Annotated in this window: 51 protein-coding genes (2 of these 51 cut by a window edge); 38 read left to right on the forward strand and 13 right to left on the reverse strand. The window is 63.7% G+C overall.

Annotated features, from left to right (window positions below):
• The 13 genes from F464_RS0114865 to F464_RS0114925 form a co-directional block, all read left to right on the forward strand.
• Positions 1-964, forward strand: the 3' portion of a protein-coding gene (locus F464_RS0114865) for a thiolase family protein (RefSeq protein WP_018990625.1). The gene continues 209 nt to the left of window position 1, outside the view; only the last 964 of its 1,173 coding nucleotides appear in the window; its start codon lies beyond the left edge, outside the window; the stop codon is at positions 962-964.
• Between the two features lie 37 nt (positions 965-1,001).
• Positions 1,002-1,853, forward strand: coding sequence for an SDR family oxidoreductase (locus tag F464_RS0114870; protein WP_018990626.1), 852 nt, complete (start codon positions 1,002-1,004; stop codon positions 1,851-1,853).
• Positions 1,854-2,125: 272 nt separating this feature from the next.
• Positions 2,126-3,826, forward strand: coding sequence for a DUF1302 domain-containing protein (locus F464_RS0114875; RefSeq protein WP_026296018.1), 1,701 nt, complete (start codon positions 2,126-2,128; stop codon positions 3,824-3,826).
• Positions 3,827-3,852: 26 nt separating this feature from the next.
• Positions 3,853-5,208, forward strand: coding sequence for a DUF1329 domain-containing protein (locus tag F464_RS0114880; protein ID WP_018990628.1), 1,356 nt, complete (start codon positions 3,853-3,855; stop codon positions 5,206-5,208).
• Between the two features lie 133 nt (positions 5,209-5,341).
• Positions 5,342-6,469 (forward strand): WD40/YVTN/BNR-like repeat-containing protein, encoded by a 1,128-nt coding sequence (locus F464_RS0114885; protein WP_018990629.1) that lies wholly within the window; start codon positions 5,342-5,344, stop codon positions 6,467-6,469.
• A 36-nt stretch (positions 6,470-6,505) separates the two neighbouring features.
• A complete protein-coding gene (locus F464_RS28675; protein ID WP_040395208.1) occupies positions 6,506-8,953 on the forward strand; it encodes an efflux RND transporter permease subunit in 2,448 nt (815 codons plus the stop codon).
• 81 nt (positions 8,954-9,034) lie between these two features.
• Complete coding sequence (locus tag F464_RS0114895; RefSeq protein WP_018990631.1) at positions 9,035-10,000, forward strand: VOC family protein; 966 nt, start codon at positions 9,035-9,037, stop codon at positions 9,998-10,000.
• Position 10,001: 1 nt separating this feature from the next.
• Complete coding sequence (locus F464_RS0114900) at positions 10,002-10,838, forward strand: enoyl-CoA hydratase/isomerase family protein (RefSeq protein WP_018990632.1); 837 nt, start codon at positions 10,002-10,004, stop codon at positions 10,836-10,838.
• Between the two features lie 40 nt (positions 10,839-10,878).
• A complete protein-coding gene (locus tag F464_RS0114905) occupies positions 10,879-11,709 on the forward strand; it encodes an SDR family NAD(P)-dependent oxidoreductase (protein ID WP_018990633.1) in 831 nt (276 codons plus the stop codon).
• 10 nt (positions 11,710-11,719) lie between these two features.
• Positions 11,720-12,646, forward strand: a complete 927-nt coding sequence (locus tag F464_RS0114910) for a quinone oxidoreductase family protein (protein ID WP_018990634.1) — start codon at positions 11,720-11,722, stop codon at positions 12,644-12,646.
• Between the two features lie 26 nt (positions 12,647-12,672).
• The gene (locus tag F464_RS0114915) at positions 12,673-13,629 is read left to right on the forward strand and encodes a Rieske 2Fe-2S domain-containing protein (RefSeq protein ID WP_018990635.1); all 957 of its coding nucleotides are present in this window, start codon (positions 12,673-12,675) and stop codon (positions 13,627-13,629) included.
• Positions 13,626-14,669: a hypothetical protein gene (locus F464_RS0114920; protein WP_018990636.1), complete on the forward strand. Its 1,044-nt coding sequence runs from the start codon at positions 13,626-13,628 to the stop codon at positions 14,667-14,669. Before F464_RS0114915 ends, F464_RS0114920 begins: the two co-directional genes overlap by 4 nt.
• Positions 14,670-14,717: 48 nt before the next feature.
• The gene (locus tag F464_RS0114925; protein WP_018990637.1) at positions 14,718-15,890 is read left to right on the forward strand and encodes a multidrug effflux MFS transporter; all 1,173 of its coding nucleotides are present in this window, start codon (positions 14,718-14,720) and stop codon (positions 15,888-15,890) included.
• A gap of 44 nt (positions 15,891-15,934) precedes the next feature.
• Here the strand turns inward: F464_RS0114925 and F464_RS0114930 are convergent, their stop codons facing one another.
• The 5 genes from F464_RS0114930 to F464_RS0114950 form a co-directional block, all read right to left on the reverse strand.
• Positions 15,935-16,156: a hypothetical protein gene (locus tag F464_RS0114930; RefSeq protein ID WP_211168871.1), complete on the reverse strand. Its 222-nt coding sequence runs from the start codon at positions 16,154-16,156 to the stop codon at positions 15,935-15,937.
• 72 nt (positions 16,157-16,228) lie between these two features.
• Positions 16,229-17,812: a phytoene desaturase family protein gene (locus tag F464_RS0114935; protein WP_018990639.1), complete on the reverse strand. Its 1,584-nt coding sequence runs from the start codon at positions 17,810-17,812 to the stop codon at positions 16,229-16,231.
• Positions 17,813-17,925: 113 nt separating this feature from the next.
• Positions 17,926-19,242, reverse strand: coding sequence for an amidohydrolase family protein (locus F464_RS0114940; protein ID WP_018990640.1), 1,317 nt, complete (start codon positions 19,240-19,242; stop codon positions 17,926-17,928).
• Positions 19,243-19,335: 93 nt separating this feature from the next.
• The gene (locus F464_RS0114945; protein ID WP_018990641.1) at positions 19,336-19,905 is read right to left on the reverse strand and encodes an aromatic-ring-hydroxylating dioxygenase subunit beta; all 570 of its coding nucleotides are present in this window, start codon (positions 19,903-19,905) and stop codon (positions 19,336-19,338) included.
• A 39-nt stretch (positions 19,906-19,944) separates the two neighbouring features.
• Entirely contained in the window at positions 19,945-21,339 is a 1,395-nt protein-coding gene (locus tag F464_RS0114950; protein ID WP_018990642.1) for an aromatic ring-hydroxylating dioxygenase subunit alpha, read from the reverse strand.
• Positions 21,340-21,598: 259 nt separating this feature from the next.
• On the opposite strand from F464_RS0114950, the gene F464_RS0114955 reads away from it, so the two are divergent.
• Together F464_RS0114955 and F464_RS0114960 are read left to right on the forward strand one after the other, a co-directional pair.
• Positions 21,599-22,378, forward strand: a complete 780-nt coding sequence (locus F464_RS0114955) for an SDR family oxidoreductase (RefSeq protein ID WP_026296020.1) — start codon at positions 21,599-21,601, stop codon at positions 22,376-22,378.
• A 69-nt stretch (positions 22,379-22,447) separates the two neighbouring features.
• Complete coding sequence (locus F464_RS0114960) at positions 22,448-22,858, forward strand: VOC family protein (RefSeq protein ID WP_018990644.1); 411 nt, start codon at positions 22,448-22,450, stop codon at positions 22,856-22,858.
• Positions 22,859-23,816: 958 nt separating this feature from the next.
• Here the strand turns inward: F464_RS0114960 and F464_RS0114970 are convergent.
• Together F464_RS0114970 and F464_RS30975 are read right to left on the reverse strand one after the other, a co-directional pair.
• On the reverse strand, positions 23,817-24,161 hold the full coding sequence (locus F464_RS0114970; RefSeq protein WP_018990646.1) for a hypothetical protein: 345 nt from the start codon (positions 24,159-24,161) through the stop codon (positions 23,817-23,819).
• Between the two features lie 833 nt (positions 24,162-24,994).
• The gene (locus F464_RS30975) at positions 24,995-25,366 is read right to left on the reverse strand and encodes a hypothetical protein (RefSeq protein WP_157353783.1); all 372 of its coding nucleotides are present in this window, start codon (positions 25,364-25,366) and stop codon (positions 24,995-24,997) included.
• A 594-nt stretch (positions 25,367-25,960) separates the two neighbouring features.
• On the opposite strand from F464_RS30975, the gene F464_RS0114985 reads away from it, so the two are divergent.
• From F464_RS0114985 to F464_RS0115015, 7 genes are all read left to right on the forward strand, one after another.
• Positions 25,961-26,413, forward strand: a complete 453-nt coding sequence (locus F464_RS0114985) for a MaoC family dehydratase (protein ID WP_018990649.1) — start codon at positions 25,961-25,963, stop codon at positions 26,411-26,413.
• Positions 26,413-27,282: an HpcH/HpaI aldolase/citrate lyase family protein gene (locus tag F464_RS0114990; RefSeq protein WP_018990650.1), complete on the forward strand. Its 870-nt coding sequence runs from the start codon at positions 26,413-26,415 to the stop codon at positions 27,280-27,282. The genes F464_RS0114985 and F464_RS0114990 overlap by 1 nt, the downstream gene beginning before the upstream one ends.
• A gap of 50 nt (positions 27,283-27,332) precedes the next feature.
• The gene (locus F464_RS0114995; RefSeq protein ID WP_018990651.1) at positions 27,333-28,499 is read left to right on the forward strand and encodes an acyl-CoA dehydrogenase family protein; all 1,167 of its coding nucleotides are present in this window, start codon (positions 27,333-27,335) and stop codon (positions 28,497-28,499) included.
• Between the two features lie 67 nt (positions 28,500-28,566).
• Positions 28,567-30,558 (forward strand): acetoacetate--CoA ligase, encoded by a 1,992-nt coding sequence (locus F464_RS0115000; protein ID WP_051092301.1) that lies wholly within the window; start codon positions 28,567-28,569, stop codon positions 30,556-30,558.
• Positions 30,559-30,641: 83 nt separating this feature from the next.
• Entirely contained in the window at positions 30,642-31,430 is a 789-nt protein-coding gene (locus tag F464_RS0115005) for an enoyl-CoA hydratase/isomerase family protein (protein ID WP_018990653.1), read from the forward strand.
• 28 nt (positions 31,431-31,458) lie between these two features.
• Positions 31,459-32,616 (forward strand): acyl-CoA dehydrogenase family protein, encoded by a 1,158-nt coding sequence (locus tag F464_RS0115010; RefSeq protein WP_018990654.1) that lies wholly within the window; start codon positions 31,459-31,461, stop codon positions 32,614-32,616.
• Between the two features lie 47 nt (positions 32,617-32,663).
• On the forward strand, positions 32,664-34,100 hold the full coding sequence (locus F464_RS0115015; protein ID WP_018990655.1) for an aldehyde dehydrogenase: 1,437 nt from the start codon (positions 32,664-32,666) through the stop codon (positions 34,098-34,100).
• Positions 34,101-34,199: 99 nt separating this feature from the next.
• Here F464_RS0115015 and F464_RS30405 read toward each other — a convergent pair whose 3' ends face one another.
• Complete coding sequence (locus F464_RS30405; protein WP_018990656.1) at positions 34,200-34,346, reverse strand: helix-turn-helix transcriptional regulator; 147 nt, start codon at positions 34,344-34,346, stop codon at positions 34,200-34,202.
• Between the two features lie 44 nt (positions 34,347-34,390).
• Here F464_RS30405 and F464_RS28680 point away from each other — a divergent pair, with 44 nt between their 5' ends.
• The 4 genes from F464_RS28680 (at position 34,391) to F464_RS0115040 (ending at position 37,370) form a co-directional block, all read left to right on the forward strand.
• Complete coding sequence (locus F464_RS28680; protein ID WP_232428949.1) at positions 34,391-34,906, forward strand: phosphotransferase; 516 nt, start codon at positions 34,391-34,393, stop codon at positions 34,904-34,906.
• Position 34,907: 1 nt separating this feature from the next.
• Complete coding sequence (locus tag F464_RS0115030; protein WP_018990658.1) at positions 34,908-35,444, forward strand: hypothetical protein; 537 nt, start codon at positions 34,908-34,910, stop codon at positions 35,442-35,444.
• A 199-nt stretch (positions 35,445-35,643) separates the two neighbouring features.
• Positions 35,644-36,555, forward strand: coding sequence for a DUF7064 domain-containing protein (locus F464_RS0115035; RefSeq protein WP_018990659.1), 912 nt, complete (start codon positions 35,644-35,646; stop codon positions 36,553-36,555).
• 263 nt (positions 36,556-36,818) lie between these two features.
• Positions 36,819-37,370: a MarR family winged helix-turn-helix transcriptional regulator gene (locus tag F464_RS0115040; RefSeq protein WP_157353787.1), complete on the forward strand. Its 552-nt coding sequence runs from the start codon at positions 36,819-36,821 to the stop codon at positions 37,368-37,370.
• A gap of 212 nt (positions 37,371-37,582) precedes the next feature.
• On the opposite strand, the gene F464_RS0115045 is transcribed toward F464_RS0115040, so the two are convergent.
• Genes F464_RS0115045 through F464_RS28685 form a run of 3 tightly spaced genes read right to left on the reverse strand, consistent with a single transcriptional unit; the run spans position 37,583 to position 41,350 of the window.
• A complete protein-coding gene (locus F464_RS0115045) occupies positions 37,583-38,791 on the reverse strand; it encodes an acetyl-CoA acetyltransferase (protein ID WP_018990661.1) in 1,209 nt (402 codons plus the stop codon).
• Entirely contained in the window at positions 38,788-40,257 is a 1,470-nt protein-coding gene (locus tag F464_RS0115050) for a 3-oxoacyl-[acyl-carrier-protein] synthase III C-terminal domain-containing protein (RefSeq protein ID WP_040395212.1), read from the reverse strand. The genes F464_RS0115045 and F464_RS0115050 overlap by 4 nt, the downstream gene beginning before the upstream one ends.
• The gene (locus F464_RS28685; RefSeq protein WP_018990663.1) at positions 40,250-41,350 is read right to left on the reverse strand and encodes an NADH:flavin oxidoreductase/NADH oxidase; all 1,101 of its coding nucleotides are present in this window, start codon (positions 41,348-41,350) and stop codon (positions 40,250-40,252) included. Before F464_RS28685 ends, F464_RS0115050 begins: the two co-directional genes overlap by 8 nt.
• Before the next feature lie 117 nt (positions 41,351-41,467).
• Here F464_RS28685 and F464_RS30980 point away from each other — a divergent pair, with 117 nt between their 5' ends.
• The gene (locus F464_RS30980; RefSeq protein ID WP_157353789.1) at positions 41,468-41,707 is read left to right on the forward strand and encodes a hypothetical protein; all 240 of its coding nucleotides are present in this window, start codon (positions 41,468-41,470) and stop codon (positions 41,705-41,707) included.
• A gap of 65 nt (positions 41,708-41,772) precedes the next feature.
• Positions 41,773-42,702, forward strand: coding sequence for an SDR family NAD(P)-dependent oxidoreductase (locus F464_RS0115065; RefSeq protein ID WP_018990664.1), 930 nt, complete (start codon positions 41,773-41,775; stop codon positions 42,700-42,702).
• A gap of 93 nt (positions 42,703-42,795) precedes the next feature.
• Here the strand turns inward: F464_RS0115065 and F464_RS0115070 are convergent, their stop codons facing one another.
• Complete coding sequence (locus F464_RS0115070; protein WP_018990665.1) at positions 42,796-43,206, reverse strand: ester cyclase; 411 nt, start codon at positions 43,204-43,206, stop codon at positions 42,796-42,798.
• Positions 43,207-43,256: 50 nt separating this feature from the next.
• Complete coding sequence (locus F464_RS0115075) at positions 43,257-44,258, reverse strand: NmrA family NAD(P)-binding protein (RefSeq protein WP_018990666.1); 1,002 nt, start codon at positions 44,256-44,258, stop codon at positions 43,257-43,259.
• A gap of 256 nt (positions 44,259-44,514) precedes the next feature.
• Between F464_RS0115075 and F464_RS0115080 the strand changes: the two genes are divergently transcribed.
• The 10 genes from F464_RS0115080 to F464_RS0115125 form a co-directional block, all read left to right on the forward strand.
• The gene (locus F464_RS0115080) at positions 44,515-45,720 is read left to right on the forward strand and encodes a phosphotransferase family protein (protein WP_018990667.1); all 1,206 of its coding nucleotides are present in this window, start codon (positions 44,515-44,517) and stop codon (positions 45,718-45,720) included.
• Positions 45,721-45,862: 142 nt separating this feature from the next.
• Complete coding sequence (locus tag F464_RS0115085) at positions 45,863-47,059, forward strand: phosphotransferase family protein (RefSeq protein ID WP_018990668.1); 1,197 nt, start codon at positions 45,863-45,865, stop codon at positions 47,057-47,059.
• 34 nt (positions 47,060-47,093) lie between these two features.
• A complete protein-coding gene (locus F464_RS0115090) occupies positions 47,094-47,618 on the forward strand; it encodes a hypothetical protein (RefSeq protein WP_157353791.1) in 525 nt (174 codons plus the stop codon).
• A gap of 134 nt (positions 47,619-47,752) precedes the next feature.
• Positions 47,753-48,949 (forward strand): phosphotransferase family protein, encoded by a 1,197-nt coding sequence (locus F464_RS0115095; RefSeq protein ID WP_018990670.1) that lies wholly within the window; start codon positions 47,753-47,755, stop codon positions 48,947-48,949.
• Positions 48,950-49,031: 82 nt separating this feature from the next.
• Positions 49,032-49,814 (forward strand): tyrosine-protein phosphatase, encoded by a 783-nt coding sequence (locus F464_RS28690; protein ID WP_018990671.1) that lies wholly within the window; start codon positions 49,032-49,034, stop codon positions 49,812-49,814.
• Between the two features lie 462 nt (positions 49,815-50,276).
• Positions 50,277-51,479, forward strand: a complete 1,203-nt coding sequence (locus F464_RS0115105) for an acyl-CoA dehydrogenase family protein (RefSeq protein ID WP_018990672.1) — start codon at positions 50,277-50,279, stop codon at positions 51,477-51,479.
• Positions 51,480-51,647: 168 nt separating this feature from the next.
• Entirely contained in the window at positions 51,648-53,483 is a 1,836-nt protein-coding gene (locus F464_RS0115110) for a DUF1302 domain-containing protein (RefSeq protein WP_026296024.1), read from the forward strand.
• 13 nt (positions 53,484-53,496) lie between these two features.
• Positions 53,497-54,855, forward strand: coding sequence for a DUF1329 domain-containing protein (locus tag F464_RS0115115; RefSeq protein ID WP_018990674.1), 1,359 nt, complete (start codon positions 53,497-53,499; stop codon positions 54,853-54,855).
• An 87-nt stretch (positions 54,856-54,942) separates the two neighbouring features.
• Entirely contained in the window at positions 54,943-55,923 is a 981-nt protein-coding gene (locus F464_RS28695; RefSeq protein WP_084600508.1) for a WD40/YVTN/BNR-like repeat-containing protein, read from the forward strand.
• A protein-coding gene (locus F464_RS0115125) for an efflux RND transporter permease subunit (RefSeq protein ID WP_018990676.1) crosses the window boundary here: on the forward strand, positions 55,920-57,671 show its 5' portion. The gene runs 795 nt beyond the window's last position; the window shows 1,752 of its 2,547 coding nt (coding positions 1-1,752); its start codon is at positions 55,920-55,922; the stop codon falls past the right edge of the window. The genes F464_RS28695 and F464_RS0115125 overlap by 4 nt, the downstream gene beginning before the upstream one ends.

The raw sequence follows: 57,671 nt of genomic DNA on the forward strand, positions 1-57,671 counted from the left end.
CCTGCTGGGGGCCGGCTGGCCGGATGCGATTCCCGGCCTCACGATCGACCGCAAGTGCGGCTCCGGCGAGGCCGCGGTACACGTCGCCGCAGGACTGATTGCCGCCGGATCGGCGCAGGTCGTCGTGGCGGGCGGTGCCGAGAACATGAGCCGCGTGCGCATGGGCGGCAACCGCGAAATCTACGGCGAGCCCTTCGGCTGGCTGGCTTCCGAGCGCTACGAGCTGACCAGCCAGGGTGAGGCGGCCGAGCGGGTCGCGGACAAATGGGAATTGACCCGCGCCCAGCTCGACGCCTTCGCGGTGGAGAGTCACCGCCGCGCCGCGGCCGCGGCCGAAGCGGGATATTTCCGCAAGGAGATCGCGCCGGTGCCTGTCGCCGCGCTCAAGGATAGGGACTACGTCGAGCCCGCGCCGGAAGTCTTCGCTGCGGACGAAACGATTCGCCCCGGCACCAGTGCCGAGAAGCTTGCCACGCTGAAGACCAGCTTTCGCGACAACGGCAAGATGACCGCCGGCAATTCGTCGCAGATCTCCGACGGTGCGGCGGTGCTGCTGCTGATGTCTGCAGAGGCGGTCGAGCGGCTCGGCGTAAAGCCCCGTGCACGCATCCGCGCCTTCACCACGGTCGGCTCCGACCCGACGCTGATGCTGACTGGGCCGATTGCCGCAACCCGGAAGGTGCTCGCCCAGGCCGGGCTGAATGTCGAGGACATCGATCTGTTCGAGATCAACGAGGCGTTCGCGCCGGTGCCGATGGTGTGGATGAAGGAGCTCGGTGTGTCGCACGAGCGGCTCAACGTCAATGGCGGAGCGATCGCCCTCGGGCATCCGCTCGGTGGAAGCGGCTCGCGCATCATGACCTCGCTGCTGCACGAACTGGAACGACGTGAAGCCCGCTACGGCCTGCAGGCGATCTGCTGTGCAGGTGGCATGGGCACGGCGACGATCATCGAGCGCATGTAAGCGTGCGCCGCGGCAGGCAAACGACAGGAGAGACGACATGAACATCGACCTTAGCGACCGGCGCGTCATAGTAACCGGCGCCTCACGCGGCATCGGGCGTGCGATCGCCCGTGCCTTCGCTGCGGAAGGGGCGCGCGTTGCGATCTGCGCACGCACTCCCGAAGCGGTCGAAGAGACTGGCAGGGAGCTTGCGCAGCAGGCCCAGGCGGTCATCGCGCGCGCGGTGGACGTGACCGACACGCCGGGTGTGAAAGCCTTTGTGGATGAGGTCGCCGAAAGCTGGGGCGGGGTCGATGTCCTGGTTAACAACGCCGGGCAGGGGAGGGGGGGGAATCTGGACACGCTCACCCCCGAGGCGATCCTCGAGCACGCCAACATTCTCCAGATGGGGCACTTCCGCTTCGTGCAGGCGGTGGTGCCGTACATGCGCCGGCAGCGTTGGGGTCGCATCATCGAGATCAACGCGCTGGCCGGTGCGATCCCGACTCCGGACGGCATCCCGTCGGTCATCAATCGTGCGTCCTGCCTCGCGCTCTCCAAGTCTCTCGGGATGTCGCTCGCTAAGGAAAACATCCTCGTCAACTCGCTGAACATGGGGTGGATCGACACCGGCCAGTGGGAGCGCCATTTCAGGGAGGTCGGCCCGGGGGTCTCCCGTGAGGAGTTCAACGAGATGGTCCTCAAGGTGGTGCCGATCGGGCGTTTCGGCAAGCCCGAAGACGTGGCAGGCATGGCGCTGTTCCTCGCCAGCGACTACGCCAGCTTCATCAGCGCGGCCTCGATCGATATCGCCGGCGGGCTGCAGGGCCAGATCGCGTACTACCCGACACTCAAGCGCGATTTCACCGAAGCGGTGAAGCGGCGCAACGAGGGCTCGGCGACAGTCTGATTCGTCGGTGCCGAACAGCATCGGCGCGTGATTTGACAATGGCAAATGAATTGTTGGGTAGGCGGTTGATGCGGGGTGAAATTCTAATTAGAGAATTGATGTTCGAGTGTAGAATTTTAAGAAATTACTAGCTACAATTCAGTTGTGTGAAAACCCGCCGTACCGGGACACAGCGATCGATCTGAAAACAGGCCGGATTCGCCCACCAATGAGGCGTGAAAAGACAAGGTCAGGGCGTCACGGTCATCGATATAACCAGAGGAGACAAATTCATGAATAATGGGAGCAGGTCTGTCCGTACCCGGTTCGTGCTGCGAGGCGTCACTGCCGCGCTTGCACTTGCGTGGGTGGGGGGGGCGTCGGCGTTTGAGGTCGAAACCGGCAACCCGGACGTCAAGATGCGTTGGGATAACACGATCCGATATACGGCGGGCGTGCGCGTCGAGGATCAGGACAAGAAGCTGATGCGCAATCCGGTCTATGACGAGGGCGACAGCAAGTTCGATCGAGGCGACATCGTGACCAACCGTCTCGATCTGCTCTCCGAATTCGACGTGAGCTATCGCGGCAAATTCGGCGCTCGTGTGACCGGTGCGGCGTGGTACGACCATGCCTACGACGATCATTCGGTGACTGCGCCGACCGGCACTGCCACCGCCTATCGCAACGACAAGTACAACGGCACGGTCAAGCGCTACGTGAATGGTCCCTCGGGCGAAATCCTCGACGCCTTCGTCTGGACCAACCTCGATCTCGGCAAGGTGCCGCTCAACCTGAAGGTCGGTCGCCAGACCAACGTGTGGGGCGAAGGCCTGCTGATCGGTGCGCATGCAATCTCTTACGGACAGTCCCCGGTCGACGGCGTGAAGGCCGTAACCAACCCCGGCATCGAGACCAAGGAAGTTTTCCTTCCGATCGGCCAGGTGCATGCAAGTGCCCAGCTCACGGACAGTGTGACCGTCGTCGGGCAGTATTTCTACGACTGGGAGCCTACCCGCGTACCGCACGCCGGCACTTACCTGATGGGTGCCGACACCGCACCTTCGTCCGATAACCTTTCCTTCGGGATCGGCCAGCTCAAGGCCTCGATCATCGACGCGAAGGAGCCGAGCAAGCGCGGCAATTGGGGTGTGGGTGCGCGCTGGAATGCCGAGGCGATCGAGTCGACCTTCGGTGCCTACTACCGCAAGTTCGACGACTACGCGCCGGAACTCGGTGTGCAGCTCTCGGACTTCGTTCGCCTCGGTCCCGCCGTATTGCCCAGCAAAGCACGCTTCCTGTATCCCGAGGATATCGAGCAATACAGTGTGAGCTTCTCGCGTGTGATCGGTGGCGTAAGCGTGGGTACGGAGTTGTCGTACCGCAAGAACGGGCCTTTGAATACGCCGGCGTCGCATACGCTCGACTCGGGCGCGCGCGGCGACACCTGGCATGCGGTGGTGAATGGCGTTTATCTGTTACCGCAGACGCCGATGTGGGATACCGGGACATTGATTGCGGAGATCGCATACAACCGACTCGATCGCGTGACCGAGAACGAGCAGCTGTATCGCAAGGTCGGTGCGGCAAGTTGCGTCAATTCGGCAATCGGACGGCCGGGGACCGGCAGCAAGCGCGACGGCTGTTCGACCGTCGATGCCCTGCAGCTCGCCTTCAGGTTCTCGCCGCAATATCTCAACATCTTTCCGTCATGGGACCTGGCGGTGCCGGTCAGCATCAACTACGGGCTTTCCGGAAACGCACCCTCTTCAGGTGGCGGCACAGAGGGTGAGCTGCGTTGGTCGATCGGTACCACCTGGACCTATGCGTCCAAGTACGAATTCGCCCTCAACTACTCCGACCGCACCCTGCCAGTGCGCAAGGGCGTCGTTCGCGGCGAGGAACGGATTACCGGCGGTGCGGCCCACAGCAACTCTTCGGTTGGTGTGATCGACCGTGGCTGGCTGTCCTTCACGTTCAAGACGGCTTTCTGACAGGCCGCAAACAGGAGACGAGAGACATGAAGATGCGCAATTTCGTATGGGCCGCCGCGGCGGTCCTCTCGAGCCACGCGATGGCCGCAGTTACGGCAGAAGAGGCGAAACAGCTCGGTGCGACGCTGACCAAGTACGGCGCGATCCAGGCGGGTAACAAGGAAGGGACGATCCCGGAATACACCGGGGGGCTGACCAAGGCTCCGGCCGACTTCAAGCCCGACAGCGGTTTCTGGGCCGATCCGTTCAAGGACGAGAAGCCCTTGCTCCGGATCGACGGCAAGAACTATCAGCAGCACGCGGACAAGCTGTCGGAAGGGCAGAAGGAGCTTTTGAAGAAGTACCCGAGCTTCTATATGGATATCTATCCGTCGCACCGTACGGCGTCTTATCCCGCCAAGATCCTGAACAACACGGTGCGCAATGCGACGACGTGCAATACCGCCAAGAACGGGCTCTCCGTCGAGGATGCATGTCGGGGTGGTCTGCCGTTCCCGATTCCCAAGACTGGCTACGAGGTGATGTGGAATCAGCAGCTTCGCTACAAGGCCGATACGACCACCAAGTCGTCGCGCTCGTGGGTCGTGGACTCCAACGGCAAGGTGGTCATGGCGGCCCAGCAGAAGACGATGGAAGAGACGCCTTACTACCATGACGATCTGGACGGCCGCGACGCAAAGCTCTACTGGCGCACCTACTCCGTAACGCAGGCGCCGATCCGCAAGGCCGGCGAGGCGACCGGCCTCTCGGACTTCCTCGATCCGACCGAGAAGCCACGCCGCGCGTGGAGCTACACGCCGGGCCAGCGCCGCATCAAGCTCGCCCCGGAGTTCGCCTATGACACGCCGGTCGCGAGCATGGGCGGCGTCACGCTGTTCGACGAGCTCTTCGTATTCTCGGGACAGATGGACCGTTTCGAGTTCAAGCTGGTCGGCAAGAAGGAGATGTACATCCCCTACAACGCCTACAAGCTTTATTTCGGTTGTGGCGTCGAAGAACAGTTCATGGACAAGCACCCGAATCCGGCCTGCTGGCGTTGGGAGCTTCACCGCGTCTGGGTCGTGGAAGCGACGCTGAAGCCGGGCGTCCGCCATGTGTACGCCAAGCGCATGTACTACTTCGACGAGGACACATACGGCGCAGGCCTGTACGACGCGTTCGACCAGAGCGGCCAGTTGTATCGCTCGATCTTCAACTCGATGGTTCAGCTGTACGACGTCCAGGCGCCCTACACCGTGAAGAACGTGGTGTATGACTTCAACAAGGGCATGTACGCGCTGGTGAACGACGGCCTGGTGGGCGGTTACGGCGTCCTGAAGGCGCCGATGGCCAACCGCGAACTCAACCCCGAGGCAATCGTCGCGCAGGAAACCGCGCGCTGATCGTCAGCCCTCATGTGGAAGCGGGCAGTGCGGCTTGCCGTGTTGCCCCTTCCGGTTCCGGCTCACTCCAGATAGATCCCCCCGCCCGGTGTTTGTTGTGGCCGGGGGGATCGCATCGACAAGGAGTTGTCTCTTGAATCGCGTTACCCGTTCGATCTCCCGTTCCGTGGTCCCGGGCCGGCGTCTGCGTCTGACCCTTGCGGCAGCGGTTCTCGGCGCGGCAGGCGTGGCGCTCGCCACGGGTTCCGCCGTGCGCGACGTATTGGCCGTCCCGGCGGTGATCTCGCCCCAGTCCTTGCGGGGTGCCATGTCAGGTATCGCCAGCAAGGATGGGCACGCCCTGGCGGTCGGACCGCGCGGGATCATTCTGCTGTCACGCGACGCCGGTCGGAACTGGTCCCAGATCGTCGCGCCGGTGAGCGCAGACTTGACGACGGTGCGCTTCGGGGCGGGCAGCACCGCATGGGCACTCGGACACGATGCAGTCGTCCTGCGTTCAGATAATGGCGGGGAAACCTGGTCGCGGGTGATGGACGGTCATGCGCTCTTCGAACTGCTCTCGAAACACTACGGCGCTTCGGCCAATGCGGGCAATGAAGAGGCGGGACGCGTGTTGCGGGACGTCGAGATGGCGGCCGAGCAGTCTGCGACGCCTGGCGTGCTGGCCTATCCGTTTTTCGACATCAACGTAAATGAGCGTGGCGAGGGTTTTCTGGCCGGCGCTTTCGGTCTGCTGCTGCATACGACGGATGGTGGCTCCACCTGGGAGCCCTGGATCGAGCGCGCGGACAACGGGCGTCGCATGCACCTGTATGCGATCGAGCCGACGCCCGACGGTGGGGTGTTTCTTGCCGGAGAGCAAGGTCTGGTGCGTCGCCTGGATCGGGACGCGGCCCGGTTCAGGACCGTTGAAACGCCCTATAACGGCACGTATTTCGGCATCACGGCAGGGCACTCGAAGCTGATCGCCTACGGGTTGCGCGGCAATGCGTTTATCAGCCGCGATGGGGCGGCGAGCTGGTCGTCTCTCGCCATGGGCAGCGATGCGAGCGTTGTCGCCGCACTCGACCGCGGCGCGGGACGATTGGTGTTCGTGATCCAAACGGGTCAGGTCCTGCTTAGTAATGACGATGGGGCGAGCGTGACAGCGCTCGAGGTGCCACGCGGCGGGGAGGTATTCGCCGCCGCGATGGCCGGCCCGGAAGAGCTCCTGCTCGCCCGGGTCAATGGCGTTGATCTGATCCGTTTGCCCCTCCGGTAACGGCCTCTCCCGATACTGAAATTTGCGAGACACAGCATGGCAGGCCACAGCGAACAAAGAGTGATGCCGGTGATTCGGGACCTGAAGGACTTCGATCTCGGTTCCGGCAGCGTGCTCGAGCGCATCATCTTCAACAATCGCATCGTCGTGCTCCTGGCATGCCTTGTGGCGACTCTCGTACTCGGCTTCGCCGCGACGCGCATCGAGGTCAATGCGAATTTCGAGCGGATGATTCCGCTCGACAGCCCGTACATCAAGAATTACCTGGATAACAAAAGCGAGTTACCGGGACTGGGCAACACGATCAGGGTCGTCGTGGAGAACAAGTCGGGGGACGTCTTCGACCCCGGGTACCTCGACGTGCTCAAGAAAGTCAATGATGACCTTTACCTGATTCCCGGCGTCGATCGTTCGTGGATGAAGTCGATCTGGATGCCGATCGTCCGCTGGCGGGAGGTGACCGAAGACGGCATCACCGGCGGTGCGGTCATGCCCGCGAGCTTCGACGGCAGCGCGAACGAAGTCGCGAAACTGCGCGAGAACATCGGCAAGGCGGGCATCGTCGGCAGCCTCGTCGCGAATGACATGAAGTCGAGCATGATCGTGGCGCCGCTGCTGGATATTCATCCGAAGACTGGTGAAGCGCTGAATTACGGTGAGTTTGCGGACGCTCTCGAAGCGAAGATCCGCACCTACGAGAGTGACACGGTCGGCATTCACATCGTCGGCTTTGCGAAGATCGTCGGTGATCTGATCGCGGGCCTGCGCGAGGTGATGGTGTTCTTCGCGGTGTCAGTCGTCGTTGCCGCGTTCTTCGTCTATCTCTACACCCGCTGCGTGCGCAGCACGATGCTTCTCGTGACGGTCGCCGTGATCGGCGTGGTGTGGCTGCTCGGGCTGATGCAGTTGCTCGGGTATGAGCTCGATCCGTATTCGATCCTGGTGCCTTTCCTGATCTTCGCCATCGGGCTGTCGCACGGCGCGCAGAAGATGAACGGCATCATCCAGGACATTGGCCGCGGCACCCACAAGTACGTCGCGTCACGCTACACCTTCCGGCGCCTGTTCATGGCCGGTCTCACGGCACTGCTGGCGAACATCGTCGGCTTTGCTGTACTGATCATCATCGACATCCCGGTTATCCGCGACTTGGCCCTGACCACCAGCGTCGGCGTTTCGGTCCTGATCTTCACGAAGCTTTTCCTCATCCCGGTCGCACTCTCCTATCTCGGCGTCAGCGCATCGGCCATCCGGCATGCCACGGCGGACGACATGAAGGCGGGCGGCCGACGTTCGTTGCCGGGGCGGATCTGGCACGGTTTGGACGAACTCACCGAGCGGAGGTGGGCGATTCCGGTCATCGCCATTGCCGCGATCGTGACCGTCGTCTCCGCAATCGTCATGCAGGACCTGCGCATCGGAGATCTGGATGCCGGGGCACCCGAACTTCGGCCCGAGTCGCGCTACAACCGCGACAACGCATACATCACGGAACACTACGGGCTCTCGAGCGACCAGTTCGTGGTCATCATGAAGACCAGCGACGAGGGCTGTCGCCTGTATTCCAACCTGCAGAAGATGGACGGGCTGGCACAACTGCTGCGGCAGGATCCGGCGGTCCAGACGACGACCTCACTGGCCGAAACGGTGCGTTTCGTGACCTCGGCGATGTTCGAGGGCAGTGGCAAGTGGCTCACGATCAGCCGTAACCAGTCGATCACGGACGGCTCCGTGTCGGCAGCCGTCATCGCGACGCCGGACATCACGAACCAGAGTTGCTCCGTGTCGCCGCTGGTGGTGTACCTGAAGGACCACAAGGCCGATACCCTGGCGCGCATCCTGCAGACCGCGGAAGCGTATGCGGCCGCAAACGACTCGGCGCCCGATGCGAAGGAGCCGGTGCAGTTCCTGCTGGCTGCGGGCAGCGCGGGGATCGAGGCGGCGACCAACATCGAGGTGCAGAAGAGCATCGTCACGATGTATCTCGCGGTCTATGGTGCAACGGCGCTGCTGTGCCTGATCACGTTCCACAGCGTTCGCGCGACGATCGTCGCACTGATCCCACTCGTCATCACCACGATCCTCTGCAAGGCGCTGATGGTGTGGCTCGGGATCGGACTCAAGGTCGCGACCCTGCCGGTCATCGCGGTCGGCGTCGGTGTCGGCGTCGACTACGCGCTTTATCTGCTGAGTGTGCAGATTGCCGTCCAGCGTCGTGGGGGAAGCTTGCGCGATGCCTATCGCAAGTCGCTCGACTTCACCGGCAAGGTGGTCGCGCTAGTGGGACTCACGATGGCTGCCGGCGTGATCACATGGGCATGGTCGCCGATCAAGTTCCAGGCCGACATGGGGATCCTGCTGACCTTCATGTTCCTGTGGAACATGCTCGGTGCCCTGATCCTGATCCCGGCGCTGTCGCATTTCATGCTCAACCCGCGCGAACCGAGCAGCGCACGCGGAGCTCTCTTGCGCGCGGCGGCCTGATTCCTCAAGAAATTCAAGAAAGCCGACATCGCCCGGGCGGGCGACTGGCGGACAAGACAGACCACAACTGGAGACAAGACGATGTTCGACCTCTTGCTGAGTGCCGACATGATGCTGGCTGATCCCGACGACATGGCTGCGCGGCTGGTGAACAAGCTCGGCGTGCATGGCCATCCGAACTGGCGTCAGGCGTTCGACGACCATCCCTACATCGCGCATTTCCTGCGCGTGCACAAGTCGCTGGCGGTGTCTCCGACCCGGCTCGAACCGCAATGGCATCTGGATCGCGAGAACCCCGGCGACCCGATGTTCCACGAGTTCCTCGAAAGCCTGAAGGACTACCAGGGACGCCATCGTCCGATGCTCACCCACTCGGTCGTGCTCGCGCTGCAAGGGCCGAAATTCGACGCCTTTGTCGACAAGCTGATGCGGCGCGGGTTGCCGTTCCGGATGGCCCAGCGCACGCCGGACATGCCGTTCGACCGGTTGTGGCTCGGCGCGACGCCCGAGCGGTCGCGTTACACCCCGGTGGTCGATGGCGGCCTGTGCATCGAGGTGATGCCGACCGAACCGCTGCAGATGCCGTCCGAGACATTCGCCGCGCAACCCATGCAGCCGCGCGACCCGAAGCCGGGCGACATGGTGCGCGTCAGCGCGCGCGGGTTCCTCGTGCGCGATCTGGACGAGACACTGCGCTGCTGTTCGAAAAATCTCGACTGGGAGCCGAGCGGCGAAGTCGAAGCGCTGCACCGCGAGGGATACCGCCGCGCGACGATGCCCTTTACCGTGGCCAACAGCGCCAGCCTCGACGTGATCCAGCCCAGCCGCTGGAACAGCGACGCGGGCCTGTACCTGAACAACTGGGGGCCGGGTCTTTACTACATCCGTATCGCAGTGAATGGCCTCAAGGCCAAGGCCGAGGACTTGCGCGCGCGCGGGACCCGTTTCCAATGGATCGAGGAGTCCGAAGCCGTCGGCGGTGGCGCGATGATCCGGATCGACCCGAGCGAGATGCGCGGGCAGCTCATCGAGTTCGAGGAGGTCTGACATGGCATCCGACCTTGCGGTCAAGAACGCGGGCGCCGAATCGATGGCGGTCCCGCTCAACGACGCCGTGGCCGTGGAGCGTCAGGGCAGCATCGGCTGGATCATGCTGACCCGTCCGGCCCAGATCAATGCCATCAACGACGACATTCGCACCGGCGTTCCGCAGGCTCTGCGGGATCTCGAGGCAGACCCGTCGATCCGCGTGATCGTCATTCGCGGGGATGGCCCGCGGGGCTTCTGCGCGGGCGCCGACATCAAGGAACAGCGTGGCCCCGAGACCTCGATCGAAGTGCGCCGGCGCATGCAGGGCGCGCGCTGGGTCGAGGCGTTCGATGCGGCCGAGAAACCCACGATTGCGGCCATTCATGGCTATTGCATGGGAGGGGGCATGGAGCTCGCCCTTGCTTGCGACATCCGCTTTGCCACGCCCGACGCGGTTTTCAGTCTGCCTGAGACTGCCCTGGGCCTGATTCCCGGCGGCGGGGGAACCCAGCGCCTGCCGCGCGTGGTGGGGCCGGGTCGGGCGATGGACCTGCTGCTCACCGGTGACCGTCTGAGCGCCGATGAAGCGAAGGCGATCGGGCTGGTCACGCGGGTGGCGAGCGCGCCGGACAAGCTGGTGGAAGAGGTGCGTGCCTTCGCGATGCGCATCGCCTCACGGGCGCCGGCGGCGACGCTGTGCGTGAAGCGCGCTGCGCGTGCCGCACTCGACGTGGACCTCAAGAAGGGCTTGGACCTCGAGCTGGATCTTTTTGCACTGCTCAAACCCAGCGACGACGCGAGGGAGGCGGCGACCGCCTTTCGCGAAAAGCGCGAACCGCGCTTCACCGGTCGCTAAGCGACGCGCTCCGCGCAGACAAGAATCAGGAGACAGACAGATGAGCGAGCGAAAACTGGATGGCCGTGTCGCGATCGTGACCGGTGCGGCCGGCGGCCTCGGCGCCGAATCGGCCCGCGTGCTGGCGATGCACGGTGCGAGTGTGGCAATCACGGACATCGATCTCGACGGCGCACGCAAGGTGGCCGCCGAGATCGAGTCCGGCGGTGGGCGTGCGTTTGCCGTGCAGGCCGACGTGTCGTCCGAGGCGGATGTCGCGGCGATGGTCGCGGCGGTGGTGGACCGCTTTGGGCGAGTGGACGTCCTGTACAGCAATGCGGCGATCCTGAGCGTCGAGCAACGCCAGCGCGACCGCGACGTTGCCAACATGGACGTCGAGGCGTGGGATTGCGCGATGGCGGTGAATCTGCGCGGTGCGATGCTGTGCGCCAAGTATGCGATTCGCGAGATGCTCAAGCAGAAGAAAGGCTCCCTGATCTTCGCGACCTCCGGGCTCGGCGCCCAAGGCGACCTGTCGCTGTCGGCCTACGCCGCCTCGAAGGCGGCGCTGATGATGCTCAGCAAGTCGATCGCGACCCAGTACGGCAAGGAGGGCATCCGCTCCAACGCGCTGCAGATCGGGCTCGCGCCAGCAGAGAATGCCCATGGGAGCATGCCGCCGGCCGTGATCCAGATCATCCGCGACAACCACCTCACGCCCGATGTCGGCACCCCGCGTCAGATCGCCGACGTGGTGGCCTTCCTCGCGTCCGACGAGTCGTCCTTCGTGACCGGCACGACGTTGGTCGCCGATGGCGGTTTCTCATGCCACACGCCCTCGCTTGTCGCGATGAAGGCCCTCTTCGCGCAGACCGGCGCGAAGAGTATGTAAGGGGTCGTCCATGAAAGCAGCTGTCATCAGCGAGCGGGGTGCCGCTCCGGTCGTGCAGGAGTTTCCGGAACCGGCGCCACAGGAAGGCGCCGTCCTCATCGACATGGACACGGCAGGGCTCGGGGGCTGGGACGTACTCGGCGCGTACCGGCTGGGCGTGCAATACCCGTGCGTGATCCGCGGCGAAGGCGTGGGCAGGGCACCGGACGGCCGCCGCGTGTATTTCGGCGAGCGCTCGGTGATGCCCTTCGGGGCGTGGGCAGAGCGTACGCTGGTGCCGGCCGATGAGGTCTGGGACGTGCCCGACGACGTCGACGACAAGACCGCGATCACGATGGGTATCGCCGCCACCGGCGCACTGGTGCCGCTCGAGCAGGCCAACATCCAGCGGGGTGAGCGGGTGCTGGTGCTCGGTGCCACCGGCACACTAGGGCAGGTCGCGCTGCAACTCGCCCGCTATCTCGGCGCGGGCAGGGTCGTCGCGGCCGCACGCTCCGCCGAGACCCTGCAGCGCCTGAAGACGCGCGGGATTGCCGACGAAGTCGTGGCGCTCGGTAGCGAGAACGATGTCGCGGCGTTGAAGGACGCGGCGGGCGACGGTTTCGACGTCGTGCTCGATCTGGTGTGCGGGCAGCCGATGCTCAACGCCCTCAAGGCGACCCGATGGGGCGCACGCATCATGACGATCGGCACAGGTGCGGGGCGTCAGATCAATCTCGACATCGCCGATCTGCTTTTCCGCACGCTGTCATGCGTAGGTACGGGGCAGCGCCCGCCGGCCGATCGCCACGCGATCTGGGAGCGCCTGCTGCGCATCGCACACGCAGAGAATATCCAGGTCGACTACGCCGACTACACGCTGGATCAGGCCGCCGAAGCTTGGGCGTCGCAGATTGCCGGGCCGCACGCGAAGATCACCGCGCGAATCAGGGGCTGAGCGGCAAGGGGCAGGGGAGGCTGGGCATGGGACGATGGTGGGCGGTCGCGCTGTCCGAGGCGGTGCACGGTGACAAGGCGCTCGCGGTGACTTGCGAAGGCGAGCAACTCGCCGTGTTTCGCGACGGGAAGGGCGCCGTGTTCGCGCTGGAGGACCGGTGCCCGCACCGGCGTGTGCCGCTGTCGCCCGGGCCCGTGAAACCCGGTGGTCTTCAGTGCCCCTACCACGGTTGGACCTTCGACGGCGCGACGGGCCTGTGCAATGACATTCCCAACCTGCGTCGCGATGAGCGGGTGCCGGCGCGTTATGCGGCGCGCGCCTTTCCGGCGGCCGAGGCGAACGGCTTCATCCACGTATGGCGGGGGGCGGGAACGCCCGCCGCCGTATTGCCCGGCGCGTGGTATCGCGCGGCAGGTCGCGAACAGACCGGTTCAGCGGTGGCCAATATCGCGTTCGACCAATATCTCGACGTGATGCTCGACGGCCCGGAATGCCTGCTTTCCTTCCCCGGCGTGCACATCACCGATTTCTTCCTCGGCGATCCGCGCCGCGACGGCGAGCATCTTGTCCTCGATCGAGGCGCGGTGTGGAAGGGCAAGGGAAATGGGCCGGCCTTCGTGCGAGACCATTCGCTCTGGGTACGTACTCGCGTACCGGTAAGGGGCGGTGACATTCGCGTGGAACTCCTCAGCGCCGAAGAAGATCCGCTCGTCACGATCTTCATCGCTGCCAGCGAGAACAGGCGGGGTACCACCAGTCTGGTCTGGCGCGGTTTTCTTCATGCCATGGCAGCGCCGCTGCCGTGGCGGTGGCGGACGGCGCGGGCTATCGGACGTGCTCCGTTCGCAATCTTCCCCCATATCGACGGCGCAGCCGTGGCGGCACTCGAAGTCGCACCGTCACGAGATCGCAGATTGGCGAAGACCGATACGAGGATGCCGGCCGAGCGCGTGGTGCCGGTGCAGGAGAGGTGCGCAGTATGAGCGAAGTCCCGATGATGGATGCGGCAGGGCGCGAAGCGGAGGCGACCTCCAAGCGCGACTGGGTACCGGTCAATCTCGATCTGCGCGACACCTGGTTTCCGGTCGCCTACAGTGCCGACATCGGCGAGCGGGCGGTACGCCGTATCGTCCATGCGCAGGACGTATATCTATGGCGCGACGGCGGGAGGTTATATGCGGCGGAGTTTCGCCCCGACCGCCTTGAAGCGATGCGCGCCGGCGCAAGTGCCTTCACGAACGGCTCCGGTTTCTATCCGGCTGTCGAGCGCTACGGGTATATCTGGGCGTGGTACGGAAACCCCGATAACGTGCACGAGGAACTGATCCCGAACATCCCCTTCCTGCCCCCCGATGGTCAGGGGATCCCCCGCTACACACAGCGCGCGGTGCGCTTTGATGCGGCCTCGCCGCTGTCCGTCGAGAACCTCATCGATCTGACACATGCCGACTTTTTGCATGCCAACGCGATCGGTGACGGCCAGTCCGAGAACGATGTCGTCGAGGTCCATTCGACCTCCGAGACGGTGACTCGCATCCGCAACGTCACCCGCAAGTCGGTGGCACCGGTGATGCGCTGGATCGGAGGCGTACGCGCCCAGTACCAGGATCTGCGCGCAGTGCTGCATGTCCATCTGCGCAACAACGTGTGCATCTCTTACCCGAACTTCACCCCGGGCTACCCGATTCCGAACGTGCAGCCCTTTGTGCCTGTCGGCAAGCACCGTTCTCGTGTTGACCAGACGAACTACACTGTCCACGCGCCGGCACCGTTTCGCTGGCTGATGCCGCGCATCTCCTACGTGATCCAGCCACAGGACAACTCGGTGCTGCGCCCTCAGAACGCGCGCTATTTCGAGTCCACCGAACGCCGCGACCTGAGCTCGCGTTTCGACGGCCCCGGCAATCGCTACCGATTGCTGATGATGCGTCTCGCCGAGAGGCAGCAGCGCGGGGACTTCGGCTACGGCGCCGATGCTGACCCGAGTGCCGACATTTCGGCAGTGCTCGGCATGCGGGGCTGATTTCTGCAATCCGGACTCCGTCCCGGTACAGGGCAACTCGGCACGACCGTGATCCTGGCGGGCTTGGCGATGCTCGGCCCGTTTTCGATCAACACCTACCTTCCATCCTTCGGGGAAATGGCGGTGGTGCTCGGCACGGATCGAGTCGCGTTGCAGCAGACAGTGGCGATCTACTTCGCCGCCTTTGCCTTCATGGCCCTGTGGCATGGCACGATCTCGGATTCCTTCGGGCGCCGCCGCGTGGTGCTGGCCGGTCTGGTCGTCTATGCATTGGCGTCGCTCGGATGCGCGCTTGCGACGCAAGTGGAGCAGTTGTGGGTTCTGCGGGCACTCCAGGGCTTCTCGGCGGGGGCCGGGATCGTGATCGGTCGCGCCGTCGTCCGGGACCTGCATGAAGGGCCGCGTGCGCAGCGCATGATGTCGCAGGTGGTGTTGATGTTCTCGATCGCACCTGCCGTCGCTCCTTTGGTGGGCGGCTGGTTGCAGGTCGCGCTGGGCTGGCGCTCCGTATTCGTGTTCCTGTGCCTGCTTTCCACCAGCCTGCTCGTCGCCGTGTTTTTCGGATTACCGGAGACCCTGCCAGCCTCGCAGCGTCACCCGTTCAATCCGGCGGGTGTGCTTCGCGGTTACGCGTCCGTGCTCGGAAACGCGCGCTTCATGAGCTGGGCACTGGCGTATGCCTGCATGTTCGGCGGCTTCTTCCTTTACGTCCTGTCTGCGCCGGTGTTCCTGATGGAGCATCTTGGCCTGGGCGAGACCGATTTCCTGTGGATGTTCGGACCTGCGACGGTGGGGCTGATGTTGGGTTCCGCGCTTGCGGGCCGCCTTGCGCAGCGCTGGTCCACGGCATCCACGCTGAATACCGGGTTCGCGATCATGGCTGCCGCCACGCTCTGGAATCTCGCCGTGTGCCTCGTCGAACCCGGCGGCACGGCGTGGTATGTGGCGTATCTCCTGTTCTTCAATCTGGGCATGTCGGTGATGATTCCAACGATCACGGTGCGCGGCCTGGATTGTGTACCGGAGCGCCGCGGCACCGGCTCATCGGTTCAGCTGTTCATCCAGACGGGATTCAACGCCTGGATTGCCGCGGTGCTGGCGCCACTGATGTGGCATTCGCTGCTGTCGCTCGCGCTGGGAGCCGCTGCTCTTGCCCTGTGCGGCGTCCTCGGGGTGGCCGTGGCGGGCCGCCTGTCCAGCATCTCCGAGGCCCATCAATGAGGGGCTGCTCCTTCACGGCTGCGCTATCGGCGAGCGACCGCGAATCAGCTTGATCTTGCGGCCTGGCGGTAGCCCCGGAACAGGATCAGCGGCATCCGCAGCAGCGTCCGCCACCCGAGCAGCTGGAGCGCCTGCCAGCAGTCTTCGGGGCGGATCAGGATGGTGGTCGCCATCGAGCCCATGACCTTGCCCTTCATGACCAGCGTGTCGTCCTTTCGCTGGATGGACTTCACTTCGACCATCTCCACGCCTTCCTTGCTGAACATCTTCACGGCTGCCGCTCTCCATCACGTTGGACGTGACCGCGACCGCGCGATGCGGTCGCGGCGTTCCACGGGTCAGTTTTCGATGAGATCGTCGAAATCCATGCCCAAGTCTTCCAGCACCACCTGCGCCGCGTTGCGTCCGGACGCTGCGGTAACCCCGCCCCCCGGATGGGTGGAGGCGCCCGCCATGTACAGACCCGCCACCGGCGACTTGTACTGCCCGTAGCCCGGGGCAGGGCGGTTGCCCGCGATCTGCCAGTTGTACGAGCCGAAGTGCAGGATGTCCGCACCGATCATCGCGTTGTTGTGGCGCTCGATATCGAGCGGCGTGAACCACGAGAAACCGATGATGTTGTCGTCGCTCATATTGGTCGTGAGCTTGCGCAGGTCGTCGAGGAATCCATAAGCGATTTCCTTGCCGATCTCGTCCCAACGCTGCGGGCCGCCCTTCACGTTGTAGGGGCAGAAAGCGTACATGTTGAGCACGCGCTTGCCCTCGGGTGCCCGCGTCTTGTCATAGACGTCCTGCATCACGTAGGCGACGAAGTCGCGGCGCGGGATGCCGTATTCGAGATCGGAGAAGGCGCGTGCGAACTCCTCCCAATCGGAGTGCGAACGCTCGACCCAGAAGAAATCGTCCACCGCCGGACCGACCTTGTACTGCGGCGCCTCGTGCAGCGCGAGGTGCAGGTTGAAGGGCTGGAAGCTGTTGCGTTTCAGCCCCCGAATCCGCGGTTCGAATCCTTCCGGCAGATTCGCGCCCGGCACCATGTGCGGGAACACCTGTTGCACGTGCATCGTCGAAATGACGCCTTTCTTCGCGACGATCTCCTCGCCCGATTCGAGCACGACGCCCGTCACCTTGCTGCCATCCATGCGCATCTGCTTGACGGGCGCATTGACGCGTACCGCGCCGCCATGCGATTCGAAGCACTCCCGCAGCTTGTCCGCGAAGGCCCCCGAGCCGCCGACTGGAATGCCGACACCGTAGCGGTGCATGAAGGGCAGAATGATGTAGAAGCCGAATCCCGTGCCGTTGTTGAACGGGTTCATCATGGCTTCCGAGGCATAGCGGGCCAACGCGATGCGCACCTTGGGGTGCTCGAACCATTCGCAGATGAAGTCCCATGCGCTCATCGACTGGGTTCGCATCAGCGATTGCCCGACCACGCTCTGCTCCATCATCACGGCTTGGGCGCCCGCGTTCGGGGGCGCATGGAACATGCCCATCACCATCATGTCGAGGTTCTGGAACACCTCCTTGTTGAAGCGCCGGTAGGCTTCCGCATCCTTCTGCGAGAATTTTGCGATCGCTTGGGCTGTCTGTTCGAGATCGGTGTAGAACTCGAGCGTGGTCCCGTCGTCGTAGAAAATCGCAGTCATCTTGTCGGGGTTGATGTACTTCAGCCCGAACTTCGATTTCAGCTGCAGTTCGTCGTTGCGCAGCAATGGGTTGGCCTGCAGCAGGGTATGTGCGACCGAGCAGACGTCATGCTTGAAGCCCGGCACCGTCAGCTCGCGCGTCATGACGCCCCCGCCGACCTTGTCGTTTTTCTCGACGACGCATACCTTCAGTCCCGCCTTCGCCAGGTAGCACGCGGCCACCAGACCGTTGTGACCGCCACCGGCGACCACGATGTCATATTGTTCGCTCATGGATATCTCCCGTTATCGGTTCCATCGTCGGGCGTGAGGGCCCCCGCCGCGCTATCGGGGATAGCGCGGGATGTCTTCCTCTCGTGCTGCGGGCGCCGTGAAGTGCCCCCGGATCAGAGTGCGGTTTCGGCGTCCGCCTGTTTGAACATGGCGTTGATGTCGCCCGAAGTGACCGGTTTGCCGGCTTCCCGCTTCGGTGCAGCGCCCCCCATGCCTTGCGTGGGCGAGGTGTCGATGCCCTTGGCGCGAGCCTGCGCGCGCAGCGCGCCGACGGTGCAGTTCTCGCGGCCGAGGATCGCGAACGGGTCGTAGCTGTATTCGCGCATCACGTTCCGGTGAGTGACCTTGGCGATGGTCTCGTCGGGGAGGTGCCTGAAGCTCTCCCACACCACTTCCGGAGAATTCGGCCAGGTGCAATCGGAATGCGGGTAGTCGCATTCCCAGCCAACCATGTCTTCACCGATGTGCTTCAGGTTCTGCAGCCCGAAGTCGTCCTCGATGAAACACGTGATGATGTGCTCCTTGAAGACTTCGCTTGGCTTCTTGCCGCCGAAGCTGGCATTCGTCCAGGCCTTGTGATGCCGGTGGGTGAAATCCGCGCGCTCGAGGAGGTAGGGAATCCACCCGATGCCGCCTTCGGAAAGCGCCATCTTCAGCTTCGGGAACTTCCTCCACATTGGCGCCCAGATCCAGTCGGCCGCCGAGTTCGCGATCGAGATCGGCATCGAAGTGATCCATGCGTCGATCGGCGACAGGTCGGAGGCGTGCTCGGCCTTGACGCCGGTGCCGATGTGGCAGTTGATGACTACCGCGTTGTCCGCGCAGGCCTTCCACACCGGGTCCCAGTACGAATCGTGGATCGACGGGAAGCCATGCAGGGCGGGGTTGTCGGAGAAGGAGATCGCATGCACCCCGTCCTTCGCCATGCGCTTGATTTCGGCGGCAGCCGCCTGCGGGTCCCACCAGGGAATCAGCGCCATCGGGATGAAGCGCCCCGGGGCGGCGTTGCACCAGTCGTGCAGGTGCCAGTCGTTGTAGGCCTGGATGGCGGCGAGCGATACGTCGCGCGCGTCCTCGTACTGCTGGAAGCGCTGCCCGGCGAAGCCGGGGAAGGTCGGGAAACACAGCGAGCCGAGCACGCCATTGGCGTTCATGTCGTCGACGCGCGCCTGGACGTCCCAGGTGCCGCGCCTCATGTGTTCGTAACCAAGCGGCTCCATGCCGTACTCTTCCTTGGGGCGACCGACGACCGAGTTGAGGCCCATGTAGCCGGTTGCCCGTCCTTCGAAAACCCACACGTCACGACCCTTATGCTTCTCGATGTGAGGCTCGCGCCCCTTGAAGCGGGCCGGCATATGGCGCGCAAAGGCGTTCGGGGGTTCGATGGCGTGGTCGTCGATGCTGACGAGGATGAGATCTTCAAGTTTCATCGCGTGTTGTCTCCGATTCCGCCTTCGCATGCCGCGCACGTGGCCGAGCGGCATGCAGGCGGTATGTTTGTGGTAGTGGTCGCCGTTACGCGTCTAAAGGATCACGCCCAGGTTGGGGGTGCCGATGACGACTTGGTCGAGCAGGATCTCGCGGCGAGCGAGTTTCAGCGCGCCATCCTCACGGCGCAGGATGTCGTGGCGGACGCAGGGGATCAGGTCGAAGTAGTCGAAATCGAAACGGCTGCGTGTAAGGAGCAGATAGCTCTCGACCTTCAGGTCATCGCTGTCGTCGATTCGGTAGACGCGTACGTTCGTGACCAGACGCTTGATGCGCGATGGCGGATCCTCGCCCCAGGCGCTCTTGGTGTCGGTAATGCGCTTGACCCGCATGAGCATCGAGCCGTAATTCTCGTGCAGGTGCTGGACGTTGCGCGAATAGGTCTGGTCGAACTGGGACGTCGAACGGGTATGGCGCAGGGGCGCGTTGTATTCGAGGTCCTTGGTGAGCAGCTCCGCCCATTCGCCGAGGCGCAGGTTGTCGAGCATTTCGGCTTCGTCATAGAGGAAGTCGAGCACCTCGTTGTAGGTATCGCTGCCGGAGGGAATACGGTTCGCCTTGATCGAGGGCGGCAGCGGAGTCGGTTCGAGCAGTTGCTGAAGCATGGAGGTCTCCTGAAGTAGGGGTAAGTAGTCGCGCTGTGATCAGTTCTCGGCAGTCATCAGTTCGTACCAGTATTCCCACCAGCGCCACTGGGTGTCGTCCTTCGTGAAGCCGTCGCCGACATCGCCAGGGCCCGGCCAGCCTTCGAGCCTGTTGTTCTCGTACATCGACTGATACTTCATCGTGATGTGCTTGCTCACGGCACCCTTCGCCGCGAGCGTCTGGTGCGGCCAAGTGTCCGAATCGTCCTGCTCGACCATCCCCGAAGTGCCCAGGAGTTGGACGCCGAGGCGCAGCATCTTGGCCTTGAGATCCGGCGGAGTGTCCTTCTCGGCCAGGATCCAGTTCACGAATTCCAGCTTGTCCGGCCCCTTCGGGACATAGGCGTGCAGCGCCATGACCCCGATCACGCCATCGGGCGAGGGGATGTAGACGAACTCGAACAGCCCGTTGGGAAAGAAGTTGCCCACTTGGGGCGGACGCCAGGCCATGACGCGCAGCTGGTCATCGCTGAAGCGACGGAGCACTTCCGGCAGCATCTCGGGCGTGATGCCCGGCGGGGGCAGCGCTTCGAGTTTCTCCTTGATCGACAACTCGCTCGGGTCCTTCCCCGTCAGGCGTCGGATCTTGCGGTCCAGCTCGATGCATCGCATCGTGTGTGCGTGCGCGGTGTAGACCTCGGTGCCGTACATCTCCGGTGTCAGGTCGCCGCCGCCACCTTCGCTGCCCGGCTTGCGATAGGGGCCCACTTCCGATAGCCAGCGGTGCAGGGTCAGCACATGGAATCCGTCCGACGCCGACTGCTCGCAGGCAGTCTTCCAGTTCGCACGGATCGTGAAACGCTGCGGGGGACCCAGCACTTCCATGCCCTTGTCAGTACGGCACCAGAGCGTGTCGAAATACCATTTCGCGTCGCCGAGGAAGTCCTCGAAGCTAGGGCCCTCGATGTTCCACGTCGCGAAGACCAAGCCGCCATAGATCGCGACGCGCGCCTTCTTCAGGCCGAGTTCCTGCTTGGTCATCATCTTCCCGTGCATGCATTCCTTCTCGACCGGCGCGCCGATGAAGTCGCCGTTCGGCTTGAATGCCCAGCCGTGGTAGATACAGACGTGAGTCATCGTGTTACCCACGTCATGGGTCGAGATCTTCATGCCCCGATGGGGGCAGACGTTGAGGGAGACGTACACCTCGCCGTCCGCCCCGCGTGCCATCAGCACGGAATCCGATCCCATGTCGCGGACGACGAAATCGCCCTTGTTCGGGATTTCAGTTTCGTGGCCGAGGAATACCCAGGTCTTGGCGAAGATGCGCTCCATCTCGAGCTCGAACAGTTCGGGATCGGAAAGCGCCCGCATCTTGACTTCGCGGGTTTCGAGGTTGATCAGGTCGGAAAGCAGGGTGCCGTCCGAGAGTTTGGGGTTTGATGTTCTGTCCATGTGTTCCTCCTCCTTGAAGGTCGTCCGTTCGTCTGCGCTTAAAAACTGAACATAAACACAAAAGATGTATAATTTAAGCGCAGTATCCTACCGTTGATTACGCTTAGATTTGATCTATGTCAACAAAACTGGCGGTGGTGCCTCGACTAAACGCGACATGCGCAGGCTTGCGTGGCTTTGGTGAAGTTGAACACTTTTACGTGAAAGTGGATCAATGCCGTCCTTGCGAGGCAAATTCAAGACGTGGCAGGAGAGCTGAATGGATTTCGGAATCAATGGACGTCGGGCGATCGTGTGCGCCTCCTCGCGAGGACTTGGAAAAGCCTGTGCCTTGGAGTTGGCGCGGGAAGGCTGTACGGTCTTCCTCAACGGACGTGACGAAGAGCGCCTGACCTTGGCGGCGGACGAGATCGCGCGGGAGACCGGAGTGAGGCCCGCCACCGTCGTTGCCGACCTCGATACCGAGCGAGGGCGGCAGCTTCTGCTCGCCGCATGCGATGAACCGGACATCCTGGTCACCAATAACGGCGGGCCCGCGCCCGGCAGAATCGAGGATTGGGATCACGCAGCGTGGCTGGGCGCCATCGAGGCCAACATGCTGTCCGGGATACTCCTCATCCAGGCCGTCGTGGGGGGAATGCGGAAGCGCAAGTTCGGGCGCATCGTCAATATCACCTCCGCGATGGTGAAATCGCCGCAGCTCCCGCTCGGGCTCTCGACTGCCGCGCGCGCAGGATTGACGGCCTTCTCCAAGGCGCTATCGCTAGCCGTCGCGCGCGACAACGTCACGATCAATAACCTGCTGCCGGAGCGGATCGAAACCGAACGGCTGCGCTACATGATCGAACAGCAGGCGACGAGAGCCGGGTGCAGCTTCGAGGAGGCCCGGCATGACATGCTCAAGCCCGTCGCGGCAGGCAGATTCGGCCGCCCCGAGGAGTTCGCCGCCGCATGTGCGTTTCTTTGTTCAATGCAGGCTTCCTACATATCGGGACAGAACTTGCAGGTGGACGGTGGAAGCTACAGCGGGCTCATGTGAGAGCACTCTCCTGTTGCAACTCACGGAGTCCGGACGCCTTACAGAATTCAACCTCCGTCGGAGCAATTCATGATCACGCGAATGGACCACTTCACGATCGTTACCGATCGCCTCGATGTGACGCGTCGCTTCTACACGGAACTGCTCGAGATGGAGGAAGGGCCGCGTCCGCCTTTTCCCGTCCCAGGCTGCTGGCTCTACATATCCCAGCAACCCGTGCTGCACGTCATCAGTGTCAAAGAGATGCCCGAGCCGCGTCGGGGCGTTCTCGACCACATGGCATTTCGCGCCGAGGGACTGGTGCGCACGCTGAATCGCCTGGATGCGGCCGGTGTCAGCTACCGCATCATTCGCGCGCCGGGCGAACTGCGCACGTGGCAGGTCTTCTTCACGGATCCGAACGGGGTCGAAGTCGAACTTGACTTCGACCCGGCCGAGAGCGCTCCCGATGATTGGGCTCTCCGGAGAAGGCCGATCTGATTCGCACGGAATTACGGGTCATACTCGCACCGCCGTTGCTTGACCTGTCATTGCTCCCCCGGTGCGCGGCCATAATCCAGCCGCCGTGACCGTGGTGACGGGCGTTTGATTAGGATGCTGGAACGGTCAGGTTGCACCCAGGAAACTTTCAAAAGTCCGCCGTAGTTCCGCGCCGTTGCTCGGTGTGGGGAGAAGTTGTTTTGAAAATAAAGTGACGTAAGTGTTTGATTTTACGTATTAGTCACCAGTCTTGTGGCTCCAGTTGTCACCGGTTCGATCCCGGTATGTCGCCCCATATATTCAAAGACTTACGAATTTTTAGTAAGTCAATGGCATGTTGCAAAAAGTCACGCAAGTGCTTGTTTCGGTGGTGTTGAGCACTGGATGCGTATTCCCCAGATAGGGGGCGCAACAGTGCAATTCCCGTCGCACAACCCGGCCAGGGACCTTGGAAGCGATTGCCGGTTCCGGCCGCCACGCATTCTGCGCGGCTTGCCTCCCTGAGTGCCTCTTCAGCATATGACGCGTCACCCGGCGGCCACCGTTCGCATACTTCAAATCTCGTAAGATCCGCGGACCTACCAAGCCGTTGTCCTGTGCGTCGGTGTGAGCTCGCGCCGCGAACCTGCCGATGGAGGGACGCGACGGCGCGCAGATCACGGCAGGGCAGGGGAGAGACACCGCGTGGTCGCGCCACGATCGCTGCACCGATGCTCATCGCCAGTACCACGCCCGCGAGGATGTCTTTCACCTTTCCGACGATTGGATGCAACTCCGGATGGAGGTGTGAGGTGACCTACGTATTCCACCTTCCGACAACTCTCGGCCTTCCGCCACGAACATTCGAGTGGCCTACGTGCGGATCGGGACCATCGCCGGGATCGGGACCCTTGGACAACCCGCTCACGTGAATGCCATTTGCGATGAGAGGTGCTGAGGGTGGTACGGCGCTGGTGGCCTAGCGGCTCCGGGCGCTCTTCACGAAGTCGACCGAGGCCTGGAAGAGCGCCAGGTCCTTCTCGTAGTCGGCTGCGTCTTCGCGGTTGATCTGGATCCATTCCCGCGTGCTGGCCAAGCCGCCGGGTTGGAACGCGGAGACGTTCGCCCGGGAAAACTGCAACTCGGTCGCGACGGCGACGGGCAGGCGCAGGCCCACGCCGTTGGCGCTGACGCAGGCGAACATCTTGTCGCTGACGAAATAGGCGTCCAGGCCGCTGATTTTCCGGGCGCTGACGCCCGGGAGCTTGAGCAGCAGCGCGTCGATCTGGGCCTTGCGGCTGGGTTGGGGAGTCTCGGTCTTCACGGGGGGCGCCTGGGTTGTCCTGCACAGGGCGATTGAATCACAAACGCCGGGGTCGGTGCGCCCGGCCCGGACGTGAAAAGCCCGCGGCCGCCTGGGAGCGAGGCGGGGGCTCGGTGGACACCAGCGCTACTTGCCGTTGCGCCTTTCCGTCAGCGTGAAGCCGAAGTGGCGTTTGTGCGATCGCGAGAATGCGCTGAGCGCCGAGAACCCTAGCAGATCGGCAACATCGGTGAGGCGGCCCTCGTTGCCAGAGAGACCGCGTGGTCGCGCCGTCGATCTCATGGCAGGCGTCGATGGCCCTGTCGTCGTGCTCCTGAGGTCGGCTCGCTCGGGCCTCTGGCTTGGCCCTGGCAGGAGCGAATCGAATCACGGATTTCGATCAGTCGGCCCGATTCATGAGCCCTGATGGTGCGGTTCACGAGCTCGCAGTTCGCCGGGGATTTCAGTTTCGTGGTGCCCAACGGCTGGCGTTGCGCGGGACACTGTGCGCACCGTGTTCGGGATCCGCAACGACCGTGCTGCCGGGGCGCCTTTTGGCACTTGCGCGGTAATGTCAATTCTTGAACTCACTGGCACGCCGACTCATCCCGCAGTTAACGCGGATCCCGTTCGGTTCCGACTGCGAATAGCATGTAGGCATATACTTCCCGTGTTATACGAGGTGGGGCTGTATTATTTCGTCGCTAATACCTGCCAGGCGCGCCTACCGGAGGAGCGCGTTCAGGGAGGGCAAACACTCGCGCTCCAAGTCGGAATGACCAAGATCTTCCCCGCTGACGGCGGCGTTCGAACCAGGGGCCGAGTTCTCATACGAAACGTGGTCAAGCCGCCCCCTACAGATAATTCGGCGGAAGTGCGTTACGGCTCTCGGCACAGCTCACCACCATCGGCACCGAGCCGACCTCTTGGTGCACACGATAGACATACGGTCTCTTCTCCTCAGGAGTGAGCGCGTGGGCAGTCCTCTTTCGCAGGTCAAATCCGTTGAAAAAGCCCACCGAGCAATAGACCGTGCGGTCTGTCCGGTTCTCTAACTGTGCCGTCGCAACCACGCCGGCTACCGTGACGGTCTGTATCGATACGTCGAGCCCCTGCAGGTCGGTCTTGAGCCGAATCCAGAAGTTTGTCCCCATGGCCTCTGCCGGCATCGGCAAGACAATCGTGAGCACTGCCATCGTCGCGCTGCACAACGCTAGTGGCTTCATCGAACGCTCCAAGCTCAGAAACACGACTAATAGACCGCATGCCGGCGCAAACATTTCCCTCCTGACGAACTTGAGCGATCCCCGGATCAGGGGGGCGAACCGCAGACCGTCGTGAGGCCACTGTTCGGAAAGCCCAACGTCCGGCGACAGCGCAGGATGTTGCGGTCGGCACGTCTGCGGGCCAGTCGTGCGGGAAATTCCCATCTGAGCGACAGTCTGGAGCAGCGCTTCCTTGCTGCGCGTTTCTGATACGGAGGGGTGTCTTGGCGATCCTGAGTTTGCGCTGCCGGCTGGGCGTCACGAACAACGATTCCGTGCAATTCCGCTCGTCCGCGATCTGCAGCGAATTCCGCTCAATGTTCGCCCGCCCAACTTTCGTCAGGTATAGCCCCGGCGGATTCGAGCGAAGATTCGGCTGCCTGACGCGGTGTCCTTGATGCGGGACGTTACTTCCTAAGCCGGGACGGTATCGGAGACTGAAGTTCATGCGTTTGACCGAGCAAGCGAGCACGCGGCTTTTGGCGGTATTGCACAATACGACACCATACGATATGGTAGAGTCCATAGACATCGTAACGCGAATCGGAGAAAAGCATGTCCGGATTGCACTTCGAAGAATTTTCGATCGGTCAGGAGTTCCGCCACGAGATACGCCGAACCGTCACCGAGGCGGACAACGTCTGGTTCTGCGGGGCCACCTACAACCCGGCTCAGATCCATATCGATGCCGAATACTGCGCGGGAACGGAATTCGGCAAGCCGCTGGTGAACAGCATCTTCACGCTCGGACTCGTCATCGGGCTCACGGTGCAGGACACAACGCTCGGCACGACGGTCGCGAATCTCGGTATGACCGACGTGAGGTTTCCGGCGCCGGTCTTCGCGGGCGACACGGTGCGCGCGGTGACAACGGTGCTCGACAAGCGAGACAGCCGCTCGCGGCCGACGCAGGGCATCGTCACCTTCCGCCACGAAGGCTTCAATCAGCGCGGTGAACTCGTCGCCACGTGCGCACGTCAAGCGCTGATGCACCGGAGGCCCGTGTGATGAAGATGCGATCGTTCCTGTTCGTGCCGGCCGACAGTGACAAGAAGCTCGACCGGGCGCGCGACAGCGGGTCCGACGTGCTGATCGTCGATCTTGAGGATTCGGTCGCGGCGGGTCGCAAGGCGCTGGCGCGCGAAATGGCGGCGGGTTATCTGCGCCGGGAGCGCGCATCGAGCGGGCTCAACTACGTGCGAATCAACCCGCTGAGCGATCCGGCGTCGATGCTGGACTTGGCTGCGGTGGTCGGCGAGGGGCTCGATGGCGTTGTGCTGCCGAAGGCCGACGGAATCGAGGACGTGATTCGCCTCGGCAGTTGCCTCGATGCGCTAGAAGCGCGCAACGGCGTGCCGGCCGGCAGGACCCGCATCATCGTCGTCGCGACCGAGACGGCTGCCGCGATGCTTAATCTGGCCGGATACCAGCGCTCGCATCCGCGGCTCGCGGGGCTGACGTGGGGCGCGGAAGATCTATCGGCCGCGCTCGGCGCGTCCTCGAACCGGGAATCAGACGGGTCGTTATCGCACGCTTATCTCATGGCCCGTTCGATGTGCCTCGTAGCAGCCGCAGCCGCCAGTGTCGCACCGATCGACACCCTGTACGCCGACTTCCGCGATGCCGGAGGACTCGAGAACGAGTGCGTCGCCTCACGCCGTCGCGGCTTTGCCGGGCGCATCGCGATCCATCCTTCGCAGGTCGAGATCATCAACCGCTGCTATTCGCCGACCGCCGAGGAAGTCGCGCTCGCGCGGGTGGTCGTCGAAGCGTTCGAGGCGCAGCCGGACGTCGGGACCGTGGGCATTGACGGAAAGATGTATGACCGGCCGCACCTCGTCCAGGCGCTGCGCACGCTGGCTGGGGCACAGCCGTAAGTACGCCGCGTCGCAGAAGTCTTGCAACAAGAGCTTAAGAGGAATGACAAATGGACTTTTCGATCGATCCTGACCATCAGGCCATCCGCGAGGGGGTCTCCGCTGTCGTGCGCCAGTTCAGCGATGAATACTGGCTCGCCCGCGACGACGACGGCGAGTTTCCGCGCGATTTCCATCGCGCGATGGCCGACGCGGGCTGGCTCGGCATTACAATGCCAACGGAATACGGCGGGGCGGGGCTCGGGGTTACCGAGGCGGCGATCATGATGCATGAGGTGGCGTCGCACGGCGGTGGGATGTCGGCGACTTCGACCGTGCACATCAACCTGTTCGGGCCGCATCCGATCGTCGTTTTCGGCACGCCCGAGCAGAAGGCGCGCTGGATTCCGCGTCTCATCAGCGGCGCCGACCAGTGCTGCTTCGGTTTCACCGAACCGGACGCGGGCCTGAATACGACGGCGATTAAAACGTTCGCCGAGAAGGTCGATGGTGGCTACATCGTACGCGGCCAGAAAGTATGGACATCCACCGCGCAGGTCGCCAACAAAATTATGCTGCTCACGCGCACGACGCGGCTCGAAGACTGCAAGCGGCCGACCGACGGCATCACGATTTTCTACACGGACCTCGATCGCAGCAAGATCGAGGTCCGGCGCATCCCGAAGATGGGCCGCAAGGCCGTCGACTCCAATTCGATCTTCATCGACGAGTTGTTCGTGCCGGACAGCGACCGGATCGGCGAGGAGGGGCGTGGCTTCCACTACGTGCTGCACAGCCTGAATCCGGAGCGCGTGCTGATCGCAGTCGAAGCCATCGGCATCGGGCAGGATGCGCTGCGGCGCGCGACGCAGTACGCAAAGGAGCGTGTCGTGTTCGGCCGGCCGATCGGGGCGAATCAGGGCATCCAGTTGCCGCTTGCCGAACGCTGGATGGCGCTTGAGGCCGCGTGGATGATGGCTATGAAGGCGGCCTGGCTCTACGACAATGAAAAGAGCTGCGGTGCCGAGGCAAACACCGCCAAGTTCCTCGGCGCCCGCGCGGGCTATGACGCGGCGCTGCAGGCCGTGCTGACGATGGGCGGTTTCGGCTACGCGAAGGAATACCACGTCGAGCGGCTGCTGCGCGAAGTCACCGTGACGCGGATCGCACCGATCACCGAGCAGCTGATCATGTGCTTCATCGGCGAGAAAGTGCTCGACCTGCCCAAATCCTATTGATGCCGTCGTTCTTGCCGGCAGCGCGGACGATACCGCCACGACGCTGCCGCTCCCGGGAGATCTGCCCATGCCACTGACCGTACCTCGCGATTGCGTCGGAGCTGCCACCGTTCCCACTGCCACCCAAGTCGCCGAAAGCACCATGGCGCGCTTCGCCGCCGGGATGGAGGCGCGCTTCGACCGGCGATTCGACGACTACGATAGCCTGCACCGCTGGTCGGTGCAGCATCTCGACGAGTTCTGGAGCGGGCTGTGGGACTTCTGCGACGTTGTCGCGCGGCAGAAGGGCGACGTCGTGCTCGATCAGGGGGCCTCGATGGAAGAGGTCCGCTGGTTTCCCGGGGCTCGCCTGAATTTCGCCGAAAACCTGTTGCGCTACCGGGGCGACTCGGACGCGCTGGTGTTCTGGGGTGAGGATCGTGTGAAGCGGCGGATGTCTCGCGACGGGCTCTTCACCGCCGTCGCGCGCCTCGCGGCCGCGATGCGTGAGCGCGGCGTCAAGGCGGGCGACCGCGTCGCCGCCTTCATGCCGAACTCGCCGGACACCGTTGTCGCGATGCTCGCCACGGCGAGCATCGGCGCGATCTTCAGCTCGGCGTCGCCGGATTTCGGCCCACAGGGAATTCTGGACCGGTTCGGGCAAATCGAGCCGGTCATGCTGTTTGCGACTGATGGTTACTACTACAACGGCAAGACGCACGACTGCCTCGAAAAGCTACGGCAGATTGCTGACGTCCTACCGACCGTGCATACGGTCGTCGTCTGTCCGTATATCGATGCGCCGAACCCGACCGGCGGCATCCGCGGCGCGGTGACGCTCGACGAGCTGACCGCCCAGTTCGCGTCGGTGACCGATATCCGTTTCGAGCCGCTGCCGTTCGATCATCCGCTCTACATCGTATTCTCCTCGGGCACGACGGGCGTGCCGAAGTGCATCGTCCATCGCGCCGGCGGTGCGCTGCTGCTGCACCTGAAGGAGCACCGGCTGCACGGGAACGTGCGGGAAGGAAGCCGTCTGTTCTACTTCGCGACGTGCAGCTGGGTCATGTGGAACTGGCTTGCGTCGGGACTCGCGTCCGGCGCTGCGCTGATGCTGTACGACGGCAGCCCGTTCGCCGGTGACAACATGATCCTCTTCGACTACCTGCAGGCGGAGCGCTTCACGCATTTCGGCACGTCGGCGAAGTTCCTCGAAGCCTGCGCGAAGTTCGACCTCGCCCCGATCCGCACGCACGACACCGGTTCGGTCGAAGTGCTGTACTCGACCGGCAGTCCTCTCGTGGCCGAAGGCTACGATTACGTCTACCGCGCGTTCAAACCGGACGTCCAAATCGCGTCGATTTCAGGCGGGACAGATTTGCTGGGCGCGTTCGTCGGCGGCAACCCGGTGCTGCCGGTGTGGCGCGGCGAAATCCAGTGTAAGCAGCTAGGCATGGCGGTCGACGTGTTCGATGAGCACGCTCGCCCGGTCCGCGGGGAGAAAGGGGAGCTCGTGTGCACGGCGCCGTTCCCCACCCAGCCGCTGTACTTCTGGAACGATCCCGAAGGGCGAAAATACCATGAGGCCTACTTCGCGCGCTTTGACGGCATCTGGTGCCACGGCGACTTCTGCGAGCTGACCGAGCACGGCGGGTACGTCATCTACGGGCGCTCTGACGCGACGCTGAACCCGGGGGGCGTGCGTATCGGCACGGCGGAAATCTACCGGCAGGTCGATCAAATCGACGAGGTCGTCGAGGCGGCGGTGATCGGCCAGAACTGGCCGCCGGAAAAGCCAACCGACGTACGGGTCGTGCTGTTCGTGAGGCTGCGCGACGGGATCGCGCTCGACGACGCGCTCATCGATCGCATCAAGCATCAAATCCGGGTGAATACCACCTCGCGTCACGTGCCGGCACGCGTCGTTCAGGTCGCTGACATTCCACGGACGAAGAGCGGAAAGATCGTCGAGCTCGCGATTCGTCAGGTCGTGCACGGCGAGACAGTCAAGAACACCGGAGCGCTCGCGAATCCCGATGCACTCATGCAGTTCACACAACGCGTGGAGTTGCAATCCTAGCCAACGGATCACGCAAATCAAACACAGCGGCTGGGGCGGCGAAGCATCCAGCATGACGGCCCCAGGGATATCAGGAGACAGGAATGGCCTATCAATCGATCGAGCTCGCAGTCCGCGATGGGGTGGCGCATATCGCGCTGAACCAGGCGAGCAGTGGAAATCCGTTCAATGAAGCCTTCTGCCGTGAGTGGCTCGCGGCCGCCGACGAGCTTGCCGGACGCCGCGACGTGCGGGCGATCCTGCTGACGGCCCGGGGAAAATACTTCAGCGTCGGCGGCGACATCAACCTGTTCGCCGACAGCCTCGACCAATTGCCGCAACGCATCCGCGAATGGACGGGGGCGCTACACATGGGGATCGCACGGTTCGCGCGCCTGGATGCACCGATGGTGGCCGCGGTGCACGGCGTGGCGATGGGCGGCGCGGTCGCCCTAGTCGCCGGCTGCGATGTCGTTTACGCTGCGGGCAGGGCGGCATTCGGCGCTGCCTATCCGACGATCGGGTACAGCTGCGATGCGGGCGCGTCGAAGACGTTAGCGTCGCGGATGGGTGTAGCCCGAGCGCGGCGATTCCTGCTTTGTGGCGAAATGCTAAAGGCCGAGCAGGCGCTCGGCTGTGGGCTTGCGGATTTCGTCGTCGACGACGCCGAGCTCGGGGCGATCGCCGAAGGGATGGCTCAGCGTCTGGCGGGCGGCCCGACGCGAGCCTTCGGCGAAATCCGGCGGCTCTTCGGCAAGGTGACGCAGCAGTCGTTTGAGGCGCAGCTCGAAGACGAAGCGCAAGCGCTGGCCGCGGTCGCAGCGACGCAGGACGCGCGCGAGGGGATCGCGGCGTTCGTCGAGAAGCGTCGTCCGAACTTCGCGGGCCGGTGAGTCAGCATCTGCCCCTGAATAACGCGCGATGAGGCTCGACAGAACGTCACGGGAAGGGCTGTATGCCGAAGAGCACAGCCATTTCCGCGAAACCGTGCGCCGCTTCGCGCGGGAGGAGATCGCGCCGAACTTCGCCCGCTGGGAGGAGGAAGGCATTGTCGCACGCAGCTACTGGCGCAGTGGCGGCGCGGCCGGTTTGCTTTGCCCTCAGGTGCCTGAGGCCTACGGCGGAATCGGCGGCGACTTTCGCTTCAATGCCGTGGTGATCGAGGAGCTGTGGTACGCCGGCTTTGCCGGGCCGGCCGCCGATTTCTCGGTGCACAGCGACGTCTGCTGCGGTTACCTGTTGTCGTTCGGCAGCGAAGCGCAGAAGACGAAGTGGCTGCCGGGCATGATCTCGGGCGAGGTCGTCTGCGCGGTCGCGATGACCGAGCCGGGCACCGGCAGCGACCTACAGGGCGTGCAGACCCGCGCGGTGGGTGATGGCGACGATTATGCGCTCAACGGTCAAAAGACCTTCATCTCGAATGGCCAGCATTGCGACCTCGTCATCGTCGTCGCGCGCACGCGCCGGGACGCGGGCTCCGCTGGGTTGAGCTTGTTCCTGGTCGAAACCGACCGATCCGGCTTTCGTCGCGGCCGCAACCTCGACAAGCTCGGCCATCGCTCGGCCGACACGTCGGAGATGTTCTTCGACGACGTGCGCGTGCCGGCAAGCAACCTCCTCGGTACGGAGGGGCGCGCGATGGCGCAGCTGATGAGCGAGCTGCCGCAGGAGCGCCTCACGATCGCGATCCAGTCGATCGCTGCCGCGCAAAAGGCCTTCGACCTCACCTGCGCCTACGTTCGCGAACGCAAGGCTTTCGGCCGGCCGGTCGGCGAGTTTCAGAACACGCGCTACCGGCTTGCTGACTTGAAGGCCGATCTGGCGGTCGGCTGGTCCTTCGTCGACCAGTGCCTCGGGCGCCATGTCCGTGGGGCGCTCAGCTCTGAGGAGGCGTCGATCGCGAAGCTCTGGTGCAGCGAGATGCACGGCCGCGTCGTCGATCAATGCGTCCAGTTCCACGGTGGCTACGGGTTCATGCGCGAATACGAAATTTGCCGCCTTTACGCCGATGCCCGCGTCCACCGCATCTACGGTGGTACCTCAGAAATCATGCGTGAATTGATCGCGCGCGGCCTTTAGCCGTTGTGCGTCGCATTCCAACACCCCAGCAGAGGAGGCAACAGACCATGGATCAGCGCCACCAATCCTTCTTCATCGATGGGCGATGGGTCGAGCCGGCCGGCAACCGCCGCATCGAGATCGTCAACGCCTCGACCGAGGAGGTCGTCGGCAACGTGCCCGAGGGCAGTCCCGCCGATGTCGACCGCGCCGTAGCGGCCGCCCGCGCCGCGTTCGAAGCGCCGGCCTGGCGCGGCCAAAGCCCCGCAGAACGGTCGGCCGCGATGAACCGCTTCGCCGATGCAGTCGAACGCCGCGGTGCCGAGCTCGCGCAAGCGGTCAGCATGCAGAACGGGATGCCGATCAACACCGCCGACCAGCTCGAACGCGGATTCGTCGTCGCGATGCTGCGTTACTATGCCGCGCTCGCGAAGGATCTCGCCGTCGAGGAAAAGCGGCCATCCCCGATGGGATTCACGTCGCTGGTGCGGCGCGAGCCGGTCGGTGTCGTGGGGGCGATCGTGCCGTGGAATTTTCCGGTTGCGCTGTCGATGATGAAGATCGGGCCAGCGCTGGCCGCCGGCTGCACCCTCGTCATGAAGCCCTCGCCGGGCACCGTGCTCGACAGCTACCTCCTCGCGGCGGCTGCCGAAGAGGCGGGCTTGCCCCCGGGCGTCATCAACTGGGTGCCGGGCGAGCGGGAGCTCGGTGCCTATCTGGTTTCGCACCCGGGCATCGACAAGGTCGCCTTTACCGGTTCGACCGCGGCGGGACGGCAGATCGCGCAGGAGTGTGGTCGACTGTTGCGGCCGGTCAGTCTCGAACTGGGCGGCAAGTCGGCAGCCATCGTCCTCGACGACGCGGACCTCGGCGCGCTGGTGCAGGGGCTGCCGACCGCATCGATTCTCAACAACGGCCAAGCGTGCTTCTCGTGCACCCGGATTCTCGCGCCGGCGAGCCGCTACGACGAAGTGGTCGACGCGGTTGCGAGCGCGGTGTCCGCGCTCGTCGTCGGGGACGCCCTCGATCGGAGCACGCAGATCGGGCCGATGGCCTCGGCCGCGCATCGCGACCGCGTCGAGCGCTACATCGCGCGCGGCAAGACCGAGGCGCGGCTCGTCGCCGGAGGTGGCAAGGTCGAGCGCGAACGCGGCTGGTTCGTGCAGCCTACGGTCTTCGCCGACGTCGATAACGCCGCCACGATCGCACGCGAGGAAATCTTTGGGCCAGTCCTGTCGATCATCCGCTACCAGGACGATGAGGACGCGCTGCGCATCGCCAACCAGTCCGAATACGGGCTGGGCGGCACTGTCTGGTCCACAGATCGGGAGCGGGCCGCGGCGCTCGCGCGCCGCATCGAGAGTGGTACCGTTGGCATCAACGGCTATATGCCCGACCTCAACGCGCCATTCGGTGGGATCCGGGCGAGCGGGCTCGGCCGCGAGCTCGGCCCCGAGGCGATCGGGGGGTACCAGCGCTACAAGTCGGTCTATCAACTCGCGTAACGAGACGACCGGACGAAGTCTGCCCCGTTCGGGGCAGACCGCTCGCCTGGCGCGCCGGCGCCACGCCACCAAGGCGCTCGGCCCCGGCAACGACCGCGATCAGCGGCCGATCAGGCCGACCCGCTTCGCCTTGAAGATCGCCGCCGAAAGGTTGCGCACGCGCAGCTTGAGGAAGAGGTTGTGCAGGTGCCACTTGACCGTGCCGACCGTGAGCCCGAGCCGGTCGGCGATCTCCTGGTTCGACAAGCCGCCGTCGAGTTAGCCGAGCAACTCCACCTCGCGCGGTGTCGGTGCGTCGAGCTCGAGCGGATGCGCGCCGGGCTCGGCTGCCTCCGGGCCAGGGATCGGAGTGTCGGATGCGCCGAATTCTGCCGGTCCTGGACGTCGCCTCGATCGTTCATTCGGATTACCGAACCGGGAATTTGCTGTACACCGAGCACGACAACCGGATCACGGCGCTGCTTGACTGGGAGCTGGGCCGCAACGGCGATCGTCGTCAGGACATCGCCTGGACGACGAGCCACGCGTTTGCGTCGCTCGGCGAGGACGGAAAGCAGATGCTGGTATGCCGCCTGTTGCCCGAGGACGAGTTCTCCGAGCGCGCTTCCGCGCTCGGAATCGATCCGCGAAAGGTGTATCGGTACAGGGTGTACAACGCGTATTCGATCGCGGTGCTGACGCTGGGCACCGGCTATCGGATCGCGCGTAACGGCAAGACGCACCAGGACGTCCTGGCCGCCTGGCGGATGGGCATCGGCAGCATGCTGGTCGATGAAATGCGCATCCTGATCGATGAGGCACGCTGACATGCAGATGCGCCCTGAAGTGCAGGTTCCGTCCATGATCAAGGCCCCGGCCCATACGGTGATTCCTGCCTTGCCGTCGTCCAACAAGCTCGCCGTCGAGCAGGCCAGCCTCGTCGTCGGCATGCTTTCGCTGATGGCGGCACAGTTGCCCGTCCAGTTCCGCTTCGACCGCGACGAATTGGCGCGCCTCGTGGAGACCGCGGCCGAGTTGGCGCGCATCGAGACGAGCGATACCGGCGCCCGCGCGGCGGTGGAGGCGCTCGAGAGCCGGCGGTTCGATGCGGAGGAGCTCGTGCAGCAGAGCCAGCGCGATCCGACCGAACTCCAGCAGGCCGTCCGCGACCTCCGGGCGCGCATGTGCGAGGTGGTCGACGCGTTCGCCGCAGGGGACGATGCAGACGGACGTCGGAAGGCGGAGAGCGTCGTTCTTTCGATGTCGCAGGCGCAGCTGCTGCGGGATCGCGCGCGGATGAAGCCGCAGGGCTGGGAGCCGGATCCTGCAGCCGTGCCGGACATCTCGGCACTCCTTGACAGTTAAGCGCTCCCCGTCGCGACTAAGCGAGGGCGAGCGTCCCGGTTGACATCCCCCCCGAATAGGGGTGTTTGTCGGTTGGTATGCCAGCGTATGTTAACTGCGCTCGGGAGGGGGAGCGATCCGCGGATCGACTCCACCGCATCATCCCGCGCGCACCGCAACTATCGCTGTGGTGACTCACTGCTTTCCATAAGGAGACAAGATGAATCCCGACTATCTGAAATTCGAAGGGCTGGTCCCGGGCGACGGCAATTACAACTGGAATCAGAGCTATTATTACCAGTTGTACGATCCGAAGACTAGGGTTGGGGCGCTGATCCGTGTAGGCTTGCACGAGAATCACCGCGAGTCGAATACCTGGTTCATCTTCTTCAAGGACGGACTGCCGATCTTTAACCGGGTGAACATGAATTTGCCCTATACCTACGATCGCCCGGCCAATGGAATAAAGATCGCCGGCATGTACATCCATGCCGTCGAACCGCTGAAGAGGACGCGCATTCTGTTTTCGGGCAAGGACTTCTCGGTCGACCTGAGCTGGGAGGAATTGCACCCGCTGCAGGACGCGATTGCCATCGCGCGCGGCGACAAGGAATTTCCGCGCGAAATGGCGCATATCCATTTGGAAGGCACGTCGCGCGTGACTGGGCACGTCGTCCACCGTGGCGAGCGCACCGAGATCGACGGCAAGGGCTTCCGCGACATCGCGGCCGGGCCGCGCAACTGGGATCACCTGCAGCATTACCGCCTGGCCTGGCCGGTCTTCGAGGATGGGACGGCTTTCGCGGGTGTGCATTCGTTTTCGACGACCGGCGAAACCGCCTACATGCGCATGTACCACGACGGCAGCGCGTGGAGTCGCGTCACCGACATCAAGGAAAAGCAGTCCTACGCGGAGGACACTTTTTCTATCGCCTCGGCCCAGTGGTCGTGGACCGACGAAAAGAACCGCAGCTTCGAGATGACCTGCAAACCCCTGCTGCGTTTCTTTTTCTCGCTCGACACCTTCATTATGTGCGAGCAGATCATGGAATACCGTACCAACGATGGACGAATCGGATACGGGCTCTATGAAAACGGCTACCGGCTGCCCTGGAAGGGGATCGATGCCTGAGGCGTATCGGCCGGTGCGATCGCGGCGGTGCGGGCCGACACTTGAACCGGCGCACCGCCGCGTTGCTCCCCCGCGCTTCCTGTTGCCGCCCGCGGATGGCGGAAACCGTGGAAGCGTGGACGCCGAGTGTATTCTGACAATATCCTAGCGTATAATTTATTTAAATTATCCTCGGGCGGATCCTGATGTGTCCGCTCGACACGGCCCGAAGTGTCCCCGGAACGCTTCGCGGCACGTGGGGACCAGCTACGTGAAGGACGGACATGGCTAGAGTGCAATCGGCAAGAGCGGCAAGGACAACCCCCGAGACGGCGCCGGCGAACAGCGCACGTGCGAGCAAAGGCTCGGCGGCCGACGCCGCGCAGCGGCGCGACATCAAGCTCGGCTACCTGATTCACGACGTCTCGCGGATGAGGCGCACGGTGTTCGACCAGCTCATGAAGCCGCTGGGGATCACTCGCGCGCAGTGGTGGGTGCTTGCCCATCTTTCGCGGCACGACGGCATGGCGCAGACCCAACTCGCGGACATGCTCGACGTCGGCAAGGCGAGCTTGGGCTCGGTGCTCGATCGGCTGGAGGCGACGGGTTTCATCGAACGCAGGCCGGACGCGGTCGACCGCCGCATGAAGCGGGTTTTCCTGACCCGCAGCTCGCTTCAGGTACTTGAACGATTGATCGATGTCGAGAGCGAGCTCAACGAGAAGATCCTTGGCGACCTCGGCGACACGGACCGCAACGAGCTGATCCGCATGCTGTCGTCGATCAAGATGTCGCTCTCGCGCATCAGCAACTCGCCCGCCGACGCGGCGGAGTGACGCTGCCGCGACCAAGGCTTTCTCTATGCCGAGGCGCGCTGCTTTGGCGCGCCGTATGGTCGAGCGGCGACGGCATAGGGCGCGCGTTCCGCCAGCGCGCGACGCCGCTTTTCTTCTTTCCCGTGTGCAGGTTGATGCTTGTCGCCCGGCCCCCCGCAGGGGGCGGGCAACACGGCTTCCTCGGGTCCGGCAACCGGGCCCGAGGAACAGGGTCAGGCGCCGAGGCGTCCGATGATCGAGATCGCGCAGACGTTCTGGTGCGGATGCCCGCCGAGGTTCTGCGTCATGCCGAGATCGGCCTTGGGCAACTGGCGTTCGCCGGCGCGCCCGAGCACCTGCAGATAGACCTCATACACCATCCGCAGCCCTGACGCGCCGATCGGATGGCCGAAGCACTTCAGGCCGCCGTCGATCTGGCACGGGATTGCGCCGGTGCGGTCGTAGCGCCCGTCCAGAATGTCGAACGGCGCACGCCCGGGCTCGCTGAAGCCGAGGTTCTCCATCAGCACAAGCTCCGTGATGGAGAAGCAGTCGTGGACCTCGAAGAGGTCGATCGACTTGCAGGGATCCTTGATCCGGGCTTCGGCGTAGGCGCGCGCGGACGCGATCTGGGCGGTCTTGATCGACGCGCCGTCCCAACTGTGGAACTGCGCCTCCTCGCCGTTAGATACCGCGAGCTGCAGCGCCTTGACGGTGATGATGTCCTGCTTGCCAAGCGATCGGGCGATTTCCGGCGTCGTCACGATCGCGCACGCCGCGCCATCGCTCACCCCGCAGCAGTCGTAGAGGCCGAGCGGGTCGGCGATCATCGGCGCCTTCAGCACGTCTTCGATCGAAATCCGGTTGCGTAGGTGCGCCTTCGGGTTGCGCGTGGCGTTGTCGTGACTCTTCACCGACACGTGCGCCATGGCCCGCTTCAGGTCCTCGGCGCCAATCCCGTACTTTGAACGATAAGCCGACGCGAGCTGGGCGAAGGCGCCGGGCGCCGAACCGTTCGGCTGCCACAGGTCGGTGACGGTGCCGCGCGTGCGCCCCGGCAAACCGCCGTAGCCGGTGTCCTTGAGCTTCTCGACGCCGAGCGCGAGCGCAATGTCGTAGGCTCCGGACGCGACGGCATAGACCGCACCCCGCAGCGCCTCGGTACCGGTCGCGCACGCATTCTCGACGCGCGATACGGCGATGTTCGGCAGCCGCAGCCCTTGCGCAAGCGGACCGGAAGTCTTGCCGACGTTGTTTTCCTCCAAGCAGACGCCGAGCCATGCCGCCTCGATCTGCGCCTTTTCGATGCCGGCGTCGGCCAGCGCTTCGGAAAAGGCCTCGAGCATCAGGTCTTCGGCGTTGTCCGACCAGCGTTCACCGAACTTCGAGCAGCCCATTCCCACGATCGCCACGCGATCACGAATTCCAGTCGCCATCTTCATGCCCCTTCCGCTTTGCGCATCGGCTTTGCCTTCCAGAAATACCGCCGGAATCCCCGGAGCGGGTCAAATTCCTTGATCCTGAACATCATCTGCAACGGGGTGCCGACGGTGAGCTCGTCGGGCTCTGCATCGGTGAACTCCATCAGCACCCGCGCCCTGCTGTCGAACTCGACATGGCCGAACAGAAACGGCGGGCTCGGCCGGTAGGACAGCCAGTCGCATGTGTACGAGCGGATGCGCGCGGGCTCGTCGGCGAGCCGGTGCGGTTGCTGTGTGTCGATCGCACCGCATTCTGGGTTCACGCAGATCCGTGTACTCGGGAAATGCACGGTGCCACACTGTGTGCAGCGCCCGCCGACGAAGCCGTTGACCATCCTTTCGCCGCGCCAGGCGGCCGACAGGGCCGTCTTGTTGTCCATTTCGGCGCGCATGCCCCAGTCGAGCTCGAGTTGGCCGGTGAAGGACAGATACTTCAGGTAATTCGTCTCGTTGCGGCCACCGTCGAGCCAGCCGGGTGCTGTGGCCGGAACATGGCGCTCGGTCGTTTCGAGGACGAGCGCATCACAGCCGCTGCCGAACTGCACGACCAGCAGCTTCTGCCCGGGGCGGGCGCGGTCGAGTGCATGGGCGAGCATCAGTAGCGGGTGCGCGCAACCGGTGTCGCCGCACGCTTCGAACAGCGTGTCGACGACGGCCTCGGCGCGGATGCCGAGCTTCTTCGCCATCGCCTCGTTCACGCGCGGCAGCGCCGCGGGCATCACGAAATGATCGATGTCCCCGGCCGCGCAGCCGGCCGCTTCGAGCGCCCGCGCGACCACGCCGGGCACGATCTTCGAGTAGCCCTCGTCGCGGATCCAGCGCTCTTCCCAGCCGTAATCCGAGGTGTGGCCGGTCTCGCGGAAGTGATCGACGAAATCGGCGGCGGCCGTCGCCGCACCTCGCAGCATGGCGATCGGCTCGCCGGGACCGACGAGCACCGCGGCAGCGCCGTCGCCGGCGAGGAGCTCGCCGGTGCTCGCCGGTTTGGGAATGCGGCGCTCCGCCCCAATGATGAGCTCGGTGCGCGCCGCGGCCGAATTGAGCGCGCGTAGCAGCGCGCTGCTGCCGGCCCGCAGGCTGCCGCCGGCATCCAGCGTGCTGCAATCGTCAGAGAGCGCGAGCGCGGACCCGACGACCGCCGCGTTGAGCCGCTCGGCGAATGGAAGCGTCGTCGACGCCAGCGTCAGCGCCGCCACGTGTTCCGGCTTCGCCCACGCCAACACCGCGCGGCCGGCCTGCACGGCCATCGTGATCGGGTCCTCGTCCCAGTTCGCCATCGTGCGGGTGCCGCGGGCAATGCCCTTGAGCGCCGGGGCCATCCAGCGATGCCCGGCGGCGACCGCCGCCCGTTCGAGCCTCAGACGCGGGAGATAGACTCCGACGCCGAGAATGCCGGTCGTTCCGGCAGAGTTTGTTGAGTTACGCATTGAAAGACGCCGCTCCTTGCCAGGTATCGGGGTGGGAAAGACGGTACTGCGGCGGGTAGGGCAGCTTGATGCCCAGCGCCTGCGCCGTGTGCAATGGCCATTTCGAGTCGTACAACATCGCGCGGCCGACCGCCACGCAGTCGGCATCGCCCTTGGCGACGATGTCCTCGACGAGCCGAGGCTCGTATAGAAAACCGGGCACGCGGGTAATGAGACCAGTCCGCTCCCGGACGGCACGCGCAAACGAGGCGAGATAGCCGGGCCGCGCGGGGATGCGTACCCCTTCGACGGCGGCGCCGGCCGAAACGCAGATGAACTCGACGTCCGCCGCTTTTAGGGCGTCGCACACGTCGAGGGTCTCGTCGAAGCTCATTCCCCCGGCGACCCAGTCGTGCGCGTTAATCCGCACGCCGAACGGCCTGCCGCGCGGCCAGGCTTCCCGCACCCGCGAGACGACCTCGAGCGGAAACCGCATTCGGTTCTCCAGCGGGCCGCCGTATTCGTCCTGACGCCGGTTGCTGAGCGGCGACAGGAAGCTACCCAGCAGGTAGCCATGGGCAAGGTGAAGCTCGAGATAGTCGAAGCCCGCGCACACCGCCCGGCGCGTCGATGCGACGTAGGCGCTGGCGAGGCGTTCGAGATCCTCCGAATCGAGCGCGCGCGGCACGGCCCGCGCCTCCCCGAAAGCGAGCGCCGACGGCGCGACGATTTCCCAGCGCCCCTCATCCGCCGACAGCCCCTGTCCGCCATTCCACGGTGGACGGCACGATGCCTTGCGCCCGGCATGCGCGATCTGAATTCCGATCCGGATCGGACCAAGCTCCCGCAGGTACGCCAGCAGTTTGGTGAAGGCGGCTTCCTGCTCGTCAGTGTAGAGGCCCAGGCAACCGTGCGTGATCCGGCCTTCGGATGACACGGCGGTCGCCTCCAGCGTCAGCGCGGCAGCACCGCCGACCGCCAGCGATCCGTAGTGCTGGACGTGCCACGACTGAGGCATGCCGTCGCGGCCGCTGTACTGGCACATCGGCGCCACAAAGATGCGATTCGAAAGTTGCAGATCGCCAATCGAAAGAGGCGAGAAGAGCGCGCTCATTGAAATGTGTTCCTGATGCGACAGTAACGAGCCATACGATACGGAAAACATCCATGGATTGCAAGGCGGATTGTGATGGCTCGCGGGGGAGGGGCTGATCTGGGGGCGGCAAGCTGGATGTGCGCCAAGCTGGATGTGCGCCAAGCCCAGAATGTGGGCGCCCCTGGGCCGGTCATGCAGGAGAAGAACGCACCCGGTATCGAGGTGAGCTGCGACCCGCTGCAAGGAAATCGACTCAGAAGACTAGCGGTAGGCTTGCATACCGTCGGAATGGGTAATACGATGATGCAGCCGATCTGGTTGATTGCTGATGGCCATTGGTCGGCGCTGCGCCCGTTTCGTTGTCGTTCGCGGTGATCGCGCGCGAGCGATCGGCGCACGGCACCTGGCAGCTCGACTGACCCATTGATGAGGGAGAAACGATGAATCATGATGTGAATACGAAGATCCTCGCCGGCAAGGTGGCGCTGGTGACGGGCGGGGGCCGTGGCGTGGGGCGCGGCATCGCGCTGGAGCTGGCTGCGGCCGGCGCGAGCGTCGTGGTCAATGATCTGGGCGTGTCGCTGAAGGGCGAGGGCACCGACCTCTCGCCGGCGCAGTCGGTGGTGGAGGAAATCCGCAGCGCCGGGGGCAACGCGGTCGCCGACGGCCATTCGGTGGCCGACTGGGAGCAAGCCCACGCGATGGTGCAGACTGCGCTGGACAACTTCGGGCGCATCGATATCGTGGTCAACAATGCCGGCATTCTCCGCGACACGATTTTCCACAAGATGACCAAGGACGAATTCGAGGCGGTCATCAACGTCAATCTGAACGGCGTCTTCTATGTCAGCCGTGCCGCCGCGCCGCACTTCAAGGCGCAGAACGGCGGCACCTACATCCATCTCACTTCCAGTTCCGGTCTCATCGGCAATTTCGGGCAGGTGAACTACTGTGCGGCCAAGCTCGGCGTGGTCGCCATGTCCAAGGCGATCGCGATGGACATGCAGCGATTCAACGTCAGCTCGAACGCGGTGGCGCCATGGGCCTGGACCCGCATGGTGGGTACGATTCCGGCCGAGACCGAGGAAGAGAAGAAGCGCGTCGAGGGGCTGAAGAAGCTCGTCCCGGAAAAGATCGCCCCTTTCGTCGCGGCCCTCGCGAGCGACGCGGCGCGCAGCGTCACCGGCCAAGTGTTCGGCGTCCGGAACAACGAGATCTACCTGTTCTCGCAGCCGCGCCCGATTCGCACTGCGCACACAGCCGAAGGCTGGACGCCCGAGACGGTGATCGAGCGGGTGCTGCCGATGTTCAAGAACGATTTCTACCCGCTGCATCGCTCGGGTGACGTCTTCACCTGGGATCCGGTCTGACCTTCCCGCCCATCGTCGCCGACATAGCTAATCGGCGACGATGGGCGCAGGTGACGCCGCCCGGAGGGCGGCGCCTCGCTGCCTTCCCGACGTTCAACCGCGAAGCTGCTTGAGGAAGGCTTCCAGGTTCCAGTAATCGGTGCTGCGTTCCATCTTCTCGCCGCGAAAATGCGTCACCGATGCGCCCCGCAGTTTGTAGGTCTTGCCGGTCGGCTCGCCCTGCATGCCGGGGAAGGGGCCTTTCCACGTCATGGTCATGTCCCACTCCGCGCCCACGGTATTGCCGCCTGCGAACGCGATCTTCGGCGCGAGGGAGAAGTCGGGAAAGGCTGCGAACGTGGCCTCGGCGAATGCGATCAGTTGTTCTTTTCCGCGGTTGACGATATCGAGGGCGACGTCCTCGTAAATGCAGTCATCAACGAAAAAGCTGGCGATTCTTGCCGCGTCGTGGTCGTTCCACGCCTGGATCATGCCGAGGAAGCGCTGGTCGAGGGTGTCTTTCATTGGGGAATCTCCTTTCCTGGTCTAGGTGTCGTTCGGTTGCAAGGCAGCGCTCAGGACTCGAGCCCCATTCCTCTCACGAAGAATTCTCGATGCTCTTTCAACCATTGCCGCATGGTCTTCGGCCGGCGGCCCAGGACACGCTCCAAGGTGTCGGTGCGGCGCCAGGCGGGCTCGTTGTCGAATTCGATCAGGCGGAAGTAGTTGAGGAAGTAATCGGTCGGGTCGATGCCTTTGCGGGCGAAGACGCCCACGCGGCTCCAGTAGGCTCGGATGCCGGGCCCCAGTTCGTCGACGAAGCCCTCCGGCGTGCCGTCGTAGGCGATGGGCACGCCGAACTCCTCGCTCATCATCGCCGCGATCTCGCTCCACGCCAGGAAGTCCTGCCCATTGTCGAACTGAAGAAACTGCCCGATGTAGCGGGCGTCGTCCGACAGCAGAATGCGCGCGGCGCCTTCGCCCAGCTCAGCCGGATCGACGTGCAGCACCTTGCGGTCCCACGCCATGACGAGCTTGCGTTTGGCCAGGATCGGCTTGGCGAGCCACGAGAGCAGGTTGTCGAAGTACCAGCCCGCATGGTTGATGAACGTGATGGGAAGGTCGAACTGCTCCAGCAGGGCTTTGGCCTTGATGTGCTGCACGGCGGTCCCGCCACCGTATTCATGCATCTTCGCCGGCACGCGGGCGAGCGTCAGTCCCGGGGGGTCGGCGCAGATGCGAACCATGTGACGTAGCGCGCCGGTGTGCTTGGCGGCGAGGTTCAGCACGCTCATCGCCACGTGCTCGTCGAGAAAGTCGGGGGTGAGCACGTAGCAGCCTTCCATTCCGTCGAGCGCCCGCTCCATGGACGGCAAGTCGTAGTAGTTGGCGTAAACGACTTCCGCGGACGGGAATCTGGCTCTCAGCTCCCCGCATTTTTCCTCGACCGAGCTTGCCAGTCTCAGCTTGACGTGGGAAGCATGACGAACGATGTAGTCGGCAAGGGGGCCGCCGATATGCGCGCTGGCGCCGAACACCAAAATGGATTGCAGTGGGGGCTTGCGCGGGTAGTCCATGGCATCTCCGGGCAGTGAAGTGGAAAGTGCAGCATCGGCCGGTCGATGCCGGCCGCAGAACCCCCGAACGGGGGGGAGGTCCGCCTAACTGGGCGAGCATCGGCTCCCCCCCCCCCGGTCCGCGCCAGGGGGCCCCCTTTCCTGGGGGCGTCGTGTCGCCGATCTCGGCGTAGATTTCCACTCGGTTGTGGCAGGTACGCCCCGCGCGGGCGCACACCGACTGCCGGTTGCGGCATTCGCAGATGAGGAGGAAGCAATGGCCGACATCCCGTCGCTCGGCAAGGATCGTCCCTCGCCGGCTTGGATCGACGATGTGCGTCGCCGATTTCCGGTGGAGCGCGAGATCGACCGGGTGCTCACCCGGAAGCTGCTACAGCGCGCCGGGCCGGGCTATGTACCTCAGGGGCTCGATGCCCTTTGCCAAGGTGTCGAGGCCTTGCTGCGCGCCGAGCTCGACACGCCGTTCCAGATTCGGCAGCCGAAATGGCTGGCAGGCGGCGCTTCGAAGCTGCAGATGGCATTCGATCTGGTCTGGACGCGCCCGGGCGTCGGGCCAACCACGACGCGCATGGTGTTGCGCATGGAACCTGCCGAGTCCGCCGTCGAGACCAGCCGGCTGCGCGAATTCCAGCTCATCAAGGCGTTCGAGGGGATCGTTCCGGTGCCGCCGGCGTTCTGGGTCGACATGGACGGAACGTACTTTCCCTATCCGGCGATCGTCTACGGCTTCGCGGACGGCGTCACGAAACCCAGTGAAGCCGTAAGCAACGTGAGTGGGACGGGAATCAACTTCGGTCCTGCGCTGCGGCCGGTGCTCGGCCCGCAGTACGTCGAGCACCTCGCGCGAATCCACACGGCCGACTGGCGCAACGCCGATCTCTCCGCCTTCGATGTGCCGGCCCTGGGGACGCAGGCGGTCGAATGGCAGATCAACTGGTGGGAGCGGGTGTGGGCGGAGGACGCCAACGAGGCAGTGCCGCTGCTGGATTTCGCCGCCTCGTGGCTGCGCCGCAACATGCCGCCGGTGGATCGCCTCTCCGTGGTGCACGGCGACTTTCGCGCCGGCAATTTCCTCTATCGCGAGGACGATCAGCGCATCAGCGCCTGGCTCGACTGGGAGCTCGGCCACCTCGGGGACCGGCATGAGGATCTGGCGTACTCGCTCAACCTCATCCATGGGCACAAGACCGAGGACGACCGTACCTTCCTCGTCATGGGCCTCATGCCGACGGACGAATTCTTCGACAGCTACGAAAAGGCCTCCGGGCTGAGCGTCGATCCCAAAGTCATCCGGTATTACCAGATCCTCAACTGCTACAAGCTCGCGGTGGTCACGCTCGGCACGACCTACCGAACGGCACGCGGCGGCAAGACGCATCAGGACGTTCTGCTCGCCTGGCTGATTGGCGCGGGTTATGTGATTACCGAAGACCTGCGACGCAATCTCGAAGAAGTCGCGTGACGGAACCGGGACGGCAGGCGCCGCGCAGGGCCCTCTCCTCGCCCCCCCCGTTCGGGGGTGTTTCCACCGGCCGGCGCGCAATAACTTGTTCGGACGGGGCAGCAGACCCCGCTTCAGGACGAACATCAGGAGACAGACGCTCATGGCTGCCATCGACAAGAATCGCCCCTCGGAAGAATGGATTGCCGAGATGCGGCGACGCTTTCCGTGCGAGGCGGAAATCGATCGAGTGCTCACGCACAAGCTGCAGCGACGCGCAGGGCCGGGCTATTCGCCGGTGAGCCTGGAGACGCTGTGCAAAGGGATCGAAGCGCAACTGAAGGACAAGTTGGATGATCGCTTCGAGATCCTCGAGCCGAAGTGGCTCAACGGCGGCGCGTCCAAAGTGCAGATGGCGTTCAAGCTGCGCTGGACGCAGCCTGGGGTCGGCGCGACCGTGACGCGCCTGGTCCTGCGCATGGAGCCGGCCGAGTCGATTGTCGAGACGAGCCGGCTGCGCGAATTCCAGCTCATCAAGGCGATGGAGGGGGTCGTGCCGGTGCCGCCGGTGTTCTGGGCCGATCCGCAGGCGAAGTACTTCCCGTACCCCGCGATCATCTACGGGTTCGCTGACGGCGTCGCGAAGCCGACCGGTAGCGTCAGCAACGTCACCGGCCTCGGGATCAATTTCGGCCCGCGGTTGCGCCCGATCCTGGGCCCGCAGTTCGTCGATCATCTGGCGAAGATCCACCTTGCCGACTGGACGAAGGCTGACTTGAGCGCCTTCGATATTCCCGCGCTCGGCACCCAGGCGGTCGAATGGCACCTGAACTGGTGGGACCGGGTGTGGGAGGAGGACTTCAACGAGGACGTCCCGCTATTGCGATTCACCGCCGCGTGGCTGCGCGCCAATATGCCGCCGATCGATCGTCTGTCAATCATTCACGGCGACTACCGCGCCGGGAATTTCCTCTACACCGAGCACGACAACCAGATCACGGCGTGGCTCGACTGGGAGCTCGGCCACCTTGGCGATTATCACGAAGACGTCGCGTATGCGATCAAGGACAGCTCCGGCCACTACGCCGAGGACGGCAAGACCTTCCTGGTCAACGGGCTGATGACGGCCGACGAGTTCGTCGAGCAGTACGAGAAGGCGTCGGGGCTGCCGATCGACATGAAGGCCGTCAGGTACTACGACGTCGTTCAGGCCTACAAGTCCTGCGTCATCGTGCTGGGTACCGGCTATCGCGCGGTGCGGGGCGGCAAGACGCATCAGGACATCGTCCTTCAGTGGCTCAGCGGGGTCGGCTACCCGATCCTCGAAGAGCTGCGCCAACTTCTCGAGGAGGTTGCTTGAAATGGAAATTCGTCCCGCAATTCAGATCCAGAGCATGATCAAGGCCATGACCGATGTCGTCCTGCCGGCGGTGGACCCGGAACACAAGATGGCGCAGGAACAGGCCCGGCTCGTCATCGGCATGCTCAATCTGCTCGCCCAGCGCTTGCCGTTGCAGTTCCGCTACGACTGCGACGAGCTCAAGCGCTACGTCACGCTGGCCGCCCAGTTGCAGGAGCAGGTGCACGGCGCCGACAAGACCCGTGCGGCCACCGAGACGATGAACGCCTGTCTGTCGAAAGGGGCCGCGGTGCTCGACCGCGCGCGCGCCGAGCCCGGCGAAGTGGAGGCCGCGGTGTTCGATCTGCGTGCGGCCGTCAGCGCGCTGGTGCAGGCAGCGGCCGAGGAGGGCGATCCGTCCAGCCGCGATGCGCTCAAGCAGCTGATTCTCGGCGCCGCGAAGATTCAGCTCGATCGCGAGCGGGCGTGGCTCATCTCGATGGGCTTCGAAGCCGATCCGTCCGTCGTGCCCCCGATCGAAAGCCTGATCGGTGCGGGGCCGGGGGCCGCGCACGGCTGACCCGCTTCCGCAGCGGCCGCCTCGGCTAATGGGCGGGACTCAGGCGGAAAGCGGCCCGAGTCCCGCCCGCCGACGCGCATTGGACTCCGCCGCGATGTGAGTGACGACTGGCGAAAACGTGAGGTGGGCCGACGATGATCGTTGATAAGTGTCATCCTCAACCGGCGTGGATCGAATCGCTCAGGGATCGCTTTCCCTGCGAGGCCGAAATCGACCGCATCCTGACCCGCAAGCTGCAGCGGCGCAGCGGGCACGGCTATTCTCCCGTCGCCCTGGAAACGCTGTGCGAGGGGGTGCGCCGGCTGCTCCGCGAGGAAGTCGAAGGGCCGTTCGAGGTGCTGGAACCCCGGTGGCTGTCGGGCGGCGCGTCGAAGGTCCAGATGGCGTTCAAGCTGGCCTGGAACCGCCCGGGCGTCGGGCGGACGACGACTCCGATGGTGCTGCGCATGGAGCCGGCTGAATCGATCGTCGAGACCAGCCGGCTGCGCGAATTCCAGCTGATGAAGGCGATGGAGGCGGTCGTGCCGGTGCCGCGGGTGTTCTGGCTCGATGCGGAAGGAAAGCATCTTCCTTACCCGGCGATGATCTGCGGCTTCGCCAGCGGCGTCGCAAAGCCGACAGCGGCGGTCGCGGGCGGGCCTTCCGGGCTTGGCACGAACTTCGGCCCGGCAGTCCGCGCCGTGCTCGGCCCGCAGTTCGTCGAGCACCTGGCCGCGATTCACGCCCACGACTGGCGCACCTCCGACTTGAGCGCCTTTGACGTGCCCGCCCTCGGGACGCAGTCGGTGGAGTGGCAGCTCAACTGCTGGGCGCGGGTGTGGGAAGAGGACGCCAACGAGGACGTGCCGCTGCTGCGCTATGCGGCGAGCTGGTTACGCGCGAACATGCCGCCGGTAGACCGCATCTCGGTGGTCCACTCGGACTACCGCTCGGGCAACTTTCTCTACGACGAGCGCAGCAACCGGATCACCACGATCCTCGACTGGGAGCTCGGCTTCCTGGGCGACCGGCACCTCGACATCGCCTTCGTCACCAATCCGGCGTTCGGCCATCTGTCGGAGGACGGCAAGACCTTCCTCGTCGGCGGCCTCATGACCCAGGAGGCGTTCTACGAGGCTTACGAGAAGGCGGCGGGCATGAAGATCGACCGGAAGACGGTCGATTTCTATCGCGTCTTCAATGCGTACAAGCTCGCCACCCTTGCGCTTGGGACCACTTACCGGGCGGCGCGGGGCGCCAAGACGCACCAAGACGTTGTGCTCACCTACCTGATCGGAGTGGGCTACACCATTCTCGAAGAGCTTCGCGCGCTGCTGGAGGCGCTCGACTGATCTTGCCCGCCCAACCTCGACCGGCCGGGGCGTCGCACCACAGCAACGCCCGGACCTTCCCTCACTGATCACCGGACTCATCATGGACAGCGCCGAATCCTTCGGCACCCGCCGGCGACTGCCGCTCGTCGGTGCGGTGAATTTTCGCGATCTCGGCGGCTACCGCAGCGCGGACGGCCGGCGTGTGATGTGGCGTACGCTGTATCGCGCCGATTCGCTTGCCGAGCTCATCACCGCCGACGTTGAACGGATCGCGGCGCTGGGCCTGCGCACCCTGTTCGACCTCAGGCATGAGGATGAACGCACGCTCAAGCCCAATCGCCTTCCCGCCGGATCGACGCTGCGCGTACGAGCGCTGGGCTTCTACCCGTACGAGGCCGTGGAGATGGTCGAGGGGATCAACGACGGGTCGTTGAAGGCCGACGATATCGAGCATCGCATGCGCGCGCTGTATCGGCGGTTTCCTTTGGACCACGTCACGGAATACGGGCAACTGCTCGAAGGACTGCTCGAGCGCGATGCGCTGCCGGCGCTGATCCACTGCACCAGCGGCAAGGATCGCACCGGATTTGCGGTCGCCATCGTGTTAATGGCGCTCGGTGTGCCGCGCGAAACGATCATGAAGGACTATCTCCTCACCAACCGCTACCGGCGCGACCTGACGTTCATGCTTCGACCCGGTCTCGCGCCGGACGTCGTCTCCGCGCTGAAAGGCGCCCACCCCGACTATCTCCAGGCGGCGTTCTCGACCATCGACGAGGAGTGGGGCGCCGACGCGACCTTTCTCGCCGACGCCCTGGGCTTCGACGCCGACCGCTGCGGCGAGCTCCGCGCGCGGCTGCTCGAGCCTTCGGGCGGCGTTTGAACGCCAGCCGCCTCACCTTTCCGCGGCGGACGCGAAGCGCCCCTTGACACGTCTTCACCGGCTGTTCCGACCCTCGCGCCCGGGGCTGTGCATCGCCTTTGACGATGCGCGGTTCGGCAATCCGCGTCCGAGGCAAGCCCGAATGCGGCCGGCCGGGGAAGGAAAGACAAGAATCAAAAAAAGTAAGCTTGCAAACAATCACTCGTATGGTAGCATATCGCATGAGTAGAGACAGTGTAGGGCAGGGGCGGCCCCCCGAGTGCAACACCCCGTAGAGCCACCCACCCCCCCAGTCTCATTCGGCGCTCCCCCCCGTATGAGGGTTTGGCGGCAGGGACGCGACAAGTAGGCTGACGATATGGCGACTTATTCTTGGATTCCAGGCAACGGCGGTGTCGGGCGGCGGAGCCCGAGCGAGGCGCTGAGAGGCACCGCAGGACAAGGAATGAATGGGAGGCGTAAATGATCCATCGTTCGCTGTTCCGGGAGGAGCACGATCTGTTCCGCGAGTCGGTGCGCAAGTTCATCGAACGCGAGATCAAGCCCTACAACCGCCAGTGGGAAGAGGACGGCATCGTTCCGCGTGAGCTGTGGCGGAAGGCCGGCGAACTCGGCCTGTTGTGCTGCAGCGTGCCCGAGCAGTACGGCGGGCTCGGCCTCGATTATCTGTTCGATGTGGTGGTGATCGAGGAAATGGCCCGCAGCGGCTATACCGGGCCGGGATTCATGATTCACACGGACCTGGTCGCCACCTACATCCGCTCGTTCGGCAGCGAGGCGCAAAGGCGGGAATGGCTGCCGCGCATGGTGAAGGGCGAGGCGATCGGCGCGCTCGGCATGACCGAGCCGCACGCCGGCTCGGACCTGAAGAACATCCGCACGCGGGCGCGCCGCGACGGCGACGACTTCGTCATCAACGGCCAGAAGGTTTTCATCTCCAACGGGCAGCTGTGCGACGTGCTCGTGCTGGCGGCGCAGACCTCGAGCGAGGCGGGGCCCACGGGCATCTCCCTGTTCCTCGTCGATACCAAGCTGCCCGGCTTTGTGCGCGGCAAGAACCTCGACAAGCTCGGCATGAAGGCGCAGGACACCTCAGAGCTCTTTTTCGAGGATCTGCGCGTGCCGGCGAGCAGCATGCTCGGGGGTGAGGGCGAGGGATTCCCGCTAATGATGACCAAGCTCGCCCAGGAACGTCTCGCCCAGGCGGTCCGCTCGGCGGCGCTCAGCGAGGCGGTTATCGAATGGACCGTCGATTACACGTCGCAGCGCAATGCTTTCGGCAAGACCATTGCCGACTTCCAGAACACGCAGTTCAAGCTCGCCGAACTGAAAACGGACTCGGTCGTCGGTCGCGTCTTCACCGATCGCTGCATCGAGCTCTTTATGAAAGATCAACTGGATTCGATCGATGCGGCGATGGCGAAAATGTACATGTCGAATCTGCATTGCCGCGTCGTCGATGAGTGCCTGCAATTCTTCGGTGGTTGGGGATACATGTGGGAATACCCGATCGCACGAGCTTATGCGGATGCGCGGATCGTCAAAATTGCTGGCGGCGCGATCGAGGTGATGAAACACATCATCGGACGGAGCCTTTTCAATCCAAAGAAATCTGCGGACAAGCGGAGCACGGACGCCGTCACGAACGTAACGGGGACGAACTAGAACGCCCGAGGTGCCAAAGGCGATGCTACCCATCACATTGCGGCCAAGATTATTCAATAAAGCGCTACGCGCCAGCTCAAGGGAAGGACTCCGGAGTCCCATAGGCGCGGGGCTCGCGGAAAATAAAGCAAGTGCGCCATTTGAGGCGACATAACAAGGAGTGAGACGATGAAGACATTAAGCCGGTCCAAAGGCCGCTTGGCTCTGACTACCATCGCTGGCTTATTGGCGGCCGGATTTTCCGGCGGTGCTTCGGCCATTACTGAATTCGAATTTGGCGACGGCTGGCAGGGGGCTTGGTCGACCACAGTAAGTCTTGGTACCAGTATTCGGGCTCAGGACCGCAATCGAAAGCTCTATGGGCCCGCCAATGGTCATCTCATCGGCCTAAGGGGCGGCTTGGGTGCGAACAATAACGACGAGGGCAACCTCAACTACGAAAAAGGCGATGCCTTTTCCACGCTGCTCAAAGTCATCAGCGAGGTCGAGTTCAAGAAGGGAGATATGGGCGGTCTCATCCGTGCGAAGGCTTGGTACGACTACACCCAAAGCGAACAGGACGTGCACTGGGGCAACCAGCCCAACGGATACAACGGCTACGACCTTGGGAGCGACAGGTTGACTAGAAAGCGCCCGCTATCGGACAAGGGGTACGATGACCTGCTTCGATTCGAGGGAATCGAGTTGCTGGACGCATTCGTCTACGACACTTTCGATGTTGGCGGCAATCCGCTTCAAGTTCGGCTGGGCAAGCAAGGGTTGAACTGGGGCGAAAGCATGTTCATCGCTGGCGTAAATCAGATCAACCCCATCGACATTCCCGCAGCTCGTCGTCCCGGTGCTCAAGTAAAAGAGGTGTTGATGCCGGTCTGGATGGCGTCGGCGAACCAAAGTCTGGGTGAGGCTGGCAGCGTGGAAGCTTTCTACCAGTTCAAATGGGCAGCCTCTCCTGTCGACGGATCGTGCGGCAATTACTGGTCCACGGCAAACGCCATCATTTCGACGCATCCGGGTAACTGCTTCAACATCACCGCGTTGGACTCGGCGAATGTGTCGACCCCCCAGGCGTTGGCCAGCAATACTTTTGCACGCCAGATCAAGGGTGACGATGCAAAGGATACGGGGCAGTTCGGTGTGGCATACCGGCTCCGATCGAATCCCCTGGATACCGAGTTCGGCTTGTACGCGATGAAGATCCATGCGCGCCTTCCGACCTTCACGCTTAAATTCGGCGACTTCGGCACCCCGTCGCCGGTTGCGGGCCTGTATGAATACAAGGAAGACATCAAGGTCTATGGCGCGAGCGCGTCGACGACTCTCGGTGGCGTGTCGGTCAGCGCCGAACTGAGCACAACGCGCGATTACCCGCTCCAGTTGGATGGAACTGACATGTTCTTCGGCGCGTTTGGCGCCGGCCCACTGGCGGGCCGGGCCGCCGCAGCGGCGGCCTCTTCGAACCGAACCTTCCATGGGTACGATCTGATCAACAAGAACCAGTTCCAGATGAACTTCATGCAGGCCGGCAACCGGGTGCTGGGTGCGGACCAGTACGCACTGCTGGGCGAGATCGCCTACCAGTGGAACGATAAGGATAAGGACACCCGCTACGGGCGGCCGTCGATCTTCGGCATAGGTCCTCATTCCTCGCTCGGCGGCAATACCTGCGCCACGCTGAACCGGCATCCCGACGGCTGTTCGTCGAACGACGGCTACGTCACGCGGGATTCCTGGGGTTACCGATTGTACGGGCAGCTCGAATATACCAACGTCCGCAACAGCGGCGTGACCGTGACGCCCAGCGTCTTTTGGGCGCATGACGTCGATGGATACGCCGCGGACGGGGCATTCATCGAAGATCGCACGACGCTCGGACTCGGGGTCAAGTTCAGCTACGCAAAGAAATACGTCCTCGATCTCGGCTACACCCGATATGGCGACGAAGCGAAGTTCGACCCGCTTCGGGATCGTGACTACTACTCGGCGAACTTCAGCGTAACCTTCTAAAGAGGACGAAGACATGAAAATCACTCGATGCATTCGCGCAATCGCCTGCGCAGTCGCCCTGCTGGGTGGGGCGACCACGGCTTGGTCCGCGGTCACTCAGGCCGAGGCCGACCGCCTCGGCAAGGACCTCACGCCCACCGGGGCGGAAAAGGCCGGCAACAAGGACGGGACGATTCCGGCGTGGGACGGCGGCCTGACGAAGGCGCCCGCCGGGTGGAAACCGGAACAGGGCTACGTCGATCCATTCGCATCCGAGCAGCCGCTGTTCACAATAACCGCTGAGAACGTCGAGCAGCATAAGGACAAATTGTCACCCGGCATGGTGGCCATGCTGAAGAAGTATCCCCAGACGTTCAGGATGCCAGTCTATAAAAGCCATCGCACGTTTGCCGCTCCGCAGCACGTGTATGACCAAACCAAGAAACTGGCGGTCCAGACAAGTCTCGACGGCCTGACCATCAATAACTTCAACATGGGTGGGTATCCCTTCCCAATCCCGAAAACCGGCACCGAAGTCATGTACAACCACCAGACGCGGTGGTACGGCGGCTACAATCATTGCGGAGACTGGCTACCGACGCGCTTCAACGGCGAGTTCTACCGGGTCGGGTTCTGCGAGGAGGTGTATCAACCCACCAACATGGATAGGGGTAATGGGCCGAACGACCTGTTCTTCTATTTCGCCTGGTACGACGCGCCTTCGACGCTGGCTGGCACCGTATACTTGGTCCACGACTCGATCGACAAGACCAAGGGCGATCGCGCCGCGTGGATCTACAACGCCGGCCAGCGGCGCGTGCGTCGCGCGCCCAACGTCGCCTACGACAACATCGACGACGGCACCGAGGGCATGCGTACCACCGACGACCACTGGGGCTTCAATGGTCCGATGGATCGTTATGACTGGAAGCTTGTCGGCAAGAAGGAAATGTATGTTCCTTACAACGCCTACAAGCTGGGTGATTCGAAGCTCAAGTACCAGGACATGGTCGACAAGGGGCATCTCAAGTCGGATTTGATGCGCTATGAGCTTCACCGTGTATGGGTGGTCGAGGCGACGCTCAAGGAAGGCATGTCGCACGTGTTGCCGAAGCGGGTGTTCTACCTCGACGAGGACAGCTGGATGGTGACGCTCGCCGACGGCTACGACAGCCGCGGCAACTTATGGCGAGTGTATTCCGAGCCGATGATCCAGCTCTATGACGTACCGCTCATGATACAGCGCGCCTACATGGTTCACGACCTGCAAAACGGCAACTACATCGTGTCGAACGTCGACAACGAAAGGCCGCAGCCTGCCATGACCTTCAACAAGACGGGCAAGTTCGCCGACTTCCAAGTGGATGCGATCCGTCGTAAAGGGACGAGGTAGCGCCGGGGGGACGGCCAGGCTGCAGTCCATCGGCCGCCGGGGCAGGCGCGGATCTGCCCCCGGAAACGTGAGACGAGGAGACGGTTCATGAGAAGCGCGTTGGCGTGCGGCCTGCTGTGGGCGGTGTCGCAATTTGCGTCGGTTGGCACGTTCGCGGCCGAGGCTGCGGTGGCGAAGCCTGCGATCAAGGCGTCGAGAGTCGCGTTGTTCGACCTCGCCGCGGTTGGCAAGAGACTGGTAGCAGTGGGTGAGCGGGGCGTCGTGATGCAGTCCGACGACGAGGGAAGGACCTGGCACGGCGACCGCACCCCAACTTCGCGCGCGCTCTCCGCGGTGGCATTTCAGGACGACAAGGTCGGCATCGCCGTCGGTCACGGCGGCGTTCTCCTGCGGACCGAAGACGGCGGCAAGTCTTGGCGCGTGGTGGAAGTCAGCGACGCGGGCAGGGACTCGTTTCTCGGCGTGACCCTGCTGCGCGACGGTACTTTCATCGCGTACGGCGCGTTTGGGCTCTATGTTGAATCGACCGACCAGGGCAAGAGTTGGGTGCGCAAGAAGGTCGTCGACGACGAGTTCGACCGTCACATCTCGGAAGTCATTGAGGTCGGCGAACGACTCCTGCTGGTGGCCGAGTCCGGCATGATCGCCGTGTCGCCGGACAAGGGCGCGACCTGGCGAAAAATTCAATCGCCCTACGAGGGCTCGTTCTTCGGTGTGCTCAAGCTCAAGGACGGGGCATTGCTGACCTACGGCATGCGCGGGAACGCCTACCGATCGGTGGACGGCGGCGAGACCTGGACGAAGGTCGAGATCGGCACGACGAGCGCATTGAATGGAGGTTCGGTCGGCGCCGACGGCCGGGTGGTGCTGGTTGGCAACAATGGATTGATAGCAACGAGTGACGACAACGCGCAGAGTTTTGATCTCTGGAGAGCGCCCGAAGGCTTGCCCTTATCTCGGGCTTTGATCGGAAGCGACGGCGCGCTCATCTACGTCGGGGTCATGGCGGCAGGGCGGATCGAAACGGCGTCGCCGAAGCGTCAATCAGCGGGGAACATCGGATCATGAGCAAGCGTATTGACGAGCGTCGCATCGAGAAATCTTCGTCGGCCGCCGCCGAGGGCGGTCTGGTGCATGGCGAATTCCGCTCCGAGGAGTTCGCCGACAACCTCATCGGCCGAATCGGTTACTGGATCTTCCACTGGCGTACGCCGCTGCTGATCCTCGGTATCCTGATCACCCTGGTGCTCGGCTTTTTTGCGACTCAGCTGCGCGTGACCGCGGGATTCACCAAAATGATTCCGCTCAATCACGAGTACATGCGTACCTTTATCGACTATCAGAGCGTTTTCGGTGGCGCGGACAAGGTGCTCATCGGCATCAAGGTGAAGAAGGGTGACATCTTCCAGCCGCAAGTAATGGAGACCGTGCGCGGCATAACCGAAGAGGCGTTCTACCTCAAGGGCGTCGACCGCAGCTCGCTGACGTCCCTTTTCACGCCGAACGTGCGCTACAACGAAGTCGTCGAGGAGGGATTCCAGAGCGGCAATCTGGTCCCCGCTGACTTTGCTGGCCGGCCCGACCAGATGGAAAAGGTGAAGCAGAACATTCTCAAATCCGATTGGGTCGGGCGCATCGTTGCCAGCGACATGACCGCCACCATGGTGGTGGCCACACTGAGCGACAGGGACCACGAGACCGGTCAACGTGTGGATCTGCGGGAAGTCGGCCGCCAACTCGAGCAGATCCGCGCCAAGTACGAGGGCGACGCGGTCTCGGTCCACCTCATCGGCTTTGCCAAGTCGTCCGCGGACATCGCCGAAGGCGCAGCGAGCGTGCTCGGCTTCTTCGCCGTCGCGTTCGCGATCACGGCTGTTCTCCTCTACTGGTACTCCGGCTCCCTCATGTTGACCGCATGGGCGCTGGTCGCCGCGGGCATTCCCGTTGTGTGGCTGCTCGGACTGCTACCCCTGCTCGGGCTGGGCCTCGATCCGATGTCGATCCTGGTGCCGTTTCTGATTTTCGCAATCGGCGTTTCGCATGCGGTACAGATGACCAATGCGTGGAAGCTTGAGACGCTGGCCGGCGCCGATGGAGTCACGGCCTCGCGCAATTGCTTCCTCAAGCTGTTCATCCCCGGTGCGACGGCCTTGCTTGCTAACGCCCTGGGTTTCATGGTTATCGCCATGGTCGATATTGAGATCGTGCGAGAGCTCGCGGTCACGGCGACGATCGGCGTCACCGTAATGATCATGACGAACAAGGTCCTGCTGCCGATCCTGTTGTCGTATATGAAGTTTTCAGCGGTAACGGCGCAGAAGCTGGATGGCAAGGAAACTGCCGGTGACTCGCTGTGGGTGCGCATCGCTCCGCTCGCCACGAAGCGCGGTGCCGTCCTGCCGATCGTCTTGTCGCTCAGCCTGATGGCCTTCGGGTTCTGGCACGTGCGCGATCTCAAGATCGGTGACATGGGCAAGGGGGTGCCGGAACTGCGCGCCGATTCACGTTACAACCAGGACGTGGAGGTGGTCACGAGCAACTTTGCGATCGGCGTCGACTTGCTTCAGGTGATCGCCGAGGCTAAGGGAGACGATTCGCCCTGCGTTGAGCGCGCGGTGCAAGACAAGCTGGAGGATTTCGAATTCACCATGCGCCAGGTCGACGGCGTGGCGGCTGTACGCGGACTTGCGGGCTACATCAACGCAGTGACCCAGGATTTCGCCGAAGGCTGGGTCAAGTGGCGCATGATGCCCGAGGAAAAGGCGCAGATCGCCCAGGGCATCGGCTTCGCGACCCGCCTCGGGAACGAGTACCGC

Origin of the sequence: Aromatoleum toluclasticum ATCC 700605 (genome assembly GCF_000378245.1) — a bacterium.
In the GTDB taxonomy this organism is placed as follows: Bacteria; Pseudomonadota; Gammaproteobacteria; order Burkholderiales; family Rhodocyclaceae; genus Aromatoleum; species Aromatoleum toluclasticum.

What these genes read in the sequence shown, in the direction of transcription:
- F464_RS0115075 (WP_018990666.1), bottom strand. Translation starts at nt 44,258, where the DNA reads ATGGACTACCCGCGCAAGCCCCCACTGCAATCCATTTTGGTGTTCGGC.
- F464_RS0114905 (WP_018990633.1), top strand. Translation starts at nt 10,879, where the DNA reads ATGAGCGAGCGAAAACTGGATGGCCGTGTCGCGATCGTGACCGGTGCG.
- F464_RS0115080 (WP_018990667.1), top strand. Translation starts at nt 44,515, where the DNA reads ATGGCCGACATCCCGTCGCTCGGCAAGGATCGTCCCTCGCCGGCTTGG.
- F464_RS0114935 (WP_018990639.1), bottom strand. Translation starts at nt 17,812, where the DNA reads ATGAGCGAACAATATGACATCGTGGTCGCCGGTGGCGGTCACAACGGT.
- F464_RS0114870 (WP_018990626.1), top strand. Translation starts at nt 1,002, where the DNA reads ATGAACATCGACCTTAGCGACCGGCGCGTCATAGTAACCGGCGCCTCA.
- F464_RS0115035 (WP_018990659.1), top strand. Translation starts at nt 35,644, where the DNA reads ATGAATCCCGACTATCTGAAATTCGAAGGGCTGGTCCCGGGCGACGGC.
- F464_RS0115000 (WP_051092301.1), top strand. Translation starts at nt 28,567, where the DNA reads ATGCCACTGACCGTACCTCGCGATTGCGTCGGAGCTGCCACCGTTCCC.
- F464_RS28690 (WP_018990671.1), top strand. Translation starts at nt 49,032, where the DNA reads ATGGACAGCGCCGAATCCTTCGGCACCCGCCGGCGACTGCCGCTCGTC.
- F464_RS0114950 (WP_018990642.1), bottom strand. Translation starts at nt 21,339, where the DNA reads ATGGACAGAACATCAAACCCCAAACTCTCGGACGGCACCCTGCTTTCC.
- F464_RS0115050 (WP_040395212.1), bottom strand. Translation starts at nt 40,257, where the DNA reads ATGCGTAACTCAACAAACTCTGCCGGAACGACCGGCATTCTCGGCGTC.
- F464_RS0115030 (WP_018990658.1), top strand. Translation starts at nt 34,908, where the DNA reads ATGCAGATGCGCCCTGAAGTGCAGGTTCCGTCCATGATCAAGGCCCCG.
- F464_RS0114955 (WP_026296020.1), top strand. Translation starts at nt 21,599, where the DNA reads ATGGATTTCGGAATCAATGGACGTCGGGCGATCGTGTGCGCCTCCTCG.
- F464_RS0115015 (WP_018990655.1), top strand. Translation starts at nt 32,664, where the DNA reads ATGGATCAGCGCCACCAATCCTTCTTCATCGATGGGCGATGGGTCGAG.
- F464_RS0114915 (WP_018990635.1), top strand. Translation starts at nt 12,673, where the DNA reads ATGGGACGATGGTGGGCGGTCGCGCTGTCCGAGGCGGTGCACGGTGAC.
- F464_RS30980 (WP_157353789.1), top strand. Translation starts at nt 41,468, where the DNA reads ATGTGCGCCAAGCTGGATGTGCGCCAAGCCCAGAATGTGGGCGCCCCT.
- F464_RS0114920 (WP_018990636.1), top strand. Translation starts at nt 13,626, where the DNA reads ATGAGCGAAGTCCCGATGATGGATGCGGCAGGGCGCGAAGCGGAGGCG.
- F464_RS0114900 (WP_018990632.1), top strand. Translation starts at nt 10,002, where the DNA reads ATGGCATCCGACCTTGCGGTCAAGAACGCGGGCGCCGAATCGATGGCG.
- F464_RS0115110 (WP_026296024.1), top strand. Translation starts at nt 51,648, where the DNA reads ATGAAGACATTAAGCCGGTCCAAAGGCCGCTTGGCTCTGACTACCATC.
- F464_RS0115095 (WP_018990670.1), top strand. Translation starts at nt 47,753, where the DNA reads ATGATCGTTGATAAGTGTCATCCTCAACCGGCGTGGATCGAATCGCTC.
- F464_RS0114990 (WP_018990650.1), top strand. Translation starts at nt 26,413, where the DNA reads ATGAAGATGCGATCGTTCCTGTTCGTGCCGGCCGACAGTGACAAGAAG.
- F464_RS30975 (WP_157353783.1), bottom strand. Translation starts at nt 25,366, where the DNA reads ATGAAGCCACTAGCGTTGTGCAGCGCGACGATGGCAGTGCTCACGATT.
- F464_RS0114895 (WP_018990631.1), top strand. Translation starts at nt 9,035, where the DNA reads ATGTTCGACCTCTTGCTGAGTGCCGACATGATGCTGGCTGATCCCGAC.
- F464_RS0115105 (WP_018990672.1), top strand. Translation starts at nt 50,277, where the DNA reads ATGATCCATCGTTCGCTGTTCCGGGAGGAGCACGATCTGTTCCGCGAG.
- F464_RS0114940 (WP_018990640.1), bottom strand. Translation starts at nt 19,242, where the DNA reads ATGAAACTTGAAGATCTCATCCTCGTCAGCATCGACGACCACGCCATC.
- F464_RS28695 (WP_084600508.1), top strand. Translation starts at nt 54,943, where the DNA reads ATGAGAAGCGCGTTGGCGTGCGGCCTGCTGTGGGCGGTGTCGCAATTT.
- F464_RS0115005 (WP_018990653.1), top strand. Translation starts at nt 30,642, where the DNA reads ATGGCCTATCAATCGATCGAGCTCGCAGTCCGCGATGGGGTGGCGCAT.
- F464_RS0115115 (WP_018990674.1), top strand. Translation starts at nt 53,497, where the DNA reads ATGAAAATCACTCGATGCATTCGCGCAATCGCCTGCGCAGTCGCCCTG.
- F464_RS0115045 (WP_018990661.1), bottom strand. Translation starts at nt 38,791, where the DNA reads ATGAAGATGGCGACTGGAATTCGTGATCGCGTGGCGATCGTGGGAATG.
- F464_RS0114880 (WP_018990628.1), top strand. Translation starts at nt 3,853, where the DNA reads ATGAAGATGCGCAATTTCGTATGGGCCGCCGCGGCGGTCCTCTCGAGC.
- F464_RS0114945 (WP_018990641.1), bottom strand. Translation starts at nt 19,905, where the DNA reads ATGCTTCAGCAACTGCTCGAACCGACTCCGCTGCCGCCCTCGATCAAG.
- F464_RS0114985 (WP_018990649.1), top strand. Translation starts at nt 25,961, where the DNA reads ATGTCCGGATTGCACTTCGAAGAATTTTCGATCGGTCAGGAGTTCCGC.
- F464_RS0114930 (WP_211168871.1), bottom strand. Translation starts at nt 16,156, where the DNA reads ATGTTCAGCAAGGAAGGCGTGGAGATGGTCGAAGTGAAGTCCATCCAG.
- F464_RS0115085 (WP_018990668.1), top strand. Translation starts at nt 45,863, where the DNA reads ATGGCTGCCATCGACAAGAATCGCCCCTCGGAAGAATGGATTGCCGAG.
- F464_RS0114960 (WP_018990644.1), top strand. Translation starts at nt 22,448, where the DNA reads ATGATCACGCGAATGGACCACTTCACGATCGTTACCGATCGCCTCGAT.
- F464_RS0114875 (WP_026296018.1), top strand. Translation starts at nt 2,126, where the DNA reads ATGAATAATGGGAGCAGGTCTGTCCGTACCCGGTTCGTGCTGCGAGGC.
- F464_RS0115070 (WP_018990665.1), bottom strand. Translation starts at nt 43,206, where the DNA reads ATGAAAGACACCCTCGACCAGCGCTTCCTCGGCATGATCCAGGCGTGG.
- F464_RS28675 (WP_040395208.1), top strand. Translation starts at nt 6,506, where the DNA reads ATGGCAGGCCACAGCGAACAAAGAGTGATGCCGGTGATTCGGGACCTG.
- F464_RS28685 (WP_018990663.1), bottom strand. Translation starts at nt 41,350, where the DNA reads ATGAGCGCGCTCTTCTCGCCTCTTTCGATTGGCGATCTGCAACTTTCG.
- F464_RS0114910 (WP_018990634.1), top strand. Translation starts at nt 11,720, where the DNA reads ATGAAAGCAGCTGTCATCAGCGAGCGGGGTGCCGCTCCGGTCGTGCAG.
- F464_RS0114995 (WP_018990651.1), top strand. Translation starts at nt 27,333, where the DNA reads ATGGACTTTTCGATCGATCCTGACCATCAGGCCATCCGCGAGGGGGTC.
- F464_RS0115040 (WP_157353787.1), top strand. Translation starts at nt 36,819, where the DNA reads ATGGCTAGAGTGCAATCGGCAAGAGCGGCAAGGACAACCCCCGAGACG.
- F464_RS0115090 (WP_157353791.1), top strand. Translation starts at nt 47,094, where the DNA reads ATGATCAAGGCCATGACCGATGTCGTCCTGCCGGCGGTGGACCCGGAA.
- F464_RS0115010 (WP_018990654.1), top strand. Translation starts at nt 31,459, where the DNA reads ATGAGGCTCGACAGAACGTCACGGGAAGGGCTGTATGCCGAAGAGCAC.
- F464_RS0115065 (WP_018990664.1), top strand. Translation starts at nt 41,773, where the DNA reads ATGAATCATGATGTGAATACGAAGATCCTCGCCGGCAAGGTGGCGCTG.